The following is a 57,671-nucleotide window of genomic DNA, read 5'->3' on the forward strand; positions in this document are numbered from 1 at the left end:
GGGTCGTCCAGGCGGTTTGCTTCACGAGCTCGATGAGCTTTTCGTAAGTCATGTCCTTTGTGGTCAGTCCTCCGGCCTCGGGTGCCTTGGGTCGTTTCAACGCATTGGCACGCTGGCGATAAGGCAGACCCAGCCGCCATCCTTGGGCGCTATCCAGATGAATGAATTCGGCAAGGGTTTCGTTCAGGTGGTAGAACTGTTGTGCCGGATCATGAGCATCGCGCCACCACTGTTGCTGGTCGGCATCGCTGAACGGCGGTGTATCGCTGTCGGCTTTACGTCGGGCGTAATGGACGTTCACGCTGTGAGTCAGTGCGCCACATAGGTCGTGCTGCAGATTGAGGGTGTGCTGGCATTGCGGATCATCGGTGATGCCTTCGTACTGATAACGGATGGATTCCAGCGGCAGCGGCAACATCCGGGCATAGCGCCGATTACCCTCAGGTGTTTGTAGCAAGCGTACCCGATAGCGGTTTTCCTGAACCGAATAAAGCGTTCTGGTTTTCAGGCGTTTATCGATTCCGAGGATCTCGATGCGCAGTAAGTGACCACTCAGGGCGCGAGCCATTTCGAGGGTTGTTGCCGTGTCTGGGGATGGGATGCGTGTGTCGCTCTTGAGCTCTGGCTGGTATTGGCAAAGCAGTGCCTTGCCCAGCACCACGGCTTCTTTGTCAGCATAGTGATAACCGGTACGAGGCAGATCCACCGCTTGCCCGGTGTGGAACCAGCGCTTTGTCTGGCATGGGTTGGTGAAACCTTGCGAGTCGACATCGCCGGGACTGGTTTCACTGTCGGTTTGCAGCAACAGGCCGAAGCCGCGAAATTCCCGTTCGATGCCGTCGTAGTAGCCTTGGCGGTAAGAGAAGTTCTGGGTCAGTCGATTGCCGGCAATCTCGTCGAGCCGGGTCTGTTTCGATACCAGATGCAGGGCCATTGGCACATGACAGATGCGGGGCTTGTCGGTTTTGATTTTCTCCGCTTTTTCATCCAGCCATTCCTGCGCCGAGCTGCGGTAGCTGATGCTGCCTGCGGCGCCCATATTGTTATTGGTGTGGGTGAGTAAATACGGCTTTGCACTGACGAAGTCGTAGCGCCAATGTTGAAGGGCCATGTGCGGCACGCTCAGAATCAGGCTGGAACAGCCGAGTCCTTGCAGGTCGGCGATGCTCACCTGGCAGAAACGGTCGTAGCGCACACCTTCCGGCCAGGGCAGGGTAACTGAAGGGCCGAAACCATTGCCGCTGCGGTTCATGAGGATCCGCGCCTGATCCGCTTCCAGATAGATCAGGTCGGCGGCGCCAGAGCCGTCCAGATCCGCCAGACGGATTCGCGAGGCGTCGAATGTTTCGTATGCAAGGCCCGGGGAGCCCAGCACGATGCCTTTACCGAAACGTCCACGACCCAGGTTTGGCCAGCACTTCACCTCGTTGTGACGAATGCGCACCAGGTGCTGCTGACCACTGCCCAGGATATCGCTAAAGGCCACCAATTCGGTGGGCGAAGACGTGAGTAAAGGAAGGGCGTCTTCGTCCTCTTTACGAGCCACGTCACGGGCAGCTGAAAAACCTTGTTCTCGTTGATTGGCGTACAAGCGAACACTGCGTGGGCCTATCAGCGTCAGATCGCTGAGCCCTTCGCCCATCAGATCGGCCAACTGCCCTTGCGGATTGAAAAACTCCACCGGGAAGGCATTGAACGTGGCGAAATCCGACCACTCCCGGTCGGGGCCGAGGGAGAAAAAACCACTCAACCCCGGCCGAGCAATGATCCAGTCCAGCCGACCATCGCCCGTGAGGTCGCGCAGTGACTGGCGCACAGGTTTTGCAGGGTCGGCAACGGGAATGTTGGGTAACGCTCGCCACTGATCGTAAGCCACTTCATTGCTTTTGGCTTTAGCTCGCATGGGTTCGCGGTAATACCAGCCTGCATCACCTCGATAGAGCACGCCCGGCAGGCCCTCGCCGTACAAGTCCACCAGTTGATAACCTTGGCCGTCGTTGAGCCCCGGCATGTTCTGAAAGCGCTGCCAGGCGTGGGTCTCAGGCAGGAGCTTGAACTCGCTGTAGCTGAATTCAACGGGGGGACGGTTATCGGCGGTTGTCGAGTTGCCAAACGCCTGGTCATGGGCAGCGCTCAGGTGGTGGTAACCCAGAGGCGTCTGTCGGTAATCGAGTAGCAGGCGTCGGACCAGAGCGGGGGCGGTGCCCAACTCATCGGGAAAGCGGTGGAACATCAGAACCTGGCGGCACAGGCGTTCGGTACGTAATTCAAAACCGTAGGCGAAGCTGGAAAACGCGTCGCTACGGGCTTGCCACTGTTGGCCTTCATATAGCGGTTTCTGTTCGTACTCTGTACTCCGTTCGCCGTAGTCGAATACCAACTCGAAATGCCATTGCACAGAATTCAGCCGATCTGCTTGCCATAAGTAAAGGTGTGCATCGGCCTTGAAATTTCCGTAGCTCACACGGCTCAAGTAGCGCTGGGCCTTGGCGCCACCACGCTCATCTTCTGCCTTGTACTGGTAAAGGATGTGCTCGCCGTGTGCGTTCAGACTCTCCTCCAGCAGCCATTCGCCTACCCGGCTCATATCCTGGGGATCCGCTCGACGCGATGGCGGATTTTTTCCGTACACGTGAAGACTGCCATCGGCGCCGTGCACCAACCAAAAACCCGTTTTGTCGCTCTCCGAGGACCAATGTTCAATCCGGTCGAAGCTGCTTTCGATTCTCGGGAAGTGGCGCACAACAGTATAGGTTGTACCCAGTTCCAGCTCGTTGTAACGATCGATGCGGGTTGAGGTGATGACGCCCTTTTGATCGCGCTCGGGCAGCCACACAACACCGCTGGGGCCGACAATCTCGTCGTCCTCGGCATAGGCCGGTACGCCCTTGCTGGTGCGTCGCGCAACAGTGGGCAATGACATCCCCCAGCCGATGCCAAACACACTGTTGCCGACCGAACTGCCGTAACTGAGTGACAAGGAGGGTGCAAAGCCGCGACCCGGTGAAATCGGCAAGGCAATCTCATAAGACGCTGCGCCGTGGGCGCCGATGGCACCCCAGCCTTTGCCAATGCTCTGGATGGCACCGCCACCCTTGGGCAGTGACGGCGCGATAACAGGCAATGCTGTTTGTTCGCTCATTGCGAACCTCCGCCTGCTCTGGCCGTGTAGCTCACATGCACGATGATGTCGGTGAGTGATTCGAGCATGGACTTTTGAGCGGCATGATTGGGAAACGACAGCTCCCACTTCGAAATCGCGCCCGTGTATTCGAAAGGCAGGTAACGTTCGTCCTGGAAACTCAGGGTGAACAGGCCGTTATCGTCGACGCCCGTCGAGAGCGCTATTTGCTGATTGGCCCGCAGACTTTTAATGGGGGTCTTGTCGGTGCCCGGCATGACGACTTCGCTACCCGTCTGGGTCAGCGTGGCACGGATGTCTTCATAAGGGCTCAGGACGGCCGGCAGGGAAATGCTGATGCTCTTGATCCGGCGCAGACAGTGGCCGGGGTAATCGTTGTCGAACAGGGACTGCGTCAGTTCAAACTCGCATGAGCCGGTCTTTACAAGCTCCGACTTGATCCCGTCGGTCGCCGCCGTGCCGTCTGCTCCGGGCGTATCTTCCCAGGCTTTATTGATTGATGTCGGGGGCGTGTCCTTGATCTCCTCCTTCGCCTTGAGCTGACGCAACGACACGGTCTTGCGGATTTCCAGCTCGCGTTCGTTGCCCAGAAGATAAGCGTTCTTCATCTTGAGCAAACTCAACTTCATCCGCTCGCCAGGGCCGAGCCCACGATAGGTGCTGTTCCAGGTCTGATGCAGGAAGAACGGCTGTGTGGTGTTGTCGGCCATCTCGTAGCGCCAACTCAGTTCGGTGGCCTGGCACAGCGAGAAGGTTGAGTCATACACCTGGTAATAGAAGGTGGATAGCTGATAGGTGAACCACTGGTAAAGCTGCGAGTTGGTGAAGCGCTTGCTGAGAAAGTCGTAGGAGGCCCGGGCTTGCGTCAGGGAGGTTTGAGTCTGTCGTAACAGCAGTCGCGAGGCGGTCTCTCTTTCGACCTCCAGCGCCAGCTGTGCATCAATCTGTTCGATCTCGAGTTTTGCCTGGTCGCGGGCGAGCGTCCAGTCCTGATGGCGGCGACGGTACTGCGCGACACGTTCGAGGGCTTCGCCAGCGCCATGGGCGGCGGCGGCCACGCCTTGAGCCCCGGCCATCATGGCAAAGGGCACACCCTCCAGGCGATGACCACCGTCCGCCAGGCCAAAAATGTTGGGCGCGACTTTCAGGCCTTGACCGAATGCCTGTGCCGCGTAAGCGCCTGCTTCAGCGATACGCCCCGTCAGGTGGGAAGCGGCGGCCGCCACTTCTTCCGGATTGATAACCTCATTGACCAGTTGACTGTAGTAATCGCGCCGACCTTCGACAATAGCTTTACTGGCAAGCAATGCGTCTCGGGTTTTCTGGTCGATCTTCAGGGCCTGGGTTTGCAGATCGACCGCAATGTTGGCGATATCCCAAAGATGATGCTGTTGAAGCTCCTGATAACTGGCCTGCTCGCTGCGTTCGATGAACGATAGTAGTGTTGTGCCAAACTGAATCACTGCGTCTACCGCGCTCATGGCATAGGCGTGCAGAGTACTGAAACGATAAGGTGGGATCTCTGAGCCTTGGCGTTGAGCAATGCCGGGCTCAGCGGCACGTTGGGGGTTGGTGCCGAGCAGGCCGCCGGGTGCTGCGGGGGCAGCGAAGAGCGGAAGATGCAATGGGCGGCCGACAATGTCGAGATTGTGTCTGAGGTTATGCAGACGGCTCTCCAGTTTGTCCCAGCGTGCGATCAGTAACGGGTTGAACGGCAAGCGCAAACGGGGCGTGTCAATCGTAAGCACCGATGGGGGCGATGCATAAGGGCGCACACACACTGGAGGTACTACTTCGGATGAAGTGAGCAAGGGTTGTATTTTGGTGCCCAGTTTTTTTTCAAAAGTACGCAGTCTCTGGTTGGTTTCTTCGCTGAAGTTTTCCAGTTCGACGGCGGTCCAGAGGTCGGTTTGTTTGATGTCCGGACGAGGCCCCATCAGGTCAAGTGCGCGGATGTACCATAGCTTCGCTTCCGTCAGCCCATCGGCGGTCAAGGTGCGGTATGCAGTGTCACCGCGGTTGAGCAGAATATCGATATAGAGCATGTACAAGGCTTTGCGAAGGTGCACTGGATGGCTGAGTGCAATTTGATGCGGGTCTTGCGGGCTCTGGATGGCGTAGGTGGTTTGACCAGGTTTGGGAGTCATGGCGCTGATAAGCGGCACGGTGTTCCAGTAGTCGGGATTTTTTTTGGTAACCTTTTTACGGCTGGGGTTGAACAGGAAATGCAACCAGCGTTCGGCTTCGCTGTATTGGCGCTCAATATTTAAACGGTGCGCTACCAGCCACGGAAGATATAGAAACAACTCCACAAAGTAGCGACCATATGGGCCGTAGAAATTCATTTTCTCGGGCTTACCGCGTTGCACGAAAGCAGGCTCCTCTAGACATTGAGTACTCCAGCTCAGCAACGTGTCCATGTTCGTTTCGGCACGCTCGATCAGATGCCTCGCGAAGGTGATGTTCATTCGAATAGGGGCGCGTTTCTGTTCTTCTTGGCCATCACTGTATTGAATTGATGAGTCTGAAAAGTCAATAAACTCTACATTGCCAGCAGATGCATTTTCGTAAACGCTGATTTTTGGCGATTTCCCTTTGGCCGTAGAAGTTGACTTTTTAAAAAGGAGTCTTTTGGGGTTGACAGGCATTAATTTGGCTAATGGTAGTCTCGGCCTGCTTTTTTGCTCGTTTCTTCCCTCGTTTTGACTGTTATCCTCATCGCTAAAGTAAGGTGTTCCTGTATGGCCAGAATGTTGGGTGATGTCTGTAATGACATAGGGATAAGGTGTTGTTTTTATATTAGAGTCCTTGCCTATATCGATGGATGCCCAGTATGAGGAGTCTCGTTCATTATTCTTGTCAATGTCTCCTTTTTGGACGTAGAGTGAAATGTTCATGACTTCAGGGGACTGGTAACACACCGCGTTGGTTTGTATGTTCTGTTTGAACTCGGCCAACGTCTGGTCTTGAGAGTCATCCTGCGAAACGTACTCTTGTAAGCAGGTCTGCGGTGTGCTCCAGCTCTCGTCGTATTTTTTGTAACAGAGGTTTAAACGAAGTAGGGGATTGGCCTTATTCTCTGCCGGTTTAGGGCCTGTCGTCTTGTCTTGATGGATGCATTCGGCCCAGATTACATACAGGCGATTGTTGAACAATACGGGGCGAATGGTGTGCTCTACGGTGCTTTCGGAAATGGGCAGATTGGCGCATTTCCAGTCCGACCAAGCCTGTGGTTCTGGTGCATCGTATTTCTGAGTGCTGGAGACATTGGGCCGCATAGCCATGTCAAGTGAGCGCCAATAATAAGCATTGGCCGCGCGGGATTTGGCGATGAAATAATAGGTGCTGTTGGCGAAGTCGTCTCCGTCAATGTAACCATTAAGTATTTGCAGGTTGGCAACTTCTTCGAGTCTTGTCAGATAGGCCAGTACTGCCGTCTGAACGGATTCGGCAGTGAGCTGGTTCTGATTTAGGTCGTTTTCCAGTTGCTGAAAATTGTCGGTTTTGGTCTTGCGAAGGGTCGGGTCCAGATAGACTGCGGGAAAATAGTGCAAACGCTGGTTGGCTGCCCAGCTGGAATAGTGATGCATCACGGAGCGCCAGGTCTCGATCTGATTATTAGGTATATCTGTGTTGTGATACCCAGGTTCCATGTTGGCCAGAATGCTGTTGATGTATTGCTGCAGGCTGGCCGTGGCGCAGGCTACCTGGCTGGTCGGCACATCCTGACTGACCAGTATGTCGAGCAGCCAGTAGTGGTAAAGATCATTGGCCGACTTGAGGTGCTCTGCGATCTTCAGCGACTTCAGTGTCTCGTTTTCCGGAATGATCGCTGACAAATAGAACCCGAGTTGTGCATCACGCAGGCTTTCGTTAAGTTGCTTTTCAATAGCTGCAGACATGTTCACTCCTTGAGCATGTAATGGGATTAATGACTGGCCGCCATGACTGCTTCACCGACGGTTTTCCAGGCATGGGCCGGGCTTTCGTTCTTGAGGGCCGTGGCATTGAGTAGGGCGACCGCGTTAAGCCCGGTGGCTTTACAGGTTTTCCGGCAGCGCATAACCCAATCAACGGCTTTCATTGTTCTGGCCTGCTGAAACTCCAGATTTGCGGTCAGCACGGTGACTTCAGCTGTCGTCCAGTTCAGCAATTGGGCCAGGAGACTGTTGATGGCTGTTGTGGGCGCGGGGGAGTTGGCGAACTCCAAGTAGCTCAGAAGGCTTTCTTCCGCGTGCTGATGGGTGACCATGCAATGGTTGAAGCGATCGAGCAGATACAAGCTGCTGAGCGTCAGTTGTAACTGTGGATTCGGCTTTTCCAGCCAGTCGGGATGGCTGAGGAAAACGCGCAGGGCCCTGTTGCTCAAATGCAGCTGAACCGCTGCGTCGGCGTGGCGCAGAACTGGAGAGAGTGATCGTGGAAGATTGAATGAGTCCTCTGTGTGCAGCGCAGCGGTCAGGATCTGGTGAACCGAGGTTTGCGCCCATATCACCACCCCCTTTGCACAATTCATGGGAAGCAGCGAAGTTTCCTGTAAACACTTTTCGATCAGATGCAGTTGTCGATCATGGGCCAGCAGTAGGAGGCCTTTGAGTTTATTCTTGCAGTCGTCTTTGAGTCTCAGGTTTTTATTTGGATCTTTATCCAGTGTCAACGCTGTGAAAGCCTCGTTCAATGTCGCGCCTAATTTCTGGGGCACATCATCTTCGATTGCCGGTGCGAAATTTTTCACTAGACCTTTGTTGTCGAGCAGGGTGGGATTCAGAACTTTGAGCCAGTTAATATTTTTCGGCAGTGATAACTTTGCCAGTTCTTGTGGAGTTACCACGCACTGGGTCGCTTCTACGCTTAGTTTGTCGAAGCGTTGCTGCAAATCCCGGAATGAATGATCGTCACTGTCTGTCGGTTCAAGAAGGTATTGCAGTTTTGGGATGTCGTAGACGGATTCGTTGATCCAGCTGGTTATCCAATCCATTTGCATCAGTACATCGAGTATGTTGAATGCCTCAACTCCCTGGGGTTCATCTTGTGTCAGGGTGACATCATCCAAGTAGAGAACAGTATTCTCTTTGCCGTTTCGCGTCTCTGTCATCGTTATGAATGAAGGTTCTCGGTGCATGAATTCATCGAGGTCTTCGCCGGTCACTTGGATTGAAGCCCCTTCCAGAGATATGACGGAGTTCGCGGCAATGGTCCAAAACGCGTCGATCTTGATGGCAGGAGGAGCCCCAGCTGGGGGAGCGGGATGCCGGATGAGGATCTCATAGGAGGTTGTGGAGTCGGGGGACCAGGAAGTATTGGTACGTAGGGTTGACCCCGGTAGAAGCTGGGCTGGATTGTCCGGATCGCCCAGTTCCGTTACCCGCAAGCGTGCGACCACCTCGATTTCATCTCCATAGTCTTTCCGAAGGCCCTTTATTCGAAGGGTACGAATGCCTGAGTTGCCATTTACCAGACACCTGGAAATGTTTTCCCCGCCCAGCAGGTTTGCCAGCGTCGAACTTTCGGCGATCGAAATGCCAAACATTCGAGCAACGCGCGCCTGCCTGTAAATCGACGACAGTGTGCGCAAATCACACTTGAGCGAGCCAAGGTATTTTTGCGTGTTTTTGACGACCTGTAAGAGCGAGTCTTGCGTCAGGGGCAGGCCAAGGCTGGCGCTCAAGTGCTGAAGGATGGTGTGCGAAGCCGGGGCCGAGTCGTCTGAAGAGAATGCTAGTTCATCGAGTACAAGCGGTGTCTCGAAGATTCTGGCCCGATTGAATACCTGATCGAACAAAGGGGTGTTTTCACCGCATGCATAAGGAGCCAACTGGTAAAGCAACGCCCCGAACTCTTCGGCTTCTATCGAGTATCGGCGGTTCAAATGACGATAAACCCCTAGGCAGCGCACGGTATAGGCGTCGAATTGCATGAGCGTGTTGCGTGGAACCCGGGATTCAAAAGTGCTGACGATCAGGGTGTCCAGATCGGCGAACGGAATATTGAGCCAGCGTTGTAAGCGGATCATCCGCTGCAGACGTTCGAGTCTGTCTTCTGTTGCCTCGGCGATTTCTTTTTCTGTGCCGTTTTTGTCGAGCTTCATGCTGTTGACAATGCCACTGCCAGCAGAGGAAGGACCGTTTACATAACGGGCGCCATAGGGGGCAGTGCTTCGCGTGGTTGTTGGGTAATACGGTGATTTGCGGGGGGCATGTTTGCCTTGTGAAAGTAGTGCTTCTACTTGCTCTGCCTTGAGTTCGGTGCGCTCGAGAAAGGTGTTCAGGTTGTTCAGGGTGGTGGGCGTATTGGTGCCATAGATACTTTTCCAATAGGCACTTTTTGTGAGCTCGTCCTGAGTCGTGAAAGGGACTCGTGTCAGCAGCGCCTGTTGTTTCGGCCCCAGCCCGGACAACAGTAGCTGAGCCTCAAGAGTGGAGGATGTCAGTGTCTGGCCGTACTGTTTGTCGACTTTTTGTGAGGTCGGAAGGCGGGTACTGATGAGGTAGTTCAGCTCACCCAGCACTGACTTTTTTCCACCGAGGCCCAACAGGCATTGATGATGGAAAATCTCGTAGGGAAGAGCGAAGGGATAATGCCGTTGCGCCAATACATCATAGGTCGATTTGCCTCGGTCCGGGGTGTTCTGCAGCGCCTGCTGAATATTTTTGTTCAGGATGCCATTGACGATCTCGAGCATGGGCTGTGCTGTGAGGGTATTTTGCTGGTCGATCAATAATCCGGCGAGATCCGGTCGACGCTTTTCCAGCAGGATTCGGTTGGCTCTTTCATCTGTTGATCGCGAGGTGCTGGTTTCCAGTTGTTTGGCGAACAGATACAGCGCCCTGAGATAGGCGACAGGTGAATCGATGGCGGCGATCGAGTCGACCTTGCAGGCGTCGTCCCAGTTCTCCTTGAACAGATTGGTGTAGGTCGGTCCCTGTTTCTCAACAGCACGAATGCCGTGTGGGTGCCACTGGTGCTGAGCTTTTCCGTCTGAAGTCTGCTGCTCCCGATACAGGTGGCTGATCTGGGCTGCGAGGCATTTGACGTTGTCGTAGAGCGTTCTTGTGTCAATGCTGGACGCGTGATCTTTGAGCGCGCTGTTTTGGATTGCAGTATTGAAGCGATCCTTGAATTCGGCTTCGGTGAGCCGAGTGATATCGAACACTGAGGTGAGTTTCAGCGTGTCTTTAAAAAACTTTTCAAGTGCTGCTTTTGTTTGCTCGGTGCCGTAGGCCCCGATCAGTGACTTGAATAAGGGATTGTCGTCCATGCCGATGAGCCTCCGTTGATAGAGCTGACGACACTACGATGTGGCATGAGGACGCGCTGTCAGCCAATCCATAGAGCGGGGGCCAGAACTTTCGCCGCTTGGCTGAGAAAGGGGGAGGGGAAGCTGTAGGATTTTGAAACACTGCATGACGGGACGTCCCCGAGATCCCCGCCAGTACCGGCACTGACGGGGAAGGGGCGCAGGCGTTACACCCGGAAGTGACTCACCATCATCTGCAACTGATTGCCCAACCGCGCCAGTTCAACACTGGACGCAGCGGTTTCGTCGCTGGCGGCGGCGGTCTGTTCGGACACGTCGCGTACGTTGATGATGCTGCGGCTGATCTCTTCGGCCACGGCGCTTTGTTGCTCGGCGGCGGCAGCGATCTGCTGGTTCATCGACTGGATGTTGGACACCGTGCGGGTGATGTTTTCCAGTGACACGCCAGCCTTGCGGGTCAGCGCCACGCTGCTGTCGGTCAGGGTGCGGCTGTTGTTCATCACGGCTGACACTTGTTGGGTGCCGTTCTGCAGGCCGGCCACCAGGCCTTCGATTTCCTCGGTGGATTTCTGCGTACGCTGGGCCAGGCCACGGACTTCGTCGGCCACAACGGCAAAACCACGACCGGCTTCACCGGCACGGGCCGCTTCGATGGCGGCATTGAGCGCCAGCAGGTTGGTCTGCTCGGCCACGGCCTTGATCACGTCCATGACGCTGCCGATCTTGTCGCTTTCCTGCTGCAGTACGCTCATGGCTTCGGTGGAGCGCGCCACTTCGCTGGCCAGGCGCTCGATCTGGGCGATGGCTTCGTTGACGACTTTGTCGCCTTCGCGCGCTTCACCGTCAGCGGCGGCAGCGGCCTGGGAAGCTTCTTCAGCGTTGCGCGCGACTTCCTGCACGGTGGCAGTCATCTCGTGCATGGCGGTGGCCACCTGATCGGTCTCGATCTTCTGGCTGTTGACCCCGGCGCTGGTTTGCTCGGTCACGGCCGACAGTTCTTCGGCGGCGCTGGCGATCTGGGTGACGCCGTCGCGGATACCGCTGATCAAATCGCGCAGGGTCACGCCCATGCGCGCGATGCCTTGCTGCAACACGCCGAGTTCGTCGCGGCGAGTCACTTTGACGTCCTGGGACAGATCGCCGCTGGCGATGCGCTCGACCACGGCCAGGGTATCGCGCAACGGGCCGGTGATCTGACGGGTGATGATCACGGCGGCAATGATGCCCACCAGTAGTGCCAGCAGAGTGCTCATCAGTTGCAGCGTGCGGGCCTGGGCGCTTTCGGCGTCGCGGCGGTCGAGCTGGATCTGATACAGGTGATCGCTCAGGGTCACGATGGTGGCGCCCTGGTCAGTCATTTCCTTGCGCGCCTGCACCGCATCGGTGTTGGCGGCTTTATACGCTTGCAAAGCACTGCGGTAGTTGCTCAGCGCGGTTTCCAGCTGACGCAGGGCGTCTTGCTGGGTCTCGGCGAAATACACGCTGAGTTGTTTCAGGCTGGCGATGGCCGCGTCCAGTTGGGCGACGGCTTTTTGCTCGGTCTCGGCGTTGGTGCTGGCGGTGTAGCCGCGCACTTCGTAGCGGGCGAGCATGAACGCTTCCTTGGCGGCGGTGATGGCCAGGAATTGTTCGAAGCGCTGATCGCTCAAGGGCATTTGCTGTACGCGGATGTTGATCGCATCGATCAGCTTGCTGGCGGTTTCTGCGTTGGCGCCCATGGCGTCACGAGCGCTGTTACCGGCGCGGTACGCGCTGCGCATTTTGTTCAGAGATAGCTGGTAAGCGCTGATGGTCGCGCTCTGCTCTTTGAGCAGCTTGAGGTTTTCCGGGCTTTTGAATTTCGACAGCAACGCTTGTTGCTGAGTGGAGAAACTGTCGAGGGTGGTCTGCACATTCTGTGCGGCGGTTTCGTCGCCGTTGGTCAGCATGTATTGCAGGCGAACCACGCGCAGCTTGGTCAGGCCGGCGTTGAGCTGAGTGATGTCGCTCATCCAGTTGCTGCGGTCAATCAACCCGCCCAGACTCGTCCAGCCGGTCAGGGCGAGGACGCAAGTCAGTGCCAGGACCAGGCCGAATCCCAGGCCCAGTTTCAGGTTCACGCTGATATTACCGAACCAGCTATTCATCAATATTCCTCCAGGAACGTTGTGCTTCTTGATCGTCAGTTGGCTGGAAGATTGTTGTTTTAAGAGCCAGCAAGGGAGTAGCAGGTATGTATCGGCAGCAATCCCGAGAGCTGAAAGGATTTTGTCGGACAGAGTCTGTAACAAGGTTCTTGGGCCGCTCTTAAGCTTTTTTTCACATGGGTTTCACCGGCTGCCGACGCGCGGCTCTTTACCCTCGCGGCATCGAATGACAGTGATGTACGCCGGCGAGGCGGCTTGATGTGGAATTGAGACTGAGTCTGTTCGGGATAAAACGCTCGATCGATCTGAGCTGTTTGGCCCGTTATCGAAACGCCGCGGTCATAGTGGCCTCGACACTGCTGGTGATTCCGCTGACCGTGTGGCTGTTGCGGCCCGCCGCCGTGCCGGACCTGGCCCATGGCAACGTGGCGGGTGCCCGGGCGTTGGCGACCGGTTGGGCCAAGGGCGACATGATCGTGCTGGTGCGCCACGTCGAGCGCTGCGATCACTCCACGGCTGCCTGCCTGAGCGGCAATGACGGCATCACCGATCGCTCCCGCAGCGTGGCGGTGAGTGTCGGCGCGCAGTTCGAGCATTTGGGGCTGGATCAGGCCGACATCTATAACAGCCCGATGATGCGTGCGGCGCAAACCGCCGGTTACATGTTCAACAAGGTTGGCGTCGGTGACGACTGGTTGATCCGCTGCAGGGGTAGCATGTTGCGCGATGCCCTGGCGCACAAGGTGGCCGGGCGCAACCTGATCCTGGTGACCCATAGCGAATGCATGGCGCAACTGGAAAAAGACCTCAAGCTGCCGACCTCCACCCTCGGCTACGGTGCCTCTTTGTTTATCTTTGCCGAAAAGTCCCTGGCGCCGCGCATGCTCGGTTTCATCGAAGCCTCTGACTGGCGTTCGGTAACCACCGAATGAGCTTCACCATCATTCCTCTGGATCAGGACGTACGATGCTGACTTCTTCCCGTTACCGCTTTTATTGGGCGAACTTCGGTATCCCGCTGGCCTGCGCGGTCGTGGTGTTCCTGCTGTTTGACCTGACCAAAATCGACATCGCCTTCAGTGATCTTTTTTATGATCCGGCCACGCGGGTGTTTCCGTTGGAGCATGTCCATCTATTCGAGAAAATCACCCATAAATGGGCGCGGATCATCCCGAACTGGACCGGTGAGGTCGCGATGATTGGCGCTTTGCTGTCGTTTCTCTGGCCGCGGCTGAAGGCTGAAAAACATTCCAGGATCATCGCACTCCTGGAAAAAATAGAAGTCGCACCGGTGCTTCGGTTTGCCAGTAAACACCGTCGGGATTTCCTCTACATAGTGTTCGCCTTTTCCATCAGCACCGGCGTTATCCACTACCTCAAGGGCCACACCAGTGTGTATTGCCCGGTCGAAACGACTCAGTACGCCGGGAAAATCGAACACAAGGAGTGGTACCAGAATTTCGACTTGCTGAAAGTCGCTGGCGACGGCCGCTGCTGGCCGGGTGGACATGCGTCGGGCGGCTTCACGATGCTCGCGCTGTACTTCGTGGCTCGCCGCTACCGCTGGCGGTATTCCAAAACGGTGATGTACGGCTCGCTGCTGCTCGGTTTCGTCTACGGCACGACGCGGGTTCTACAGGGGTGGCACTACATGTCCCACACCTTCTGGGCCGGGATCTTCGTGTGGCTGGCGTGTTTGGTGACGGCGTTGGCGTTCTATGGACGGGCGCGGCTGGAGCAACCGGTGCGACCTGTCGTTGAGCCGTTCTCGGGGTTGCAAGGTAGCGGGGAGATTTCGCTCTGCAAATGCGCGAAGGGGCAGTTGAACTCCTGAGTAGCAGCGTCCTTCCTGGCGCTGTTATTGTCTGACGTCAGGGAGTTTGTATTTAAGGATGAAGCAATGGAGCTTGCGCTGACGGTTGGCACCCACACATTGAGATTGAGCGCCTCCGACCCCGAATGGTGTAAAGCGTTGCAGCATGCGCTGAATGCCAGTTTTACGATCCATTCCGAATTTCTGCCTTGGGCCAAACCCTACACCACTGAGGACGAAGCTCGATCGTTCCTCGCGCGTGCGGTCGAAGAATTCAAGAGCGAAACAGGTGAGCGGCGGTTGTTTATCGTCGACGATGCAGCGCACGCAATCATCGGCTGCATTGGCTTGAAACCCCGGCGCCGCAACCGATATGTCGTCGGCTACTGGGTCAACTCCGAGTATTCGGGCAAAGGCTGTATGCGCACGGCGCTCGAAGAACTGATCAAAAGCATGCCCGGTTTCACGTTTTACCTGACCACGGCCTCGGCCAACAGGGCGAGCCAGCGCCTGGCTGAAGCGGCAGGTTTTGGTTTGATCAGGATGTGTTATCAGGCGCGGTATTCGGAGCAGCATGGGGAGCAGGATACATATTTGTATCGGTTGAAATGCCTGTAGGAATGACCAGAGGCTGTTAGTGCGCCGGTCACTTGAGTTGGCTGCTAACAAAACAGCAGGCAAAAAAAAGCCCGCGGGAGGGCGGGCAAACCGTAGTTTCTTGAATGAGCGAGGGGAATGTACAGGTTGGAGAGAGGTGGTTGGGTGAAGAAAAATTCATGTGGATGGAAGCCTTCTCCGTATTGCTCACTGCCACGAAGAGGCACGAAAAAATCATTGCTTTGCGAGATGACTCAACAGTAAGTTACACAAAGTGAAACCTTCTGTAGAGTCATGGGTATGCAGTCACACTCAAAATCCACGCAGCCAATGGGGCGCCTTCTCCGCAAACTGACCCATTTGGCCAGTGACGAGCGCTATCTGTTCACCCCGGACGATCTCAGAGCGTTGGTGCCCGACATTTCCGAAGGCGCCTACAAAACCTTGTTGAGTCGTGCGGCCTCGGAAGGTCATCTGGCGCGAGTGTGCCGAGGGCTTTACCTGTTTGAAGCGGCCATGCCGTCCAGTGGATTGGTGCTGTTTCATGCGGCCGCCAGGCTGCGTGCCATGCAGTTCAACTACATCAGCCTTGAAACAGCATTGAGTGATTGTGGCGTCATCTCGCAGATTCCCATCAACTGGATCGCGCTGATGTCCTCCGGGCGCAGCAGCACCCTTTCATGCGGACGTTGGGGCACCATCGAATTCGTACATACCCGCCAGAAACCTCAGGACCTGGTTGGTCAACTCCACTACGACGCACGTTGCCGCCTATGGCGGGCAACACCGCAACAGGCATTGCGAGACATGAAGGCGGCGAAACGAAATATGGACTTGATCGATTGGAGCGTTGCCAATGAGTTTGTTTGATGAGTTGGTAGATGAGGCACTAAAAAACAAGCAGGATCTGGCGCCATTGCGGGTCGTGGTAGAAAAGGAATTGCTGCACCACGACATCATGTTGGCGCTGAGTTCTGCTGGCATGCTCGCCAAACTGACCTTTATTGGCGGTACCTGTTTGCGTGCTTGCTACGGTTCTAACCGTTTGAGTGAGGACCTGGATTTTACCGGTGGTGCAGATTTCAATCGCGAGAGCCTGACCGAGCTTGCCCATGTATTGGTCACCACACTAAAAACCAAATATGGCCTTGAAGTTGAAGTCGGTGAGCCTGTTCGTGAGGAAGGGAATGTCGACACCTGGAAACTGAAGGTTCAAACCAGGCCAGGGCACAAAGACCTGCCGGCACAGCGCATTAACATCGACGTGTGCTCCATCCCGAGCTATCAGCCACAGCCCATGCAGTTGCTTAATCCTTATGGTGTCGAAATGGGCACAAGCGGCCTGATCTTGCAGGCTGAAACGCGCGAAGAAATCTATGCGGACAAAATCGTAGCTTTTGCTCTGTGCCCTAACCGAATCAAGAACCGCGACCTCTGGGATATGGTTTGGCTGCGTCAGCAAGGCGTAACACCGCAACTGGATCTGATTGCGAAAAAGCTGGGCGATCATCACTGCAAGCAGGACGAGTTCTTGAGACTGTTCAAGGAGCGTTCAACGCTGCTCGACACCGATCCGAAAGTCGCCATCGAATTTCGCAAGGAAATGAGTCGGTTCCTGCCGGGGGAGTTGGTCAATCAAACCGTTAATGAACCGGCATTCTGGGCGTTTTTGGTTGGGCATGTACGTGATTTGTATGTGGCTACAGATAGAGCGCTGAGCGGCCATGAGAGTGTTCAGCGTTTTGGCTTCAAGATGTGAAACCGAAGGACAAGCGGTAGCAGTCGTAAAAATGGGCGACCTCAATGAGGTCGCCCATTTTGCTTTTCTATACCGAAACCTGCGTCTGTAACTGTCGTCCAACCTCAGTGACAGACGGGAGGTTTGGCTACAGCCACCGATCCGGTCGGATCGAGGTTATCCCTCGCTCGGTTGACCAACAACTCGGCCACCATCGCCAACTGCTGAAGCGCCAACGCCACATTGCGCTGTGAGCCTTCGAGTTGGTTGGCAAAGTCCATGGTTATGACGCTGAGGGACGCCAGGGTTTCGCTGGCATGAGCGAGCAGGGTGGGCGTGTCGACGTCGGGGCGGACGCTGAAAATGTTCCTGTTCGGGTTGCGCCGGCGGGCGCTGACGGTGCGTTCGATGGCATTGGGATGTTGGGTTGGGGTGAAGGTTTCAGGCTGTGAAATGGCCGGATTTTTAAGTGGGATTCGGGTGATCTTTTTCATAAGGGCGTTCCATTGGTTTAGGGATCCTTACGTGATTTCGGCTTGTTAAACCGTCCGCAGGGTTGCAGCGAAGAGTGAAGACTATCTTCCAGAAACGTTGCTCGCCAGTTCATGGGAGTCGCTACGGATTGCGGGAAATTTCCCAGGAAGACGTGGTTCTAATCTGTCAGCAGAATCCCTTTTTCACACTTGGGCGGGCGTCCAAAAAAGGCACCTGCGATATTCTCGACAGGTGCCTTCTTGTGTTGGGGAGCGGCAACGACTCCCTGTGCTGGGTTCATTGCAACGTCGAAACCTGCCTCTGTAACCTTCGCCCAACCACATCCAGCAAATCGCAGCCATCGCGCAGTGAAGTCACCAACACTCGCGCCAGTTCACTGTAAACGCCTTCGTTCTCGGCGAAGCTCTCCAGCAATTGAGTCGCGGTGCGGATGCGGTAGGCCGCCGTTTCATGCAGCACGTCCAGCGGCGCTTCGGTGTCGATCAGCAGCGACGCGATGGTGCAGTCGATACCGGTGACCGGCAAGTATCGATCTATGACAAAACCTCCATTCGATCAACGAGCACGATCACTCAGTGGCAGGCGGGTGTGACCGCCGGCAGGGGCGAGTCGAGGTTATCCAGCGCTCGATTGATCAACATCTCGGCTAGCACGGCCAGTTGCTGAATGGCCAATGCGATGTTGCGATGCGAGCATTCGAGCTGGTCGGCCAGGTCGGTGGTCATGACGTTCAGGGAGGCCAGGGTTTCGCTGGCGTGACCGAGCAACTGTTTTGGGTTGCGCAAGCGGGCGCTGACGGCACGTTGGGTGGCTTTGGAAGGAGCGGAACCTGTGGGAGCGGGCTTGCTCGCGAAAGCGGTGTGTCAGGCGACATCAATGTTGACTGTGCTACCGTCTTCGCGAGCAAGCCCGCTCCCACATGGATTGCGCTTAAGTGAACAGCATTACGCCATCGTCGGGGCTTTTTCGTTTCTAGAGGCTGAACTCTATGAGCTTGAACGTGAGGCTGTTATGGTGCCCGCCTCACGAACCAGCGTCTTAGAGGGATCTTATGCAGTCGTTTTTTTTGAAAACTTTTGGCGGCCTGACGGCCAGCTACTACATTCGTCAGTTTATTTTTGGATCGCTATTTGCGATTCTGATTTTGTCGGTCGCAGCCAATAGCACTGCCGGCCTGACGGGTAAGCCTGGACTGATTGTTTTGTCGATCGTGTGCACGCTGCTCTACCCGTACTCTCGCTTCGTCTATGAGAGCGTCGTGGGATACGTGATGGGCGACAATGTGTTTTTCGTCAACGCCCTGCTCATGCTGATGGTGAAGACTTTCACAATGATCATGTGCTGGTCGTTCGCGATTTTCGTTGCTCCTGTTGGCCTCGCGTACCTTTACTGGCGTAACAGCCGGCAAACTTCTTGAGTGCCGAAGCCCAGCCGCAAGCTGGGCTTTTTTGTGGTTGATTTACGGTGAAAAACGGGGACAGACCACGATTAATTCAGTACCGGCATGATCATCCAGTCGCGGCGACGCTAGCATCTTTGGCCGCGAGTGATTTGTGCTGGCCTGGTTGGCCTGTTCGCGGGCAAGCCCGTTCACACAGGGGGATGTGTGAGCCATCGATTGCCAAACCCCAGATGCAACAAAGCCCGCACTTGGCGGGCTTCGTTAGCTTCGATTGGTGGAGCCGGGGGGATTTGAACCCCCGTCCGCCAGTACTCCGCTGTCGGTACTACATGCGTAGCCGTGTCTATTAAGTTAACCCTCAGCGACCCGACGGGCAGGGTGCTTTGGGCGAGTTGTGTATGTTTTAGCCGCTTCGTCCACAACGTACTGCACGGCGATTCTGTTCTATATGACAATCACTTTGGGTTTACAGACATCCCCTGGTGATTGCTGGACCCGAAGGTACCAGAAGCTCAGGATCTAAGGCTGCTTACGCAGCGAGAGAGAATTCCTGGCCGTAGGTTTCGTCATTGGCAACTATAAGTAGTTGCAACAGTGGATTTACGAGTTCTGTTACCAACTCGGCATGCACCTAAAGTTTCGCAACCGGCGTCGAATCCTAAACGGCCCCGAACCTGCTGTGTGTAACCAGCAGGTAAGCGCAGTGTACGCCAATGCGCGCGGAGAGTCGACCTTCTGTCCTTACCTGCGCGTCAGGGTCAACGCCGGATTAGCTCTGGCCCGGCCCTAATGGCTATTCACGTGGCTTTGAATCTCCTGGAGCGCCTGCTGCGTCAGGGAAACACACTCTTTGTCATTGTTGGCGGCGTGGGCGGCCTTGGCTTGTTCGGCTTTGGTGATGACGACACCTTTGGTGGCGGCGTCCAGCGTGGTAGTGCTGGACAGTTTGCTATTGACCTCCTGGAGCTTCATTACGCATTGATCGCTGTCGTTTGATGCGTACGCGGAAGAGGTCAGCATTGTCGCAGTGATGAGCAGTCCAGCCAGGGCGGAACGCTTCATGGGTATCTCCTGGAGCGAGGGAGGGATTGGGCCACGTTTATTGGGGCTTAACAAATGGACTGTGACGGCGTGCAAGGGTTCTGTTTTTGCTTGCGACGGAGTGAAAGACTTTTCCGGGAGGCGGGTACAAAAAAAGGGCAAAAATGCCTGATGCCTGTCAGTTAAGACGCGGAACCTGTGGGAGCGGGCTTGCCCGCGAAAGCGGTGTGTCAGGCAATATCAATGTTGATTGTACTGCCGTCTTCGCGGGCAAGCCCGCTCCCACAGGGATTGCGTATTAGGCGTTATTGCCCCTTCTTTTTGTGCTTCGGTGTCAGACCGCTTTGGCCTGTGTCACCCGATCCACCAGATAGACCAGTCCGTGATAATCAATTCCACCGTGTTGCGTCAGACCAATCTCACAGGTGCGGCTGGTGGAAATCCCCTCACTGCATTGCTGTACCGCGTCCTTGAGCGTGCGTAACGAATGGGCATTCAATTCCGGGGTGGTGAAGCCCTTGTCGCCGGCAAAACCACAGCAGTGAATGCCTTCCGGAATGACCACGTTGTTACTGCATTTGCGCGCAAGATCGATCAACGCCTGGCTCTCGCCGAGATGCTGCGTGCTGCACGTGACGTGTACCGCGATCGGCGCATCCTGGGGGGTGAAGTCGAGACGGTCCATCAAGTGAGTGCGGATGAAACGCACCGGCTCGTACAGGTCCAGTCGCACGTCGCCCAAGTCCTGAACCAGCCGCAAGGTACAGGGGCTGGTGTCGCAATAGATCGGGTCGAGCCCGCCGCGGCTGGCGTGCAGCAGTGCGCCGATCAGTTCCTGGCGTTTGTGTTCGGCCTGTTCAGCGTAGCCTTTGGAGGCGAATGGCTGACCGCAGCAGAGGTTGTCCTGATTGTCTGGAAAGACTACCTGGTAACCGGCCTTTTCCAGCAGCCCACGGGTTTTGTCGTACAGCGACATTTGCTCTTTATCGCCCGCCGCCGGGCCCATGACCCGCGACACGCAGGCCGCCAGGTACACCACCCGAGGCCGCTCATCCGACACCGCCGGGCTGAGACGAATAGCCCTTTCCGGCTGTGGCATGGCGTTGGTCCATTGCGGAATTTGACCCTTGGACAACCGTGTCAGCGATGCTGAAAGCTTTGCCAGACGCGGCGCTCCCAGCAGCATCCGCGCACCGTTGGCCACGTGCAGGGTGAAGCGCGCGCCTTGCAACGCCGTGGCGAAATTGCCTTCAATCCAGTTGGCGGTTTTCGTATGGGTTGCCTTACGGCTGCGGAGCTTTTTCACCAGCTCGCCGGTGTTGATTCCCACAGGGCAACGTTGTGCACACAGGCCCGTGGCAGCGCAGGTATCGATGCCCTGGTATTCGTAGGCGTGTTCCAGTTCGGCGGTGTCTGTGCCTGCGCGCTTCTTCGCCTGGATGTCACGCCAGATCACGATGCGCTGGCGTGGGCTCAAGGTCAGGCCTTTCGACGGGCATACCGGTTCGCAGAAGCCGCATTCGATGCACTTATCCACAATCTCATCGGCGGCCGGCAGCGGTTTCAGATGCTTGAGGTGGATCTGCGGATCGTCGCTGAGCACCACGTCCGGGTTGAGAATGCCGTTGGGGTCGAGCAGGCGTTTGAGCTGCCACATCAACTGATAGGCATCGCTGCCCCATTCCAGTTCGACGAAGGGCGCCATGTTGCGGCCGGTGCCATGCTCGGCTTTCAGTGAACCGCCGAATTCAACGGCCACCAATTGCGCCACGTCGTCCATGAACGCCTGGTAGCGTGCGACTTCTTCCGGGCTGTTGAAGCCTTGGGTGAAGACGAAGTGCAGATTGCCTTCCAGGGCGTGTCCGAAAAGGATTGCTTCGTCGTAGTGATGTTTGTCGAACAGCTCGATCAAGCGATTCACGCCGATGGCCAGTTGTTCTACCGGGAAGGTCACGTCTTCGATGATCACCGTGGTCCCGGTTTTGCGCACCGCGCCGACGGCGGGGAAGGTGTCTTTGCGGATCGCCCAGAGCCGGGCGTTTTCCACCGGGTCTTCGGTGAAGTCGACTTGCTTCTCCACTGGGAAACCCGTCAGTGACACCATGATTTGCGCCAGTTGCTCTTGCAGCAAAGAGGACGAAGCAGCGCGGGATTCGATCAGCAGGGCGCAGGCATGGGTCGACAGTTGTTGTACGAAAGCCGGCATGCCGGGCTTGTCCTGCACCGAGCGCAGACTGCGACGGTCCAGCAGTTCCACGGCCGACACCGGTTGGCTTTTCAACACGGTGACTGCGTTGCAGCAGGTTTCCACATCCGGGAACACGATCAGCGCCGAGGCCTTGTGCGGATGGTCGATCACCGTGTCGTAAGTCACCGCGCTGATAAAGCCGAGCGTGCCTTCGGAGCCCACCAACAAGTGGCTCAAGATATCCACAGGCTCGTCAAAATCCACCAGGGCATTGAGTGACAGCCCGGTGGTATTTTTCAGACGGTATTTGTGGCGGATTTTCGCAGCCAGTTCGGCATTGGCGCGGGTCTCGCGGCCCAATGTCGCCAGACGTTCCAGCAGCTCGGCGTGGCTCTCACGGAAGGCCGCCACACTGGTGGTGTCTTCGGTATCGAGACGGCTGCCATCAGCCAGTACCAGACGAATCCCGGCCAGCGTGTGATAGGTGTTCTGCGCCGTGCCGCAGCACATGCCGCTGGCATTGTTGGCGACGATGCCGCCGATTTTGCAGGCGTTGATCGACGCCGGATCCGGACCGATCTTGCGTCCGAACGGCGCCAGCCAGGCGTTGGCTTGGGCGCCGATCACGCCTGGTTGCAGACGGATTTGCGTCCCCTGGCCACGGATCTCGCGGCCGTTCCAGTTATCTCCCAGCACGATCAGCACCGAATCGCTGATGGCCTGGCCAGAAAGGCTGGTGCCGGCGGCGCGGAAGGTCACCGGGACCTGATCCCGTTGCGCCAGTTTGAGCAGCGCCACCACTTCGTCTTCGGACTCGACGCGGATCACCAGTTTCGGAATCAGCCGGTAGAAACTGGCGTCGGTACCGAAGGCCAGAGTCGACAGCGGGTCGTCGAAACGTCGCGCCTCAGGAATCAGTTGCTGCGCATCTCGCAGGAAAGCCGCCGGTAGACTCATTGGTCCTCCAGGATCAGAACCACCAGGTCTTTCGGGCCGTGTGCGCCGTAAGCCAGGACTTGCTCGATGTCGGCGGTCTTCGACGGGCCGGACACCAGCAAGGCGTTGGTCGGCATGCCTTGGGCCCATTCGAATTCCTGTTGCACCTGATAGAAGTTGTCGCGGATCTCACTGGCCTTGAGCAGGGCAAAATGCACCGGCGGCACCAGACTCATCAGGCGCGGTTCTTCCCGCGTCGGCCAGAGAATCAGGCTACCTGTCGCGGCGATCGCGCCGAGGGTGGTGGTCAGGCTGGCCGGGGTGTCGTTGAACAACTCGGCTTTCCATTCCTCGACCGGACGGTCGTAGGCTTTGAGTGTCGGCAGACCAGGATTTTTCGCCCAGTGCTGAGTGACACGTTGACCGTGGGGTGTTGTCGGCGCTATCAACAGGCTCGGCAACTGACGATCCCGCAGCAGTTGTGCGAGCAATTTGGGCCAGCCTTCTCTGGACGTCAGATGAATTTCGGTGTGCACCGCTTCCATCAGTTTGCGCAGTTGTGGGATACGTTGCTCTGGCGTGTAGGTGTAGGGTTCGGTCACCAGTTCGACATCGAAGTTGTCAGGCGCCGGTGTGGCGCCCGTCAGACTGTTGCGCAACTTGGCGAGGATGTTTTGCTTGGCGTTCATCAACGGTCTCCCTGTTTGGCCAGATGTTCGCGGGCCATGTCATGCAGTGAGCGGGCCGCGGGTTTCGGTGCGCTGTGGTTCTGGGTCCACGGGCCGACGTTGCTCGGCGTCAGCGCGCGCAGGCGAGTGGCAAAGAAGCCGAACAAGCGATAGAGCGTTGGCGAGCTGTTGAGCTTCGCCCAGGCGTTCCAGATAAACCGTTCTTTGCGCGAGTACTTGCTGCCTTGGCCGCGCATCACTTGATTGGGGCTGTCCGGGGCTTTGACGTTCTCTTCCCGTAGGCGACGAAGCAATGCAGGGATCGGAATTTTTACCGGGCAGACTTCACCGCAGGCGCCGCACAATGACGACGCACTCGGGTGGTCGGGGACTTTCGCCAGGCCGACCATGTGCGGGGTGATGATTTTTCCGATAGGCCCAGGGTAAACCTCCCCATAGGCATGGCCGCCGATTCGGGTGTAGACCGGGCAATGATTCATACAGGCGCCGCAGCGGATGCAGTTCAGGGTCTGGCGCAGTTCGCTGTCGGCAAACGCCTGGCTGCGACCGTTGTCCAGCAGTACCAGATGCACTTCCTGCGGGCCGTCGAGTTCATGTTCCTTGCGTGGCCCGGAGATCATGTTGACGTAGGTGGTGATCGGAATGCCCAGGGCCGAGCGGGTCAGCAGCGACAAGAGCGGGACCACGTCACGCAGGTTTTCCACAACTTTTTCGATACCGGTGACGGCGATGTGCACCGGTGGGACCGTGGTGGTCATCCGTCCGTTACCTTCGTTTTCCACCAGCAGCAAGGTGCCGGTTTCGGCCACGGCAAAGTTGACGCCGGAGACGCCGATGTCCGCTTCGAAGAATTTCTGCCGCAAGACCCTGCGACCGATCTGAATGAGTTGGTCAACGTCCTTGGTGTACTCCACGCCAAGTTTGTCGTGGAACAAGGACGCGACCTGACCGGCATTCTTGTGGATCGCCGGCATAATGATGTGTGAAGGTTTCTCGTGGTCGAGCTGGACGATGTACTCGCCCATGTCCGATTCCAGGCATTCAATGCCCTGTTCAGCGAGGACATGGTTCATCTCCATCTCTTCGCTGACCATCGATTTGCCCTTGATCACTTGCCGCCCCTCGTGAGCGCGGATGATCGATAAGACGATGCCATTGGCCTCGTCCACCGTTTCCGCCCAGTGCACTGTCACACCGTTGCGGGTCAGGTTCTGTTCAAGCTGCTCGAGCAGGTCGGGCAACTTGGATAGCGCGCGGGCGCGGACAGCATTGCCCAGCGCTCGCAAATGTTCTCGCTCAAAGGCATCGCTGAAGGACGCTGCCCGTTTGCTCATCAGTGAATCCATCGCGCTGCGAAAGTTGTTTCGCAGTTGCGTGTCAGCCAAAGCCTTGTGAGCCCGGGCGCGAAAATCTTCTTCTACGGCAACCGTAGGAATCAGCGTGGAGGTGCTCATTGGGCGCCTCCGGTACGCTGCCACAGGAAACTGGCCAGATGCTGACCGCGTAATGCTTCCTGCTGTTTCTCCAACGAGCCATTGATGTTCATCAGGCAACCGCAGTCGGCACTGAGCACCTTGTGCGCGCCGGATTCCTTCAATGCTCGGGTCTTGTCAGCCACCATCGCGCCGGAAATGTCCGGCATACGGACGCTGAAAGTTCCACCAAAGCCACAGCATTCACTTTCGTGGCTGTGGTCGACTCGCTCCACATTGCTTAGCTGCGCCAACAACTCACGGCCATGCAGATGGGTATTCATTTCACGGCGTGCCGAGCACGACGTGTGCAGTGCCACTTTGACCGGCTCGCCGCTGTCCTTGAGCTGCACCTTGCAGACAAACAGCAGGAACTCGGTCAGTTCGTAGGTCCGTGCCGCGAGGGCCTGAACCTGTTTCAGCGTTTGCGGCTCGTCCTTGAACAAGTCGGCGTAGTGTTCACGCAACATGCCCGCGCAAGACCCTGACGGCACCACCACCGGATAATCGCCGGCAAACAGCGTCAATTGTGAGCGCGCCACGGTCCGGGCCTGTTCGGTGTAACCCGAGGTGTAGGCCGGTTGCCCGCAGCAGCTTTGCCCTTGCGGGTATTCGACACGAATGCCTTCGCGTTCCAGCAGGTGGATCGCGTCCATCCCGGCTTCGGGGTAGAACAGATCCACCACGCAGGTCCCGAACAGGTAGACCCGGGCCGGTTTTTCGCTGGGGTATTGCCGAGGCTCTGGCAGTGGCGGGGCGACGCGGGTCGCGTTCGGCACAGCGTTGTAAAAAAGCTCGCTCATCAGGCGTGTCTCCGGGTGGTCCCGGTTATCCGTCCACTGAGGCTGCTGAATATAGAGAGGGAAGCTTTCAGCTGCCTTGCAGACCCGGTTGTGAATAGCTGACGCCGGGGACGTAACCCGGCGTCGGTTTTTTCCGTGTTGCGTGTAGTTCTTAGTGCACCAGCATGCCGGTGAACCAGTAGGCCTGAGCCAAAGTGATCAGGCCGACGATCGTTGCAAAGAATAGGCTGTGCTTGAGGGTGAAGCGGAACAGGTCCGATTCTTTGCCCACCAGCCCGGTCGCGGCGCAGGCCACGGCGATCGATTGCGGCGAAATCATCTTGCCGGTCACGCCGCCGCTGGTGTTCGCCGCCACCAGCAAGGTGTCGCTGACGCCGATCTGGTGCGCGGTGGTTGCTTGCAGCGAACTGAACAGTGCGTTGGACGAGGTATCGGAACCGGTCAAGAACACACCCAGCCAGCCGAGGAATGGCGAGAAGAACGGGAACGCCGCGCCGGTGCCTGCCAGTACCAGAGCCATGGTCGAAGACATGCCCGAGTAGTTGGTGACGAAGGCGAAGGCCAGCACCATGCCGATGGACAGAATCGGCCAGCGAAGTTCGTAGAAGGTCTCTTTAAGAGTGGTAAGACCAATTTTTAAATTGATCTTCAGCACTAGCATCGAGATGAGTGCAGAGAAGAAAATCGCCGTGCCGGTCGCGGAAATCGGATCGAGCTTGAACACCGCCGGAATCGCCGTGGGGGCGGTTACGATCGGGGCGACTTTGATCACCATTTGATCCAGGTGCGGAATCGCGAAGTTGAACACCCAGCCATACATCGAGCCGCCCGCAGCGAACATGGCTTTGAACGGTTTCAGCGTCCAGAGGGTGACCAGTACGGTGAGGATCAGGAATGGCGACCAGGCTTTGAAAATTTCCCCCAGACTGTAAGGCGAAGCCACGGTGGTGCGCGGTTGGCCGAAACCACCGGTGCTGGCTACCACGGAAGCCGAGACGGCGCCGACGATGTGTGCGCCTGCGGCGCGTTTTGGTTGCCAGACTTTCAGGAACAGTGTCAGGGAAATCAGGCTGGCCAGCGCCGAGGTGATGTCTGGCAGTTCCGGGCCGATGAAGTTCGAGGTGAGGTACTGGGTGACGGCGAAACTCAAACCGGCCACCAGTGCCGCTGGCCAGGTTTCCCGAACGCCGCGCAGACCGTCCATCATGAATACCAGCCAGAACGGCACGAACAGCGACAGCAATGGCAACTGACGCCCGGTCATGGCGCCGATCTTGAACGCGTCGATACCGGTGACTTGCCCGGCGACGATGATCGGAATCCCCAATGCGCCAAAGGCCACCGGCGCGGTGTTGGCGATCAGGCACAGGCCAGCGGCGTACAGTGGGTTGAAACCCAGCCCTACCAGCAGCGCGGCGGTAATCGCTACCGGTGCGCCGAAACCGGCGGCACCTTCCAGGAAGGCGCCGAAGCAGAAGCCGATCAGCAGCACTTGCAGGCGTTGGTCGTCGGTGATCGACAGCACCGAGCTGCGGATCACTTCGAACTGGCCACTCTTGACCGTCAGTTTGTAGAGGAACACCGCTGCCACGATGATCCACGCAATTGGCCACAGCCCGTAGGCAAAGCCATATCCGGCTGCCGCGAAGGCCATGTCGACCGGCATCTGGAACGCGAAGATTGCCACGGCAATCGACAGCGCCAGGGTAATGCTGCCGGCCACGTGGCCTTTGAGGCGGAACACGGCCAAGGCCAGGAAGAAAAATACGATGGGAATGACGGCCGCGAATGCGGACACGCCGAGACTGCCGAGCGGGCTGTAGAGCTGTTGCCAGGTTTGCATATGGGGTGGCCCCTAATTGTTGTTGGTCAGGCACTGGTCAGCGTTCTTGGATAATTGGTAATACCAATTTACAATCGCTGTTGGCTAGGGTAAAAGCCTTGGATGCGGTGTGTCAATTTGCCGTCCTAAAACTTTTGTCGAATGAGCGGTGCACAAAGCATCTGATCTGTTCGATCAAGCGTCGTCTGGTAGGTGCTGGCGCAGCGCCGATAGGCCAGAATAGAGAGCCCGGCGAGCCGCCGGGATCGTGGAGAATTGAGTGATGGGGTTTGATCAGATTCGGCAGCGCCGTTTGTCTGACGATATTGTCGAGCGACTCGAGGGGATGATCCTTGAGGGCACGCTGAAGGCCGGCGAACGCCTGCCGGCTGAGCGTGCGTTGGCCGAGCAGTTCGGCGTGTCACGCCCTTCGTTGCGCGAAGCGATTCAGAAACTGGCCGCAAAAGGGCTGCTGGTCAGTCGTCAGGGCGGCGGTAACTATGTGGTGGAGTCCCTGGGCTCGACGTTCAGCGATCCACTGTTGCATCTGCTGGAAAGCAACCCCGAGGCCCAGCGCGATTTGCTGGAGTTTCGTCATACGCTGGAAGCGTCCTGTGCTTACTACGCGGCATTGCGTGCCACGGACGTGGATCGCGAGCGGCTGACGGCGGCGTTCGACGAGTTGCAGGACTGCTATTCGCGTCATGACGAAGTGGGTCGGGCGGAAGAGGGCGCGGCGGATGCGAAATTTCATTTGGCGATCGCCGAGGCCAGTCATAACGCGGTGCTACTGCACACCATTCGCGGGCTGTTTGATCTGCTCAAACGCAACGTGGTGACCAACATCGGCGGCATGTACAAACAGCGCGCCGAAACCCGCGACATGTTGATCTCGCAGCACCGGGAGTTGTATCTGGCAATTATCGAAGGAAGGGCAGAGCAGGCGCGAGAAGTTTCCAGTCGGCACATTTTGTATGTGCAGGAAGTGCTGGAGGAGGTGCGTCAGGAAGTGCAGCGCGTGGCTCGGGCGGAGCGGCGCAAGGGAATGTGAATTCCCAAAGCAAAAGATCGCAGCCTGCAGCAGCTCCTACACAGGGATTCGCGTTTCCCTGTAGGAGCTGCCGCAGGCTGCGATCTTTTCGCTGACGCCACAAAACTCAGGCCGAAAGATTAATCTTCCTTGCCCTTGTTGCGCACCGCACGCTGCAATTCACGACCGGCGTCGCGCTCGCGTTCGGTATCACGCTTGTCGTATTCCTTCTTACCCTTGCCCAGGGCAATCTCGCACTTGACCATGTGCTTGCTCCAGTACCAGGACAAGCACACGCAGGCGTACCCTTTTTGCTGCACGGCGGCGGCCAGTTTCTCCAGCTCACGCCGGTTGAGCAGCAATTTTCGGGTGCGGGTCGGGTCAGCGATAACGTGGGTACTGGCGGTCGTCAGGGGCGTGATGTGGCTGCCGAGCAGCCAGGCTTCGCCATCCTTGAGCAGGACGTAACTGTCAACCAGTTGTAGCTTGCTTGCCCGCAGACTTTTTACTTCCCAGCCGGCCAGGACCAGACCAGCCTCGAACCGATGTTCGATGAAGTAATCGTGTCGCGCCTTTTTATTCTGCGCGATGGTCCCTGTTGGGTGTTTCTTCTGTTTAGCCATAGGGGCGGCATTATAGGGAGTTGCAAGCGAGTCGGCTACGGTGACGCTACGTGCTTGAGCAGGTTGATTGAATCCCGGACAATGCGGCCTCTTTTTTGAACGCTTGGGCGTGATAACGATGTCGACAGACAAGGTTTCTGTCCACGGCAGTTGGGCTAGCCGCTGGGTCTTCATACTCGCCGCGACCGGTTCGGCCGTGGGGCTGGGTAGTATCTGGAAATTCCCTTATATGGTTGGCGTCTACGGTGGCGGAGCCTTCGTGCTGGTGTTCCTGGCCTGTATCGCGCTGATCGGTGTGCCCGTCATGCTGGCTGAAACCCTGATCGGCCGGCGCGCGCGGCAGAGTCCGGCCAATGCCTTGAAGGTTCTGGCGCTGGAGGCAGGGCATTCGACGAAGTGGTCCTGGGGCGCATTTGCCGGGATGATCACGGCGTTGCTGATTCTTTCTTTCTATAGCGTGGTCGGCGGTTGGTCGCTGGATTACATCATCGACATGGGTCGTGGCGACTTCCAGGGTGCGACGCCTGATCAGGTCGGCGCCTATTTCGGTAATGTGATCGCCGATCCATGGCGCCTGACACTTTGGCACACGATTTTCATGCTCCTCTCCGCCGTGGTGATCGCCAAAGGCGTGGTCGCCGGGCTGGAGCGCAGCCTGCGGATCATGATGCCGCTGCTGTTCGTGATGGTGATTGTCCTGTTGGGTTACAGCATGACCACCGGCCACTTCATGGAGGGCGTGCATTTCATGTTCGACTTCCACTCGGACAAAGTACTGGATGGCTTGTTGCCGGCGATGGGGCATGCGTTCTTCTCCCTGAGCGTGGGCGTCGGCTCAATCATGATCTACGGCGCCTATATGCCGAAGAACTCGTCGATATCCGGAACCGTCGTGGGTGTGGCGCTGCTCGATACCTTTGTTTCGCTGTTGGCCGGCCTGGCATTGTTTCCGATTGTGTTCGCTGCTGGCCTGAACCCGAGCGAAGGCCCTGGCCTGATGTTCGTCAGCCTGCCATTTGCCTTTGGCAATGTAGCGTTCGGCCAGTTGATGGGCGTAGTGTTCTTCGTGCTGGTAGCGATTGCAGCCTGGAGTTCGGCGATTTCCCTGCTCGAGCCGATGGTGGCTTACCTGGTTGAGCGCACGAAGATCAGTCGCGCCTGGGTCACCTTCTGGCTGGCATTCATCTGCTGGTTCGCCGGCCTGGGTACCGTGTTTTCCTTCAATATCTGGAAGGAGGCCAAGTTTTTCGTGAACGAAGGCGGGATGTTCCATCTCTATCAATGGGGAGCCGCCGGTGGTCTGGACTTCTTTGGTGTGATCGATTTCTTCACCTCGCGGATCATGTTGCCACTCGGTGGTTTGTGTTTCGTGGTGTTTGCGGGGTGGGTGATGGGGCGTGAAGCGGTGCGCGACGAATTGTCGATCCGCCGCCCGGTGTTGTTCGCCCTGTCCCTGTTCTTGATGCGCTATGTGGCGCCCATCGGCATTCTTGTAGTGTTTGCCGCCCAGCTGTGGAAGTAACGCTGACATGACGACACACATTCAACGTTCGGCCCTGCTGCCGTATCCGGCACAAGCGCTTTATGACCTGGTCAACGACGTGGCCCGCTATCCGGAATTTCTGCCGTGGTGCTCGACGGCCGAAGTTCTGGAAAGCTCTCCTGAGCGGATGCGCGCCAGCGTCGGTGTGGCCAAGGGTGGCCTTAGTCAGCATTTCGTGACGCGCAATACCCTGGTACCCGGACGTTCGATCGAGATGAACCTGGAGGAAGGTCCGTTCAGCCAGCTGCATGGCGTCTGGGTATTCAAGCCGTTGGGCGAGAAGGCTTGCAAGATCAGTCTGGACTTGTCGTTCGACTACTCGGGACCGTTGGTACGTGCAACGTTAGGGCCTTTGTTTAATCAGGCGGCAAATACGCTGATGGACGCGTTTTGTCAGCGCGCGAAGCAGATGCATGGTTGAGGCTGTGATCAAGGTCGAGGTGGTGTATGCCGCCGTTGATCGTCAGGTGCTGCTGACTGTAACGGTGCCGGTGGGTGCAACGGTACGGAATGCGTTGCTCATATCCGGCCTGAACAGCGAATTCCCTGAGTTGGACCTGGCCAGTTGTCCGGTCGGGATCTTTGGTAAAGTGATCGCTGAGCCGGCCATTCGTGCGGTTCAGGCAGGGGATCGCATCGAAGTTTACCGGCCGTTGCTCGCCGATCCGAAAGAAGTTCGCCGGTTGCGTGCAGCCAAAGCGGCCGAGGCCAAAGCCAAAAATCAGTGATTCGGTTAAACGCAGACAATAAAAAACCCGGACATGCCGGGTTTTTTATTGCGGCGCAAATTATTGCGGCGAGGTTTCCAGCGGTTCTGGTGTCGGGACTGGAACGGTTTCAACGTTGTCCACGTCCTTCTGGATCTGGTCCAGCAACGAACCTGGCTTGACCGGTTTTTCTGGCTTCGGCTTCTCGGCGTTTTCTGCAGGCGCAGTCACGCTAGTGCCGCTGTCCTTGCCAAGAATAGCCTCGTCGCGGCTCACGCCCGGCATGAAATCACCAGAGAGGCTGACAAGTTGGTCATTTGGGTTGAAGATAACGCTAATGCGTTCCTGTTGGCGTTCACCGCCACCCGGTTGCAGGCTATACAGGTAATCCCAGCGATCGGCATGGAACGTGTCGGTCAGCAGAGGGTTTCCCATGATAAACCGTACTTGCCGGCGGGTCATTCCCGGGCGTAACTGGTCTATCATGTCCTGCGTGACGACATTGCCCTGCTGGATGTCGATTTTGTAAACCCCGGGGAATGAACAACCGGCGAGTGCGAGCAGTCCCACAAAGGTGAAACTGGTTAGCAAGAGCTTGGTGTTTTGCATCGGTGGGCGACTTCCACTATCTTGGCTGGGACAACGTAAACGCCGATCATACCCGCATTAAGAGAAGCTGCGAAGCAGCATCGCGAGAAAGCTGACCATGGTTGAAAATAGCGAACTACGCAAAGCCGGCCTCAAAGTGACCCTTCCACGGGTCAAGATTCTGCAAATGCTCGATTCCGCCGAGCAACGCCACATGAGTGCCGAGGACGTCTACAAGGCGCTGATGGAGGCTGGTGAGGACGTCGGTCTGGCCACGGTTTACCGTGTTCTGACCCAGTTTGAGGCAGCTGGCCTTGTGGTGCGGCACAACTTCGACGGAGGCCATGCGGTCTTCGAGCTGGACGACGGCAAGCATCACGACCATATGGTCAACGTCGAGACCAGTGAAGTGATCGAATTCTTCGACGAAGAAATCGAGCGGCTGCAGAAAGCAATCGTCGACAAGTATGGCTTCGAGATGGTTGATCACAATCTTGTACTGTACGTGCGCAAGAAAAAGTAAGCATGTCGCGCGAACCTCAGGTTTGCGAAACGAGCGAAGGCGACCCCAGGGTCGCCTTCGTGCTTTCTGCCGTTCTTAAATTTTTGCGGTAACGACCATTTTTTTCGCGTGGGCCAAGGACTCCTTGGTGAGGTCGATGCCGCCCAGCATCCGTGCCACTTCTTCGACACGATCATTCTTGCTCAGCTTGGAGACGGCCGTATGCGTGGCGTCTTCACCGCGAACCTTGTGCACAAATAGATGTTGATGCCCCTGCGCCGCCACTTGCGGCAAGTGAGTCACGGTCAGAACCTGTCCGCGTTCCCCGAGGCGTCGCAGCAACTGGCCGACAATCTCGGCGGTCGGGCCCCCGATACCCACGTCCACTTCGTCGAACACCAGTGTCGGTACGCGCGAAGTCTGTGCAGTAATCACCTGGATCGCCAGGCTGATACGCGACAGCTCGCCACCCGATGCCACTTTTGCCAGGGCTTTCAAAGGTTGCCCCGGGTTGGCGCTCACCAGCAGTTCTACCTGTTCGAGCCCGTTGGGCAGCAGTTCGTCGCTGCTGTTGGGGCGCAGTTCGATGGTGAAGCGGCCGCCAGGCATGCCCAGGCGCTGAATCTCCTGCTCCACGGCACTGGCCAGGCTGCTCGAGGCTTGATGACGCAGATCGCTCAACTCCCGAGCCTTCTCCTGGTAATGGCGGGCGTAGGAGGCCAGCTCAACGCTCAGTCGTTCGATGGATTCGTCGTTGGCATTCAGTGTTTCGATTTCATCGAGTAGCTTCTGTTGCATATCCGCGACTTCGGTCGGCTGGATGCGGTGTTTGCGCGCCAGGGTATAGATCGCATCGAGACGCTCTTCCAGGTATTGAAGGCGGGCCGGGTCGGCGTCGAAATTATCGAGAAATCGGTTCAACTCGCCCACGGCTTCTTCAACTTGAATCTGCGCGCTGGTCAGCAGGCTGCTGGCTTCGCCCAGGGCGCCGATCGAATTGTTCACGCTCGATAGGCGGTTGAGGCTGGCGGTGAGTGCATTCAGTACGTTGCCGGAATCACTTTCGCTGCATTGTTCGACCACTTGCCGACAAATGCCCAGTAGGGTTTCGGCGTTGGTCAGGTTCTTGTGTTCCTGCTCGAGTTGCTCCAGCTCGTTTTCGCCGAGGCCAAGGTTTTCCAGCTCTTCGAGTTGATAGCTGAGCAACTGATGACGAGCGCGCTGTTCATCGCCGGAGTTGGAGAGACGTTCCAGTTCCTGGCGGGTCTGACGCCAGCGTTGGGCGGCCAGCTGCACTTGGCGGGCCAGGTCCGTGGCACCGGCGTACTCGTCAAGCAGACGGCGGTGGGTATCGGTTTTGAGCAGGGATTGGTGTTCGTGCTGGCTGTGGATATCGATCAACAACTCGCCCAGGGCCTTCAGGTCACCGAGGGGGCAGGGGGTGCCATTGATGTAGCCGCGTGAGCGCCCTTCGGCGGTGATCACTCGACGCAGAATGCACGGGCCGTCGTTTTCGAGGTCGCGCTCGGCCAGCCAGGCACTGGCTTCCGGGATGTCGATCAGGTCGAAGGTGGCCAGGATATCGGCCTTGTCGGCGCCCGGGCGGACCACGCCGCTGTCGGCGCGATCGCCCAGGGTCAGGCCGAGGGCGTCGAGCATGATCGACTTGCCGGCGCCGGTTTCCCCTGTGATCACGCTCATCCCGCGATCGAGTTCGAGATCGAGATGTTCAACGATGGCGTAGTTGTGTACAGACAGGTGCACCAGCATAAAGGCCGCTCCCAGGCTTTAGGTCTGGTTATTTATACAGTGTTTTGTTTCTGGCTGACAATGCCCCCTCTTAGGTCGATTTGCTTGATTGAAATAAATCCTTAGCGCGTCAAGGAATGACAATGCAGCTGTTTTTTGTAGGGTTAATCATCAGATAGCCCTTGAAGCTGAATTTTGCGGCCCCATATACCGGGGCAGAAGCGCGAGTTGAGCTCGCGGACGATATTGGAAGGAGAAATCTATGGCTGACGAACAGACAGTGGATACGCAAAATCTAGACGCCAACCAGGGCCCCGAGGCTTCGGGTGAAGACCTGGCGGCTCGTGTACAAGTGCTCGAAGAGCAATTGGCTGGTGCGCAGGATCAGGCTTTGCGTGTTGCCGCCGATCTGCAGAACGTCCGCCGTCGCGCCGAGCAGGACGTTGAAAAGGCTCACAAATTTGCCCTGGAAAAGTTCGCTGGCGACCTGCTGCCGATCATTGACAGTCTGGAGCGCGGCCTGGAGCTGTCCAACCCTGAGGACGAAAACATTCGTCCGATGCGCGAAGGGATCGAGCTGACCCTGAAAATGTTCCAGGACACCCTGAAACGCTATCACCTGGAAGCGATCGATCCTGAAGGCGAACCCTTCAATGCCTCGCATCATCAGGCAATGGCCATGCAGGAAAGCGCCGACGTCGAGCCAAACAGTGTGCTCAAGGTGTTTCAGAAGGGCTACCAGCTCCACGGTCGCCTGCTGCGCCCGGCCATGGTCGTGGTCAGCAAGGCACCTGCGCCGGTTTCGCCTTCGATTGACGAGCAGGCTTGAAATTAGCCGTAAGGCCCCCATTTAGAAGTCAAGCGTTTAAGTGCTACCGCAGTCAGCGACCACTGCTGCGGCATCCAAATCCAAAGTTTCGGGAGAGTGAACATGGGCAAAATTATCGGTATCGACCTGGGGACTACCAACTCCTGCGTCTCCGTGCTGGAAAACGGCAAAGCCAAAGTTATTGAAAACGCTGAAGGCGCGCGTACCACGCCGTCGATCATCGCTTATGCCAACGATGGCGAAATCCTCGTTGGCCAGTCGGCCAAGCGTCAGGCAGTGACCAATCCGCATAACACCCTGTACGCGGTGAAGCGTCTGATCGGTCGCCGTTTCGACGAAGAAGTCGTACAGAAAGACATCCAGATGGTCCCTTACAAGATCGTCAAGGCTGACAACAACGACGCCTGGGTTGAAGTGAACGGCCAGAAAATGGCACCGCCACAAATTTCGGCTGAAATTCTGAAGAAAATGAAGAAGACCGCCGAAGACTATCTCGGCGAGCCAGTGACCGAAGCGGTGATCACCGTTCCGGCCTACTTCAACGACAGCCAGCGTCAAGCCACCAAAGACGCCGGCCGCATCGCGGGCCTGGACGTTAAACGTATCATCAACGAACCGACCGCAGCCGCTCTGGCCTACGGTATGGACAAGGCGAAAGGCGATCACACCGTGATCGTTTACGACCTGGGTGGCGGTACTTTCGACGTTTCCGTGATCGAAATCGCTGAAGTCGATGGCGAGCACCAGTTCGAAGTGTTGGCCACCAATGGTGACACTTTCCTGGGCGGTGAAGACTTTGACATTCGTCTGATCGACTACCTCGTTGACGAATTCAAGAAAGAAAGCGGCATGAACCTCAAGGGTGATCCGCTGGCCATGCAGCGCCTGAAAGAAGCCGCTGAGAAAGCCAAGATCGAACTGTCCTCGAGCCAGTCGACTGACGTGAACCTGCCGTATATCACTGCAGACGCTACCGGTCCTAAGCACCTGAACGTGAAAATCTCCCGCGCCAAGCTCGAAGCGCTGGTTGAAGACCTGGTTCAGCGCACTATCGAACCTTGCCGCATCGCCATGAAAGACGCCGGTATTGACGTTGGTTCGATCAACGATGTGATCCTGGTTGGCGGTCAGACCCGCATGCCACTGGTTCAGAAGCTGGTCACTGATTTCTTCGGTAAAGAAGCACGTAAAGACGTCAACCCTGACGAAGCTGTTGCCATGGGTGCTGCTATCCAGGGCGCGGTATTGGCCGGTGACGTGAAAGACGTTCTGCTGCTGGACGTCAGCCCGCTGACTCTGGGTATCGAAACCATGGGTGGCGTGATGACTGCGCTGATCGAGAAAAACACCACGATTCCTACCAAGAAATCGCAAGTGTTCTCGACTGCCGACGACAATCAGGGCGCAGTGACCATTCACGTACTGCAAGGTGAGCGTAAGCAAGCCGCACAGAACAAGTCCCTGGGCAAGTTCGACCTGGCCGAAATTCCACCAGCGCCACGTGGCGTGCCACAAATCGAAGTGACCTTCGACATCGACGCCAACGGCATTCTGCACGTCGGCGCCAAAGACAAGGCCACCGGCAAGACTCAGTCGATCGTGATCAAGGCCAACTCCGGTCTGTCCGAGGAAGAAATTCAGCAGATGGTTCGCGATGCTGAAGTGAACGCTGAAGAAGACCGCAAATTCGAAGAGCTGGCCAGCGCCCGTAACCAAGGCGATGCTCTGGTTCACTCGACGCGCAAAATGGTCGCTGATGCTGGCGACAAAGTGAGTGCTGAAGAGAAGACTGCAATCGAAGCGGCAGTAGTTGCCCTGGAAACCGCCATCAAAGGCGACGACAAGGCGGCTATCGAAGCCAAGGTTGAAGAGCTGTCCAAGGTCTCCGCTCCAGTGGCTCAGAAGATGTACGCCGATCAGGCTCAGCCTGCTGAAGGCGCGGCACCGCACGACGAAAAAGCTGAAAAAGCTGACGACGTCGTCGATGCCGAGTTCGAAGAAGTCAAAGACCACAAGTAAGTTGTTGGTCGCCCGGTTGACTGCCTTCGGGCGGTGACTGGTAGGATGTCGCCGCGCGGGAGCTTGCTCCCGCGTTGGCGTGTCTGGAGTTAGCGAATTTTTACAGCATGCGACAACGCTCGGATGTTGGCGGTATGGCCGGAAATGCTCCTGCTTTTCGAGTCGAAAGTACCGCATCGAATCAAAGACCAGGATCGTTGAATTGACGTGAGTTGGGTCCGGGCCTGTATTGGGGCTCAACGAGTTTGGCGAGGCTCAGGAGAGGTTTGCCGAACGTCCTTAAGAGTGCAAAGACTTATGGCAAAGCGTGACTATTACGAAGTATTGGGTGTTGAGCGTGGTTCAAGCGAGGTGGACCTGAAAAAGGCCTACCGTCGCCTGGCGATGAAGCACCACCCGGACCGTAATCCCGATGACAAAGCGTCGGAAGAGATGTTCAAGGAGGCCAACGAGGCCTACGAAGTGCTGTCCGATTCCAGCAAACGCGCGGCCTATGACCAATACGGTCATGCCGGTGTCGACCCGAGCATGGGCGGGGGCGGTGCCGGGTTTGGCGGTCAGAACTTCTCCGACATCTTTGGCGATGTCTTCAGTGACTTCTTCGGCGGCGGTCGCGGCGGCGCCCGTGGCGGCGCTCAGCGCGGCAGTGACCTGCGTTACACCCTGGAGTTGAGCCTGGAAGAGGCGGTGCGCGGTACGACCGTGAATATCCGTGTTCCAACACTGGTCAACTGCAAGCCGTGCGACGGCTCAGGTGCCAAGAAAGGCTCCTCGCCGATCACTTGCCCTACTTGTGGTGGTATCGGTCAGGTGCGCATGCAGCAGGGCTTCTTCTCGGTGCAGCAGACCTGCCCGCGCTGCCATGGCCAGGGCAAGATCATTTCCGATCCGTGCGACTCCTGCCGCGGCGAAGGTCGGGTCGAAGAGTACAAGACCCTTTCAGTGAAAGTGCCGGCCGGTGTCGATACCGGTGACCGCATTCGTCTGTCCGGCGAAGGCGAGGCGGGTGCGCAGGGTGGCCCGACCGGCGACCTGTACGTGGTGATCAATGTGCGCGAGCACGCGATCTTCCAGCGTGACGGCAAGCACCTGTTCTGCGAGGTGCCAATCAGCTTCGTCGACGCAGCGCTGGGTGGCGAGCTGGAGATTCCGACCCTCGATGGTCGGGTCAAGCTGAAGATCCCGGAAGGGACTCAGACCGGTAAGCAGTTCCGTGTTCGCGGTAAAGGTGTCGCGCCGGTTCGTGGTGGCGGTGCTGGTGACCTGATGTGCCGCGTGGCGGTCGAAACCCCGGTCAACCTGGGTCGTCGTCAGCGCGAATTGCTGGAGGAGTTGCGCAGCTCCCTGGCGGGTGACAACAGTCATTCGCCGAAAACCACCGGTTGGTTCGAAGGCGTGAAGCGCTTCTTCGGCGATTTGTAAGGAGTCGGCATGCGACGTATAGCTGTGATGGGCGCTGCCGGGCGCATGGGCAAGATTCTGGTCGAGGCGGTGCAGCAGCGCGCGCCGCTCACCGGCCTGACGGCCGCCATCGTGCGCCCCGGCAGCACGCTGATTGGCGTGGATGCCGGTGAGCTGGCATCGCTGGGGCGAATCGGTGTGCCGCTGTCCGGTAAGCTGGATGCGGTGGCCGATGAGTTCGATGTGTTGATCGACTTCACGCTCCCTGAGGTCATGCTGAAAAACCTGGCGTTCTGCCGCAAGGCAGGCAAGGCCATGGTGATCGGCACGACGGGGTTGGACGCCGCGCAGAAGCAGTTACTGGTCGAGGCGAGCGAAGATATTGCGATTGTGTTCGCGGCCAATTTCAGTGTCGGTGTAAATCTGTCGCTGAAGCTGCTCGATATGGCGGCTCGTGTGCTAGGTGATGACGCTGATATCGAAATCATCGAGGCTCACCATCGGCACAAGATCGATGCGCCTTCAGGTACGGCTCTGCGTATGGGGGAGGTGATCGCCAATGCGCTGGATCGTGATCTGCAGAAGGTTGCGGTCTATGGTCGTGAAGGTCACACCGGTGTGCGCGAGCGTGAAACGATCGGCTTCGCCACTGTTCGCGGTGGTGATGTGGTCGGTGATCATACGGTGCTGTTCGCCTGTGAGGGTGAGCGACTGGAAATCACCCACAAGGCGTCCAGCCGCATGACCTTCGCCAAGGGCGCGGTGCGTGCAGCTTTGTGGCTGGATGGTCGTGAACCAGGCCTTTACGACATGCAAGACGTGCTCGATCTGCGTTAAGATGCAGCCGAAACCGGGTTCAAACATAGCGTTTGAGCCCGGTTTTAAACCGCTAAGCGACGTCCTGTCGCATTCTCCGGCCTTTAAGGCTCATTGGCGGTAGACCAAAAGTGCCTTTTTCTGTAAGCTACAGCTTTAGTGTGTCCACTAAAAGCGCGCAGAATAATTCGATGAAGAAGCGGGGTGACGTGTCCATACGTCACTCCGCTTTTTTACAACCTGCGATCGCCCTTTCAGGCTTTATTTACGGGAGGTCTTCTTGACTAAGCCAGCCATACTCGCCCTTGCTGATGGCAGCATTTTTCGCGGCGAAGCCATTGGAGCCGACGGTCAAACCGTTGGTGAGGTGGTGTTCAACACCGCAATGACCGGCTATCAGGAAATCCTTACCGATCCTTCCTACGCCCAACAGATCGTTACCCTGACGTACCCGCACATCGGCAATACCGGCACCACGCCGGAAGACGCCGAGTCCGACCGCGTCTGGTCCGCTGGCCTGGTCATCCGTGACCTGCCGCTGGTTGCGAGCAACTGGCGCAACACGATGTCACTGTCCGATTACCTGAAAGCCAACAATGTGGTGGCAATCGCCGGTATCGACACCCGTCGCCTGACACGCATCCTGCGTGAGAAAGGCGCACAGAACGGCTGCATCATGGCCGGTGACAACATTTCCGAAGAAGCCGCCATTGCCGCCGCTCAGGGTTTCCCTGGCCTCAAAGGCATGGACCTGGCAAAAGTCGTCAGCACCAAAGAGAAATACGAGTGGCGCTCGACTGTCTGGGATCTGAAAACCGACAGCCATGCGACCCTCGAAGCCTCCGAGCTGCCATACCACGTGGTGGCCTACGACTACGGCGTCAAGCTGAACATCCTGCGCATGCTGGTCGAGCGCGGTTGCCGCGTGACCGTGGTGCCTGCACAGACTCCGGCCGCAGAAGCGCTGGCACTGAAGCCGGACGGCGTGTTCCTGTCCAACGGCCCTGGCGACCCAGAGCCATGCGACTACGCGATCCAGGCAATCAAGGACGTGCTGGAAACCGAGATTCCGGTGTTCGGCATCTGCCTCGGCCACCAACTGCTGGCTCTGGCCTCTGGCGCCAAGACCCTGAAAATGGGTCACGGCCACCACGGTGCCAACCACCCGGTCCAGGATCTGGACAGCGGTGTGGTGATGATCACCAGCCAGAACCACGGTTTTGCGGTGGACGAAGCGACCCTGCCGGGTAACGTTCGGGCGATCCACAAATCGCTGTTCGACGGCACCCTGCAAGGCATCGAGCGTACCGACAAGAGCGCCTTCAGCTTCCAGGGTCACCCTGAAGCCAGCCCTGGCCCGAACGACGTAGCGCCACTGTTTGATCGCTTCATCAACGAAATGGCCAAGCGACGCTAATCGCTCGCCTTGATGTAGCGAAGCCTGAGGGCGGTCCCGAAACCGGTGGCCCCCTCAAGGCTTCAGAGATTGAACAAGACGGCTTGCCGACTGACCTGCGGATTTGAGTGACAACCCATGCCAAAACGTACAGACATTAAAAGCATCCTGATTCTCGGCGCTGGCCCGATCGTGATCGGCCAGGCCTGCGAATTCGACTACTCCGGCGCCCAGGCCTGTAAAGCCCTGCGCGAAGAGGGTTACCGCGTCATCCTGGTGAACTCCAACCCGGCGACCATCATGACCGACCCGGCCATGGCCGACGCCACCTACATCGAACCGATCAAGTGGCAGACCGTTGCCAAGATCATCGAAAAAGAGCGTCCAGACGCGCTGCTGCCGACCATGGGCGGCCAGACCGCTCTGAACTGCGCCCTGGACCTGGAGCGCGAAGGCGTTCTGGAGAAGTTCGGCGTAGAAATGATCGGCGCCAACGCAGACACCATCGACAAGGCCGAAGACCGTTCGCGCTTTGACAAGGCGATGAAGTCCATCGGTCTGGACTGCCCGCGTTCGGGTATCGCCCACAGCATGGAAGAGGCCAACGCGGTCCTCGAGAAGCTCGGCTTCCCATGCATCATCCGTCCGTCCTTCACCATGGGTGGCACGGGTGGCGGTATTGCTTACAACCGTGAAGAGTTCGAAGAAATCTGCGCCCGCGGTCTGGACCTGTCGCCGACCAAAGAGCTGCTGATCGACGAATCTCTGATCGGCTGGAAAGAATACGAGATGGAGGTTGTCCGCGATAAAAAGGACAACTGCATCATCGTCTGCTCCATCGAAAACTTTGACCCGATGGGCGTGCACACCGGTGACTCGATCACTGTTGCGCCAGCGCAGACCCTGACTGACAAGGAATACCAGATCCTGCGTAACGCTTCCCTGGCGGTGTTGCGTGAGATCGGCGTGGAAACCGGCGGCTCCAACGTCCAGTTCGGTATTTGCCCGAATACTGGCCGCATGGTGGTCATCGAGATGAACCCGCGGGTATCCCGTTCCTCGGCCCTGGCATCGAAAGCCACCGGTTTCCCGATCGCCAAGGTTGCGGCGAAACTGGCCGTCGGTTACACCCTTGACGAGCTGTCGAACGATATCACTGGCGGTAAGACCCCAGCGTCCTTCGAGCCGTCCATCGACTACGTCGTCACCAAGCTGCCACGCTTCGCCTTCGAGAAATTCCCGAAAGCCGACGCGCGCCTGACCACTCAAATGAAGTCGGTCGGTGAAGTCATGGCCATCGGCCGGACCTTCCAGGAATCCCTGCAGAAAGCCCTGCGCGGTCTGGAAGTGGGCGTTTGCGGCCTGGACGAGAAGCTCGACCTGAGCAACCCGGAAAGCATGAGCATTCTCAAGCGCGAACTGACCGTGCCGGGTGCCGAGCGTATCTGGTACGTGGCTGATGCGTTCCGCGCCGGTCTGTCGGTCGAAGACATCTTCGGTATGAACATGATCGACCCGTGGTTCCTGGTACAGATCGAAGATCTGATCAAGGACGAAGAGAAGGTCAAGACCCTGGGTCTGGCCAGCATCGACCGCGACATGATGTTCCGTCTCAAGCGCAAGGGCTTCTCCGACATGCGTCTGGCCAAGCTGCTGGGCGTGACCGAGAAGAGCCTGCGTCGCCACCGTCACAAACTCGAAGTATTCCCGGTCTACAAGCGCGTCGACACCTGCGCGGCCGAGTTCGCCACCGACACCGCCTACCTCTACTCGACGTACGAGGAAGAGTGCGAAGCAGCGCCCTCGGGCCGCGACAAGATCATGATCCTCGGTGGCGGTCCTAACCGTATCGGCCAGGGTATCGAGTTCGACTACTGCTGCGTACACGCGGCACTGGCTCTGCGCGATGACGGTTACGAGACCATCATGGTCAACTGCAACCCGGAAACCGTTTCCACCGACTACGACACTTCCGATCGCCTGTACTTCGAACCAGTGACCCTGGAAGACGTACTGGAAATCGTCCGCGTCGAGAAGCCTAAAGGCGTAATCGTCCAGTACGGCGGCCAAACTCCGTTGAAGCTGGCGCGTGCTCTGGAAGAGGCTGGCGTACCGATCATCGGCACCAGTCCTGACGCCATCGACCGTGCCGAAGACCGTGAGCGCTTCCAGCAGATGGTTGAGCGTCTGAACCTGCGTCAGCCGCCTAACGCCACCGTGCGCAGCGAAGACGAAGCGATTCGTGCTGCCGCCAAGATCGGTTACCCGCTGGTAGTTCGCCCGTCCTACGTACTGGGCGGCCGTGCGATGGAAATCGTTTACGAAGAAGAAGAACTCAAGCGCTACCTGCGTGAAGCGGTTCAAGTGTCCAACGACAGCCCGGTGCTGCTGGACCACTTCCTCAACTGCGCCATCGAAATGGACGTGGATGCGGTCTGCGACGGCACCGACGTGGTGATCGGCGCGATCATGCAACACATCGAGCAGGCCGGCGTTCACTCCGGTGACTCCGCATGCTCCCTGCCGCCGTACTCGCTGCCTGCGCATATCCAGGACGAGATGCGCGAACAGGTCAAGAAAATGGCCCTGGAACTGGGCGTGATCGGCCTGATGAACGTTCAGTTGGCGCTGCAAGGCGAAGACATCTACGTCATCGAAGTCAACCCGCGCGCTTCCCGTACCGTACCGTTCGTTTCCAAGTGCATCGGTGTGTCCCTGGCAATGATCGCGGCTCGCGTGATGGCCGGCAAAACCCTGAAGGAAATAGGCTTCACCAAAGAGATCATTCCGAACTTCTACAGCGTGAAAGAGGCAGTGTTCCCATTTGCCAAATTCCCTGGCGTGGACCCGATCCTGGGCCCTGAGATGAAGTCCACCGGTGAAGTGATGGGCGTGGGCGACACCTTCGGCGAAGCCTTTGCCAAAGCCCAGATGGGTGCCAGCGAAGTGCTGCCGACTGGCGGTACGGCGTTCATCAGCGTGCGTGACGATGACAAGCCACTGGTTGCAGGCGTGGCCCGTGATCTGATCAACTTGGGCTTCGAAGTGGTCGCCACTGCCGGTACTGCCAAGCTGATCGAAGCCGCAGGCCTGAAAGTGCGTCGTGTGAACAAGGTGACCGAGGGTCGTCCGCACGTGGTCGACATGATCAAGAATGACGAAGTCACCCTGATCATCAACACCACCGAAGGTCGCCAGTCGATCGCCGATTCCTACTCCATTCGTCGTAATGCCTTGCAGCACAAGATCTACTGCACCACGACCATTGCTGCTGGCGAAGCTATCTGCGAAGCGCTGAAGTTCGGTCCCGAGAAGACCGTGCGCCGCTTGCAGGATCTACACGCAGGATTGAAGGCATGATCAAATACCCAATGACCGTCCAGGGCGCGAAAGCCCTGGAAGAAGAGCACGCTCACCTGACCAAGGTCGTCCGTCCGAAGCTCAGCCAGGACATCGGTACGGCCCGCGAGTTGGGTGACTTGAAAGAAAACGCCGAATACCACGCTGCTCGCGAGCAGCAGGGGATGGTCGAGGCGCGAATTCGTGACATTGAAGGCCGGATTCAGAATCAGGTCATCATCGATGTCATGACCATTCCTCACACCGGCAAAGTGATTTTCGGCACCACCGTTGAAATCGCCAACGTTGAGACTGATGAAAGCGTCACTTACCACATCGTTGGTGAGGATGAGGCTGACTTCAAACTCGGCAAGATCTCCGTCGGTTCGCCATTGGCCCGTGCCTTGATTGCCAAGGAAGAGGGTGATGTGGTGGCGGTCAAAACGCCGGGTGGCGTTATCGAGTACGAGATTGTCGAAGTTCGCCACATCTGAGCGCAGGCGCCCGCTACGCGCGGGCGCCATGCTTTGGCAGTTGACCCAGATGTTATGGGTTGGCGGCCTTTGGTTGCTGCATATAGGTCTGCTGCCGGTGCTGGGGCGAATAGGTCTGGCGCCGCTGCTGATCGACGAAATTGCAGGCACGCTTAATGCGCTGCTGGTAGGTTTCGCCGCCGCGTGTGTAATTTTTCAGGTTTTGGTGCTGGTACAGGCCGAGGGCCTTGCCAGTCTATGGCGTGATATTCGTGGGCAACTGCTGCTGATGGCGCTGTATGCGTGTGCGATGTTTTTCGCGGTGCGCTTCGGTTGGCCGGATGCAGTGCGTTGGCAGGTCTTCAGCTATCTTGTTCTGGGTTTTTCCGGGCTGGTGCTGGTGTTGCAGCCGGTGCCTGGGTGGAGTGGCAGGGTGCGCGAAGCACACCCTTGACCCTTGCCATCACTTGAAGCGATGGACGTTCGACAGCTGCTTGTTGACGCTGAAGTTCTTGCGGTAAATCAGTGCCATCTTGCCGATGACCTGAACCAGATCGGCTTTGCCGGCCTTGCAGAGTTCTGCAATGGCTGCCAGGCGCGATTCGCGATCGAGGATGTTGAGCTTGATTTTGATCAGCTCGTGATCCGCCAGTGCGCGTTCAAGTTCGGCTAACACACCTTCAGTCAAACCGTTGTCAGCCACAGTCAAAACTGGTTTCAGATGGTGGCCAATGGATTTGTACTGTTTCTTCTGCTCTTGAGTGAGCGGCATAATCTGACCCCTGCGTCTGATCTTGTAAAAAGCGGCGGCCAGTTTACCCGAGCGAGTCCGGGACCGCCCAGTTAATCACGACCCGTTTTATTTTCGAGGTGGCCCGTGGCCCGTTCCAAGACAAGTCTTAAATGGCTGCAAGAGCATTTCAACGACCCATTCGTGAAAATGGCGCAAAAAGACGGGTATCGCTCCCGTGCCAGCTACAAGCTGCTGGAGATCCAGGAAAGAGACCGTTTGATCCGTCCGGGCATGAGCGTGATCGACCTGGGCGCCGCCCCGGGTGGCTGGTCCCAGGTGACCAGTCGTCTGATTGGTGGGCAAGGCACACTGATCGCTTCCGACATCCTGGAAATGGACAGCATCCCGGATGTGACCTTCATTCAGGGCGATTTCACCGAGGACGCCGTACTGGCGCAGATCCTTGAAGCGGTCGGAAAAAACGAGGTGGACCTTGTGATTTCTGATATGGCCCCCAATATGAGTGGATTGGCGTCTGTTGATATGCCGCGATCGATGTTCCTGTGCGAGTTGGCACTGGATCTTGCGACTCGGGTGTTGAAGCCAGGTGGTGATTTTTTGATCAAGGTCTTCCAGGGTGAAGGCTTCGACGAATACCACAAGAGCGTGCGCAAGCAGTTCGAGAAGGTCACGACGCGCAAGCCGAAATCGTCGCGCGATCGCTCCCGTGAGCAGTACCTGCTGGGCCGTGGTTTCCGTGGTCGCAGTGAGGAATAAAAGGTTTTTCGACCGGGGCGATAGGTTTTTCGTATTTCGTCCCGTGAGCATTAGCGAATATTGTGTAGAAAGTGTTTCACAAAGGGTTACAGACGGCGCCTGCCAGAGCCGTAGGTAATGTAGTAAGTTAGGCCGGTGAATATCATGCGAAGCACGCGCCATTAGCGGAGCTTGCTTCAGAGGGTAGTTAATTGAACGATATGGCAAAGAATCTGATCCTGTGGTTGATCATCGCGGCTGTCCTGGTGACGGTGATGAACAACTTCTCCAGCCCTAACGAGCCGCAGACCCTCAACTATTCCGACTTCATCCAGCAGGTCAAGGATGGCAAGGTCGAGCGCGTAGCGGTTGACGGCTACGTGATTACCGGCAAACGCAACGATGGCGACAGCTTCAAGACCATTCGTCCGGCAATCCAGGACAACGGTCTGATCGGCGACCTCGTCGACAACCATGTCGTGGTCGAAGGCAAGCAGCCTGAACAGCAAAGCATCTGGACTCAGCTCCTGGTCGCAAGCTTCCCGATCCTGGTGATCATCGCCGTGTTCATGTTCTTCATGCGGCAGATGCAGGGCGGTGCAGGTGGCAAGGGCGGGCCGATGAGCTTCGGCAAGAGCAAGGCGCGCCTGCTCTCCGAAGATCAGGTGAAAACCACCTTGGGTGACGTTGCCGGTTGCGACGAAGCCAAGGAGGAAGTCGGTGAGCTGGTCGAATTCCTGCGTGATCCGGGCAAGTTCCAGCGTTTGGGCGGTCGCATTCCTCGTGGCGTGCTGATGGTCGGTCCTCCTGGTACTGGTAAAACCTTGATCGCCAAGGCGATTGCCGGCGAAGCCAAAGTGCCGTTCTTCACCATTTCCGGTTCCGATTTCGTCGAAATGTTCGTCGGTGTCGGTGCCAGTCGTGTTCGTGACATGTTTGAGCAGGCGAAGAAACACGCGCCATGCATCATCTTCATCGATGAAATCGACGCCGTCGGTCGCCACCGTGGTGCCGGCATGGGCGGCGGTCACGACGAGCGCGAACAGACACTCAACCAGTTGCTGGTAGAGATGGACGGCTTCGAAATGAATGACGGCATCATCGTCATCGCAGCGACCAACCGTCCCGACGTGCTGGACCCTGCATTGCTGCGTCCGGGCCGTTTCGACCGTCAGGTCGTGGTCGGTCTGCCGGATATCCGTGGTCGTGAGCAGATTCTCAAAGTCCACATGCGCAAAGTGCCAATGGGTGACGACGTCGCTCCGGCCGTGATCGCGCGTGGTACTCCTGGTTTCTCCGGTGCCGACCTGGCCAACCTGGTGAACGAGGCGTCGTTGTTCGCAGCCCGTGCCGGCAAGCGCATCGTCGAGATGAAAGAGTTCGAACTGGCTAAAGACAAGATCATGATGGGTGCCGAGCGCAAATCCATGGTCATGTCCGAGAAAGAGAAGCGGAACACTGCTTATCACGAAGCCGGCCACGCTATCGTCGGTCGCGTCGTGCCTGAGCATGATCCGGTCTACAAAGTGTCGATCATCCCGCGCGGTCGTGCGCTCGGTGTGACCATGTTCCTGCCGGAAGAAGATCGCTACAGTCTGTCCAAGCGGGCGTTGATCAGCCAGATCTGCTCGCTGTACGGCGGTCGTATCGCTGAAGAGATGACCTTGGGTTTCGACGGTGTCACCACCGGTGCATCCAACGACATCATGCGTGCCAGCCAGATTGCACGGAACATGGTGACCAAGTGGGGATTGTCGGAAAAACTCGGTCCGTTGATGTATGCCGAAGAAGAGGGCGAAATGTTCCTTGGTCGTGGCGGCGGCGGTCAGCATGCCAGTTTCTCCGGTGAGACAGCCAAGCTGATTGACTCCGAAGTGCGCAGCATCATTGATCAGTGCTACGGCACGGCCAAGCAAATCCTTACTGATAACCGGGACAAGCTTGACGCCATGGCGGATGCCTTGATGAAGTACGAGACGATCGATGCTGATCAGATCGATGACATCATGGCGGGTCGTACACCTCGCGAGCCTCGCGACTGGTCTGGCGGTAATGATGCTTCCGGCACGCCTCCGGCGGTGCAGGATGGGCGTCCGGAAACACCAATCGGTGGCCCGGCTGCTGACGTATAAGGTTTGAAATGACTCCTGTTCAGTCCTCGACCCGGTTGCCTTGCGGCAACCGGGTTCTTGATTTGGCCCAGACGCATGTCATGGGTATTCTCAATGTCACTCCCGATTCCTTTTCCGATGGCGGCCGATACAGTCAGCTGGATGCGGCCCTGCGCCACGCCGAGGCGATGGTGGCGGCTGGCGCGACCCTGATCGACGTCGGTGGTGAATCGACCCGGCCTGGTGCCAGGGTGGTTTCACCACTTGAAGAGATGGAGCGTGTGGCGCCTATCGTTGAGCGCATCAATCGTGAACTCGATGTGATCATCTCGGTCGATACCTCCACGCCAGCGGTCATGCGTGAAACCGCAAGGCTGGGGGCGGGTTTGATCAATGATGTGCGTTCGTTGCGCCGGGACGGGGCTCTGGATGCGGCGGCGGCTACCGGTTTGCCGGTGTGTCTGATGCATATGCTCGGCGAGCCGGGCGACATGCAGGACAATCCGCAGTACCAGGACGTTACGAAAGAGGTCGGCGAGTTTCTTGCCGAGCGCATGGCTCAGTGTGCGTCGGTAGGTATCCCTGCTGAGCGGATTATCCTTGATCCGGGCTTCGGCTTCGCGAAAACCTTGCAGCACAATCTAAGCTTGTTTAAGCATATGGAGGCCCTGCATGCCTTGGGGCGGCCCCTGTTGGTGGGGGTTTCGCGAAAGAGCATGATCGGGCAGGCCTTGAATCGACCGGTGGGAGAGCGTCTGCATGGCGGTCTGGCACTTGCGGCGCTGGCTTCGCTCAAGGGGGCGCGTATATTGCGCGTCCATGATGTGGCCGAAACTGTCGATGTGGTGCGGATGATCGCCGCCGTAGAATCAGCCGAATAAGAATGATGGAGTACTTATGAGTAAGAAATACTTTGGCACCGACGGCATTCGTGGTCGGGTCGGTGAATACCCGATTACTCCTGATTTCATGCTCAAGCTTGGCTGGGCGGCCGGCATGGCATTCCGCAGCATGGGTGCCTGCAAGGTGCTCGTGGGCAAGGACACCCGGATCTCCGGTTACATGTTTGAGTCGGCGCTTGAGGCCGGGCTGACCTCGGCAGGTGCTGATGTGATGCTCCTGGGGCCGATGCCGACACCGGCCATCGCCTACCTGACGCGGACCTTTCATGCCGAAGCGGGCATCGTGATCAGTGCTTCGCATAACCCTCATGACGACAACGGCATCAAGTTTTTCTCTGGGAAGGGCACCAAGCTCCCGGATGAAGTCGAGCTGATGATCGAAGAGTTGCTCGACACCCCGATGACCGTGGTTGAGTCGAGCAAGATCGGCAAGGTATCGCGAATCAATGACGCCTCGGGCCGTTATATCGAGTTCTGCAAGAGCAGTGTCCCGGCCGGTACCAGTTTTGCAGGCCTGAAGATCGTGATCGACTGCGCCCACGGTGCGACCTATAAAGTGGCGCCTAGTGTGTTTCGTGAGTTAGGGGCGGATGTCGTTGTGCTTTCTGCTCATCCTAATGGCCTGAACATCAATGAGAATTGCGGTTCGACCCATATGGAGCCGTTGCAGGCTGCCGTATTGGCCGAGCACGCCGATTTGGGTATTGCCTTTGACGGTGATGGTGACCGGGTCCAGATGGTTGATCACACTGGCACTGTCGTCGACGGCGACGAGTTGTTGTTCATCATTGCTCGCGATCTGCAAGAGCGCGGCAAGTTGCAGGGCGGTGTGGTCGGTACGCTGATGAGTAACCTGGGGCTGGAATTGGCCTTGGCAGATCTGGCGATTCCTTTTGTGCGGGCTAACGTTGGCGACCGTTATGTAATCTCCGAGTTGCTGGAGCGCGATTGGCAGGTGGGTGGGGAAAACTCGGGGCACATTGTCTGCTTCAGTCACACCACCACCGGTGATGCAATTATTGCCGCGTTGCAGGTGTTGATGGCGTTGAAGAGGCGCACAGAAGGCCTGGCTCAGTCTCGTCAGGCGCTGCGCAAGTGTCCTCAAGTGCTGATCAATGTCCGCTTTGGCGGTGGTGCGAATCCGCTCGAACATCCGACAGTCAAGGAGGCCAGTGATCGTGTCACCCTGGCGATGGCCGGTCGTGGGCGCGTACTGTTGCGCAAGTCCGGGACAGAGCCGCTGGTGCGGGTGATGGTCGAGGGCGAGGACGAAATGCAGGTTCGCGGTTACGCCGAAGAGCTGGCAAAACTGGTAACTGAAGTTTCTGCCTGATTTCGGCTTGCCAGCCATGATTGTGTTGGGTAACATCTGCGCCCACTTTGACCGACGAGGTACAGCATGCGTCGCCCTATGGTTGCTGGTAACTGGAAGATGCACGGTACCCGCGCCAGCGTCGCTGAGCTGATCAACGGCCTTCGTCATCTGGCCTTGCCAAGCGGTGTTGATGTCGCGGTGTTCCCGCCTTGCTTGTATATCAATCAAGTGATTGATGGCTTGAAAGGCAAGTCGATTTCGGTCGGCGCGCAGAACTCTGCGATTGAGTCCATGCAGGGTGCGTTGACGGGTGAGATTGCGCCGAGTCAATTAGTGGATGCAGGTTGTTCCCTGGTGCTTGTCGGGCACTCCGAGCGCCGCCAGATAATGGGTGAGCGTGACGGGACACTGAATCGCAAATTCGCAGCGGCACAGGCATGTGGCTTGATTCCGGTGTTGTGTATCGGGGAAACCCTTGAGCAGCGCGAAGCCGGGAAAACTCTTGAGGTTGTCGGGCGTCAGCTGGGCAGCATCATCGAGGAGCTGGGTGTCGGTGCTTTTGCAAAAGCAGTAATCGCTTACGAGCCGGTCTGGGCCATTGGCACCGGGCTGACTGCTTCGCCGCAACAGGCGCAGGATGTGCACGCAGCCATTCGCGCTCAGTTGGCGGCAGAGAATTCTGAAGTCGCACGAGGTGTGCGGCTTCTATACGGCGGCAGCGTGAAGGCGGCCAATGCGGTCGAACTGTTCGGCATGCCGGATATCGATGGGGGGCTCATTGGTGGAGCTTCCCTGAATGCAGATGAGTTCGGTGCGATTTGTCGCGCCGCGGGAAACTGAAAAAATGCTGGAAACAGTCGTAGTCGTTTTTCATCTGCTGGGTGCATTGGGCGTAGTTGCTCTGGTTTTGCTGCAGCAGGGTAAAGGTGCGGATGCTGGTGCGTCTTTCGGAGCAGGTGCTTCAAATACTGTGTTCGGAAGCCAAGGTTCCTCTACCTTTCTTAGTAAGTTTACTGCTATACTTGCCGCCGGTTTCTTCATAACCAGCTTGGGGTTAGGTTACTTTGCTAAAGAGAAGGCTCACCAGCTGACTCAAGTAGGTTTGCCAAATCCAGCAGTGTTGGAAGTTCCAAAGCAACAACCGGCTTCTGATGATGTCCCGGTGCTTCAAGAGCAAAAGTCGGCTACTCCAGCGACTGACGTGCCTCCAGCTCAAGAGCAGAAGTAAGAAGAGTTTCAAACGTAGTACTGCCGAGGTGGTGGAATTGGTAGACACGCAACCTTGAGGTGGTTGTGCCCATAGGGTGTAGGGGTTCGAGTCCCCTTCTCGGTACCAATTATCAGGAGAGCCCGCTGTTGCGGGCTTTCTTGTAGGTGGAAGGTTACATTGACCCTGTCAGGGATCGGTCGTATACTTCCGCCCCAGCTTTGTCGCGGGGTGGAGCAGTCTGGTAGCTCGTCGGGCTCATAACCCGAAGGTCGTCGGTTCAAATCCGGCCCCCGCAACCAGTTTAAGGAGCCCCTTTTAAGGGGCTTTTTGTTAGCTGGACACTTTCAACGCCGCTGTTCAACGGCGTTTCAAGGATGGGCGTTTCGCCCATTTTTTTATTTTGCACAGCATGCACATACATGCACGAGGGGGTTCAGGTGTCGAGCAAGCTAGAAGAGTTGCAGGCCTTGCTGGCCCCGGTGGTCGTGGCCCTAGGCTATGAATGCTGGGGTATTGAGTTTTCGGCTCAAGGTCGCCACTCAATGTTGCGCGTTTATATTGATAAAGAGGGCGGCGTGCTGGTGGACGATTGTGCCATCGTCAGCCGTCAGATCAGCGGTGTACTGGATGTTGAAGATCCTATCGCCGTTGAATACACCCTTGAAGTTTCCTCGCCTGGCATGGAACGCCCACTGTTCACTATTGAGCAGTTTGCAAAATTTGCCGGTGAACAAGTGAAGATCAAGCTGCGCTCGCCTTTTGAAGGTCGGCGCAACTTTCAGGGCCTTCTGCGCGGTGTAGAAGAGCAGGACGTCGTGGTGCAGGTTGAAGACCATGAGTTCCTGTTGCCGATCGATATGATCGACAAGGCCAACATTATTCCCAGTTTTGACTGAGACGCGGATCCCGCGGATCCAATGGCTTGCGAAAGGCGAGGCGTACGATGAGCAAAGAAGTACTGCTGGTTGTTGAGTCGGTATCCAATGAAAAGGGCGTACCGGCAAACGTAATTTTTGAAGCGCTGGAGCTGGCTCTGGCCACTGCTACCAAAAAGCGTTTTGAGGACGAAGTCGATCTGCGTGTGGAAATCAATCGCCACACCGGTGCTTACGAGACATTCCGTCGCTGGACGGTCGTCGAAGAAGCAGACCTGGACGATCCGGCCATCGAAACCTGGCCGAGCAAGGTTGCAGAAACGCATCCTGGCGCCAAGGTCGGTGACGTTGTCGAAGAAAAGATCGAGTCCATCGAGTTCGGCCGCATTGCTGCACAGACTGCCAAGCAAGTCATCGTGCAGAAAGTTCGCGAGGCCGAGCGTGCTCAAGTCGTTGACGCCTATCGCGAGCGCCTGGGAGAAATCATCTCCGGCACCGTGAAGAAAGTCACCCGCGACAACGTGATTGTCGATCTGGGCAATAACGCTGAAGCGTTGCTGGCCCGTGAAGACATTATTTCTCGCGAAACCTTCCGGGTTGGCGTGCGTCTGCGTGCGCTGCTCAAGGAAATCCGCACCGAGAACCGCGGCCCTCAGCTGATCCTGTCGCGTACCGCGCCGGAAATGCTGATCGAGTTGTTCCGCATCGAAGTGCCGGAAATCGCTGAAGGCCTGATCGAAGTAATGGCTGCGTCCCGCGACCCGGGTTCGCGCGCCAAGATCGCCGTCCGCTCCAAGGACAAACGCATTGACCCGCAAGGCGCTTGCATCGGTATGCGTGGTTCGCGCGTCCAGGCAGTGTCCGGCGAATTGGGCGGTGAGCGTGTGGATATTGTCCTGTGGGACGATAACCCGGCGCAGTTTGTGATCAATGCAATGTCGCCAGCTGAAGTGGCGGCGATTATCGTTGACGAAGATGCCCATGCAATGGACATCGCCGTTGGCGCAGACAATCTGGCTCAGGCCATCGGTCGCGGTGGTCAGAACGTGCGTCTGGCTAGCCAGTTGACTGGCTGGACCCTGAACGTGATGACCGAATCGGACATCCAGGCTAAGCAGCAAGCAGAAACCGGCGATATCCTGCGCAACTTCATCGACGAGCTGGAAGTCGACGAAGACCTGGCACAGGTGTTGGTAGATGAAGGCTTCACCAGCCTGGAAGAGATTGCCTACGTACCGTTGGAAGAAATGCTCAACATCGACGGCTTTGACGAAGAAACCGTCAACGAGCTTCGCGCTCGCGCCAAGGATCGTTTGTTGACTAAAGCCATCGCTACTGAGGAAAAGCTGGCAGACGCCCATCCGGCCGAAGACCTGCTCTCGCTTGAGGGTATGGACAAGGATTTGGCGATGGAACTGGCGGTGCGCGGCGTAATTACCCGCGAAGACCTGGCCGAGCAGTCTATTGACGACCTGCTCGACATCGACGGCATTGACGATGATCGTGCCGGCAAGTTGATCATGGCCGCCCGAGCCCATTGGTTCGAGTAATTAGGCGCGGCCTGAGGAGAGAAGTGCATGACGCAAGTCACGGTGAAACAACTGGCCGATGAGGTCAAAACACCGGTAGAGCGCCTGTTGCAGCAGATGCGTGAGGCAGGTCTGCCGCACACCGCCGCCGATGAAGGTGTGAGCGATAGTGAGAAGCAGTCTTTGCTGACTCACTTGAAAAGCAGCCACAAGGCGAAAGTGGAAGAACCACGCAAGATCACGCTGCAGCGTAAAACCACCAGCACCCTGCGTGTTGCTGGCAGCAAAAGCATCAGCGTTGAAGTCCGCAAGAAGAAAGTCTTCGTGCAACGCAGCCCGGAAGAAATCGAAGCCGAGCGCAAACGCGAACTGGAAGAACGTCGCGCAGTAGAAAATGCTGCACGTCAGAAGGCTGAAGAAGAAGCCAAGCGTCGCGCCGAAGAAGAAGCGCGTCGCCAGCCTGCTGCTGCGCAAACCGCTACTAACGACGCCGTTGCAGCACCCGCTGCAGTTGCCGAGCCAGTGCGTGAAAGCGCGCCGGTCATTGCAGCTGCACCTGCACCTGCGGCCGACACTCGCAAGCGCGACGAACAGCGTCGTCCGGACAAACCACGTGCCGACGATAACAATCGTCGCAGCGGTGGTGGCGACGGCGAGCGTAAAAACGCTCCGCATCGTGCCTCGGTCAAAGAGAAAGCGCCTGCTCCACGCGTTGCCCCACGTACTACCGACGAAGAAAGCGATGGCTTCCGTCGTGGTGGTCGCGGCAAGGCCAAGCTGAAGAAACGCAACGCCCACGGTTTCCAGAGCCCAACCGGCCCTGTCGTGCGTGATGTGCAGATCGGCGAGACCATCACTGTTGGCGATCTCGCCAATCAGATGTCGGTCAAGGCTGCTGAAATCATCAAGTTCATGTTCAAACTGGGTACTCCAGCGACCATCAACCAGGTGCTTGATCAGGAAACTGCTCAACTGGTAGCCGAAGAACTGGGCCACAAAGTGACCCTGGTCAGCGACACCGCCCTGGAAGATTCGCTGGCCGAGTCCCTGAAGTTTGAAGGTGAGACGTTCTCCCGTGCGCCAGTCGTGACCGTAATGGGCCACGTTGACCACGGTAAGACGTCGCTGCTCGACTATATCCGTCGTGCCAAGGTCGCTGCTGGCGAAGCCGGCGGTATCACCCAGCACATCGGTGCGTACCACGTTGAAACTGATCGCGGCATGGTCACGTTCCTCGATACCCCGGGTCACGCCGCGTTTACCGCAATGCGTGCCCGTGGTGCCAAGGCGACTGACATCGTGATCCTGGTCGTTGCAGCGGACGACGGCGTAATGCCGCAGACCATTGAAGCGGTCCAGCACGCCAAGGCTGCCGGTGTTCCACTGGTTGTTGCAGTGAACAAAATCGACAAGCCGGGCGCTGATCTCGATCGCATCCGTAGCGAACTGTCGGTTCACGGCGTGACTTCGGAAGAGTGGGGCGGCGACACCCCGTTCGTATCGGTTTCGGCGAAAGTCGGTACTGGCGTGGACGAGTTGCTTGAAGCTGTTCTGCTGCAAGCTGAAGTTCTGGAACTGAAAGCGACTCCTTCGGCTCCTGGTCGTGGCGTCGTGGTTGAATCGCGTCTCGACAAAGGTCGTGGCCCGGTTGCAACCGTTCTGGTTCAAGACGGTACCCTGCGCCAAGGCGACATGGTGCTGGTCGGTTCGAACTATGGCCGTGTACGTGCCATGCTCGACGAGAACGGCAAGCCAATCAAGGAAGCCGGTCCTTCCATCCCTGTCGAGATCCTCGGCCTGGACGGTACCCCGGACGCTGGCGACGAGATGAGCGTGCTGTCGGACGAGAAGAAAGCCCGTGAAGTGGCTCTGTTCCGTCAAGGCAAGTTCCGCGAAGTCAAACTGGCTCGCGCTCACGCCGGCAAGCTGGAAAACATCTTCGAAAACATGGGGCAGGCAGAGAAGAAGACGCTCAACATCGTCCTCAAATCCGACGTCCGTGGTTCGCTGGAAGCGTTGAACGGTGCCTTGAACGGCCTGGGTAACGACGAAGTGCAAGTGCGTGTGGTCGGGGGCGGTGTCGGTGGTATCACCGAGTCCGACGCTAACCTGGCACTGGCCTCCAATGCTGTACTGTTCGGCTTCAACGTGCGTGCCGATGCTGGCGCTCGCAAGATCGTCGAGCAGGAAGGTCTGGATATGCGTTACTACAACGTGATCTACGACATCATCGAAGACGTCAAGAAAGCCCTCACCGGTATGCTGGGCAGCGATGTTCGCGAGAACATCCTGGGTACCGCTGAAGTGCGTGACGTGTTCCGTTCGCCGAAGTTTGGCGCGATCGCCGGTTGCATGGTTATCGAAGGTGTTGTTCACCGTAACCGTCCAATCCGTGTACTGCGTGAAGACATCGTTATCTTCGAAGGCGAGCTGGAATCCCTGCGCCGCTTCAAGGATGACGCTTCCGAAGTACGTGCCGGCATGGAATGCGGTATTGGCGTCAAGAGCTACAACGACGTCAAGGCTGGCGACAAGATCGAAGTCTACGAGAAGGTTCAGGTTGCTCGCAGCCTCTAACTCGCGCACTTCAAGGGCCACGATGAGCCGCCGCATGCACATGCGCGGCACAGCGTCAGGACTCTAAACGCAACGCCCGGTCTGGCTTCTGTCAGGCCGGGCGTTTGCCGCTTTCAGACCACACGGGTTTCACCGTGAGGCAGTAACAGGTAACAAGACATGGCAAAAGAATACAGCCGTACCCAACGTATCGGCGATCAGATGCAGCGTGAGCTGGCACAGCTGATCCGTCGTGAAGTCAAAGACCCGCGCGTGGGCCTGGTCACCATTACCGCTGTTGAAGTCAGCCGTGACGTCGGTCACGCCAAGATCTTCATCACCGTGATGGGCCAGGACAGCCGCGACGACATCGCGCAAAGCATCAAGGTGCTCAACTCCGCCGCCGGTTTCCTGCGTATGCAGTTGGCTCGTGAAATGAAGTTGCGCAGCGTTCCGCAGTTGCACTTCCATTACGACGAAAGCGTCGTGCGTGGCGCGCACCTGTCGGCCCTGATCGAGCGTGCGGTGGCTGAAGACAATCAGCACCCGGTAGCGGCTGAACCCGAAGACGCCAAGGAGTAATCGGTGGCTCAGGTCAAACGTATCCGTCGTAACGTCAGCGGCATCATCCTGCTCGACAAGCCGCTGGGGTTCACCTCCAACGCGGCGTTGCAGAAGGTCCGCTGGTTGCTCAATGCCGAGAAGGCCGGGCACACCGGCAGTCTTGATCCGCTGGCCACCGGCGTGCTGCCGTTGTGCTTCGGCGAGGCCACCAAGTTCTCGCAATACCTGCTTGATTCCGACAAGGGTTATGAAACCCTGGCGCAACTGGGCAAGACCACCACCACGGCCGATGCCGAAGGTGAAGTTTTGCTGGAGCGCCCGGTGACCGTTGGTCGCGCCGATATTGACGCTGTGCTGCCGAAATTTCGTGGGCAAATCAGTCAGATACCGCCGATGTACTCGGCGCTCAAGCGTGATGGGCAGCCGCTGTACAAGCTGGCCCGTGCAGGCGAAGTAGTGGAGCGCGAACCGCGTTCTGTTACTATTGCGCGCTTGGAATTACTGGCCTTTGAGGGTGATACTGCGCGGCTCGCGGTGGATTGCAGCAAAGGCACCTATATCCGCACCCTGGTGGAGGATATCGG

The 57,671-nt window shown here is 57.4% G+C and carries 46 protein-coding genes, 2 tRNA genes, 1 other RNA gene and 2 pseudogenes (2 of these 51 only partly in view); 32 read left to right on the forward strand and 19 right to left on the reverse strand.

Going from position 1 to position 57,671, the window contains the following annotated elements; all coding sequences use genetic code 11:
* From ACA044_RS03805 to ACA044_RS03825, 5 genes and pseudogenes are all read right to left on the reverse strand, one after another.
* Window positions 1–3,142, reverse strand: the 5' portion of a protein-coding gene (locus tag ACA044_RS03805; RefSeq protein WP_497445224.1) for a SpvB/TcaC N-terminal domain-containing protein. The gene continues 1,361 nt to the left of window position 1, outside the view; 3,142 of the gene's 4,503 nt are visible here — the first part of the coding sequence; the start codon lies at window positions 3,140–3,142; its stop codon lies beyond the left edge, outside the window.
* Entirely contained in the window at window positions 3,139–7,044 is a 3,906-nt protein-coding gene (locus ACA044_RS03810; protein WP_497445225.1) for a Tc toxin subunit A-related protein, read from the reverse strand. Before ACA044_RS03810 ends, ACA044_RS03805 begins: the two co-directional genes overlap by 4 nt.
* Window positions 7,045–7,070: 26 nt before the next feature.
* Complete coding sequence (locus ACA044_RS03815; protein ID WP_497445226.1) at window positions 7,071–10,400, reverse strand: Tc toxin subunit A; 3,330 nt, start codon at window positions 10,398–10,400, stop codon at window positions 7,071–7,073.
* Between the two features lie 206 nt (window positions 10,401–10,606).
* Complete coding sequence (locus tag ACA044_RS03820; RefSeq protein ID WP_497447158.1) at window positions 10,607–11,470, reverse strand: methyl-accepting chemotaxis protein; 864 nt, start codon at window positions 11,468–11,470, stop codon at window positions 10,607–10,609.
* Window positions 11,471–11,512: 42 nt separating this feature from the next.
* Window positions 11,513–12,526 (reverse strand): annotated as a pseudogene (locus ACA044_RS03825) (methyl-accepting chemotaxis protein); the annotation flags it as partial.
* Between the two features lie 260 nt (window positions 12,527–12,786).
* Between ACA044_RS03825 and pmrG the strand changes: the two are divergent.
* From pmrG to ACA044_RS03850, 5 genes are all read left to right on the forward strand, one after another.
* Complete coding sequence (gene pmrG / locus ACA044_RS03830) at window positions 12,787–13,458, forward strand: lipopolysaccharide core heptose(II)-phosphate phosphatase PmrG (protein WP_497445227.1); 672 nt, start codon at window positions 12,787–12,789, stop codon at window positions 13,456–13,458.
* A gap of 34 nt (window positions 13,459–13,492) precedes the next feature.
* Window positions 13,493–14,359: a phosphatase PAP2 family protein gene (locus tag ACA044_RS03835; protein ID WP_497445228.1), complete on the forward strand. Its 867-nt coding sequence runs from the start codon at window positions 13,493–13,495 to the stop codon at window positions 14,357–14,359.
* Window positions 14,360–14,425: 66 nt separating this feature from the next.
* On the forward strand, window positions 14,426–14,956 hold the full coding sequence (locus ACA044_RS03840) for a GNAT family N-acetyltransferase (RefSeq protein WP_497445229.1): 531 nt from the start codon (window positions 14,426–14,428) through the stop codon (window positions 14,954–14,956).
* Window positions 14,957–15,265: 309 nt separating this feature from the next.
* Complete coding sequence (gene abiEi / locus ACA044_RS03845) at window positions 15,266–15,805, forward strand: type IV toxin-antitoxin system AbiEi family antitoxin (RefSeq protein ID WP_497445230.1); 540 nt, start codon at window positions 15,266–15,268, stop codon at window positions 15,803–15,805.
* Window positions 15,792–16,694, forward strand: a complete 903-nt coding sequence (locus ACA044_RS03850; protein WP_497445231.1) for a nucleotidyl transferase AbiEii/AbiGii toxin family protein — start codon at window positions 15,792–15,794, stop codon at window positions 16,692–16,694. The genes abiEi and ACA044_RS03850 overlap by 14 nt, the downstream gene beginning before the upstream one ends.
* A gap of 104 nt (window positions 16,695–16,798) precedes the next feature.
* Here the strand turns inward: ACA044_RS03850 and ACA044_RS03855 are convergent, their stop codons facing one another.
* From ACA044_RS03855 to ACA044_RS03865, 3 genes and pseudogenes are all read right to left on the reverse strand, one after another.
* Window positions 16,799–17,167, reverse strand: coding sequence for a DUF6124 family protein (locus ACA044_RS03855; RefSeq protein WP_497445232.1), 369 nt, complete (start codon window positions 17,165–17,167; stop codon window positions 16,799–16,801).
* A 277-nt stretch (window positions 17,168–17,444) separates the two neighbouring features.
* Entirely contained in the window at window positions 17,445–17,705 is a 261-nt protein-coding gene (locus tag ACA044_RS03860; protein ID WP_497447159.1) for a hypothetical protein, read from the reverse strand.
* 35 nt (window positions 17,706–17,740) lie between these two features.
* A pseudogene (locus tag ACA044_RS03865) lies at window positions 17,741–17,986 on the reverse strand (DUF6124 family protein); the annotation flags it as partial.
* Between the two features lie 233 nt (window positions 17,987–18,219).
* Here ACA044_RS03865 and ACA044_RS03870 point away from each other — a divergent pair.
* Entirely contained in the window at window positions 18,220–18,585 is a 366-nt protein-coding gene (locus ACA044_RS03870) for a hypothetical protein (RefSeq protein ID WP_497445233.1), read from the forward strand.
* A gap of 257 nt (window positions 18,586–18,842) precedes the next feature.
* Here the strand turns inward: ACA044_RS03870 and ssrA are convergent.
* The 7 genes from ssrA to ACA044_RS03905 all read right to left on the reverse strand — a co-directional run bounded on the left by ssrA (window position 18,843) and on the right by ACA044_RS03905 (window position 27,542).
* Window positions 18,843–19,240, reverse strand: a transfer-messenger RNA (tmRNA) gene (gene ssrA / locus ACA044_RS03875).
* 116 nt (window positions 19,241–19,356) lie between these two features.
* Window positions 19,357–19,632 carry a PA2433 domain-containing protein gene (locus ACA044_RS03880; protein ID WP_497445234.1) on the reverse strand — a complete coding sequence of 92 codons (276 nt, stop codon included), beginning with the start codon at window positions 19,630–19,632 and terminating at the stop codon, window positions 19,357–19,359.
* Between the two features lie 313 nt (window positions 19,633–19,945).
* Complete coding sequence (locus ACA044_RS03885; RefSeq protein WP_497445235.1) at window positions 19,946–22,756, reverse strand: FAD-binding and (Fe-S)-binding domain-containing protein; 2,811 nt, start codon at window positions 22,754–22,756, stop codon at window positions 19,946–19,948.
* On the reverse strand, window positions 22,753–23,424 hold the full coding sequence (locus ACA044_RS03890) for a LutC/YkgG family protein (protein ID WP_497445236.1): 672 nt from the start codon (window positions 23,422–23,424) through the stop codon (window positions 22,753–22,755). Before ACA044_RS03890 ends, ACA044_RS03885 begins: the two co-directional genes overlap by 4 nt.
* Entirely contained in the window at window positions 23,424–24,878 is a 1,455-nt protein-coding gene (locus ACA044_RS03895; protein ID WP_497445237.1) for a LutB/LldF family L-lactate oxidation iron-sulfur protein, read from the reverse strand. Before ACA044_RS03895 ends, ACA044_RS03890 begins: the two co-directional genes overlap by 1 nt.
* On the reverse strand, window positions 24,875–25,699 hold the full coding sequence (locus ACA044_RS03900; protein ID WP_497445238.1) for a (Fe-S)-binding protein: 825 nt from the start codon (window positions 25,697–25,699) through the stop codon (window positions 24,875–24,877). The genes ACA044_RS03895 and ACA044_RS03900 overlap by 4 nt, the downstream gene beginning before the upstream one ends.
* Before the next feature lie 151 nt (window positions 25,700–25,850).
* A complete protein-coding gene (locus ACA044_RS03905; protein WP_497445239.1) occupies window positions 25,851–27,542 on the reverse strand; it encodes a lactate permease LctP family transporter in 1,692 nt (563 codons plus the stop codon).
* Window positions 27,543–27,804: 262 nt separating this feature from the next.
* On the opposite strand from ACA044_RS03905, the gene ACA044_RS03910 reads away from it, so the two are divergent.
* Complete coding sequence (locus ACA044_RS03910) at window positions 27,805–28,572, forward strand: GntR family transcriptional regulator (protein ID WP_497445240.1); 768 nt, start codon at window positions 27,805–27,807, stop codon at window positions 28,570–28,572.
* Between the two features lie 119 nt (window positions 28,573–28,691).
* Here the strand turns inward: ACA044_RS03910 and smpB are convergent, their stop codons facing one another.
* Complete coding sequence (gene smpB, locus ACA044_RS03915) at window positions 28,692–29,174, reverse strand: SsrA-binding protein SmpB (RefSeq protein ID WP_018929470.1); 483 nt, start codon at window positions 29,172–29,174, stop codon at window positions 28,692–28,694.
* A gap of 118 nt (window positions 29,175–29,292) precedes the next feature.
* Between smpB and ACA044_RS03920 the strand changes: the two genes are divergently transcribed.
* The 3 genes from ACA044_RS03920 to ACA044_RS03930 are packed head-to-tail and all read left to right on the forward strand — an operon-like array spanning window position 29,293 to window position 31,445.
* Window positions 29,293–30,696 carry a sodium-dependent transporter gene (locus ACA044_RS03920; RefSeq protein WP_497445241.1) on the forward strand — a complete coding sequence of 468 codons (1,404 nt, stop codon included), beginning with the start codon at window positions 29,293–29,295 and terminating at the stop codon, window positions 30,694–30,696.
* Window positions 30,697–30,703: 7 nt separating this feature from the next.
* A complete protein-coding gene (locus tag ACA044_RS03925) occupies window positions 30,704–31,138 on the forward strand; it encodes a type II toxin-antitoxin system RatA family toxin (RefSeq protein ID WP_497445242.1) in 435 nt (144 codons plus the stop codon).
* Window positions 31,131–31,445 carry an RnfH family protein gene (locus tag ACA044_RS03930; protein WP_497445243.1) on the forward strand — a complete coding sequence of 105 codons (315 nt, stop codon included), beginning with the start codon at window positions 31,131–31,133 and terminating at the stop codon, window positions 31,443–31,445. Before ACA044_RS03925 ends, ACA044_RS03930 begins: the two co-directional genes overlap by 8 nt.
* A 60-nt stretch (window positions 31,446–31,505) precedes the next feature.
* On the opposite strand, the gene ACA044_RS03935 is transcribed toward ACA044_RS03930, so the two are convergent.
* A complete protein-coding gene (locus ACA044_RS03935; protein ID WP_497445244.1) occupies window positions 31,506–32,033 on the reverse strand; it encodes an outer membrane protein assembly factor BamE in 528 nt (175 codons plus the stop codon).
* 97 nt (window positions 32,034–32,130) lie between these two features.
* Between ACA044_RS03935 and fur the strand changes: the two genes are divergently transcribed.
* Entirely contained in the window at window positions 32,131–32,535 is a 405-nt protein-coding gene (gene fur / locus ACA044_RS03940; protein WP_003197684.1) for a ferric iron uptake transcriptional regulator, read from the forward strand.
* 75 nt (window positions 32,536–32,610) lie between these two features.
* Here the strand turns inward: fur and recN are convergent, their stop codons facing one another.
* Window positions 32,611–34,284 (reverse strand): DNA repair protein RecN, encoded by a 1,674-nt coding sequence (recN, locus tag ACA044_RS03945; RefSeq protein WP_497445245.1) that lies wholly within the window; start codon window positions 34,282–34,284, stop codon window positions 32,611–32,613.
* A gap of 241 nt (window positions 34,285–34,525) precedes the next feature.
* Here recN and grpE point away from each other — a divergent pair, with 241 nt between their 5' ends.
* From grpE to ACA044_RS03985, 8 genes are all read left to right on the forward strand, one after another.
* The gene (grpE, locus tag ACA044_RS03950) at window positions 34,526–35,092 is read left to right on the forward strand and encodes a nucleotide exchange factor GrpE (RefSeq protein ID WP_258697619.1); all 567 of its coding nucleotides are present in this window, start codon (window positions 34,526–34,528) and stop codon (window positions 35,090–35,092) included.
* A 102-nt stretch (window positions 35,093–35,194) separates the two neighbouring features.
* Complete coding sequence (dnaK, locus tag ACA044_RS03955; RefSeq protein WP_007900530.1) at window positions 35,195–37,111, forward strand: molecular chaperone DnaK; 1,917 nt, start codon at window positions 35,195–35,197, stop codon at window positions 37,109–37,111.
* 297 nt (window positions 37,112–37,408) lie between these two features.
* On the forward strand, window positions 37,409–38,533 hold the full coding sequence (dnaJ, locus tag ACA044_RS03960) for a molecular chaperone DnaJ (RefSeq protein WP_497445246.1): 1,125 nt from the start codon (window positions 37,409–37,411) through the stop codon (window positions 38,531–38,533).
* A 9-nt stretch (window positions 38,534–38,542) separates the two neighbouring features.
* A complete protein-coding gene (gene dapB, locus ACA044_RS03965; protein ID WP_048396633.1) occupies window positions 38,543–39,349 on the forward strand; it encodes a 4-hydroxy-tetrahydrodipicolinate reductase in 807 nt (268 codons plus the stop codon).
* A gap of 259 nt (window positions 39,350–39,608) precedes the next feature.
* Window positions 39,609–40,745: a glutamine-hydrolyzing carbamoyl-phosphate synthase small subunit gene (carA, locus tag ACA044_RS03970; RefSeq protein WP_008005476.1), complete on the forward strand. Its 1,137-nt coding sequence runs from the start codon at window positions 39,609–39,611 to the stop codon at window positions 40,743–40,745.
* A 117-nt stretch (window positions 40,746–40,862) separates the two neighbouring features.
* Window positions 40,863–44,084 (forward strand): carbamoyl-phosphate synthase large subunit, encoded by a 3,222-nt coding sequence (gene carB / locus ACA044_RS03975; RefSeq protein ID WP_497445247.1) that lies wholly within the window; start codon window positions 40,863–40,865, stop codon window positions 44,082–44,084.
* The gene (greA, locus tag ACA044_RS03980) at window positions 44,081–44,557 is read left to right on the forward strand and encodes a transcription elongation factor GreA (protein ID WP_497445248.1); all 477 of its coding nucleotides are present in this window, start codon (window positions 44,081–44,083) and stop codon (window positions 44,555–44,557) included. The genes carB and greA overlap by 4 nt, the downstream gene beginning before the upstream one ends.
* 28 nt (window positions 44,558–44,585) lie before the next feature.
* The gene (locus tag ACA044_RS03985; protein ID WP_497447160.1) at window positions 44,586–44,990 is read left to right on the forward strand and encodes an MFS transporter; all 405 of its coding nucleotides are present in this window, start codon (window positions 44,586–44,588) and stop codon (window positions 44,988–44,990) included.
* A 9-nt stretch (window positions 44,991–44,999) separates the two neighbouring features.
* Here ACA044_RS03985 and ACA044_RS03990 read toward each other — a convergent pair whose 3' ends face one another.
* Entirely contained in the window at window positions 45,000–45,308 is a 309-nt protein-coding gene (locus ACA044_RS03990) for a YhbY family RNA-binding protein (protein ID WP_497445249.1), read from the reverse strand.
* A 105-nt stretch (window positions 45,309–45,413) separates the two neighbouring features.
* Between ACA044_RS03990 and rlmE the strand changes: the two genes are divergently transcribed.
* The 13 genes from rlmE to truB form a co-directional block, all read left to right on the forward strand.
* A complete protein-coding gene (rlmE, locus tag ACA044_RS03995; protein WP_003177853.1) occupies window positions 45,414–46,046 on the forward strand; it encodes a 23S rRNA (uridine(2552)-2'-O)-methyltransferase RlmE in 633 nt (210 codons plus the stop codon).
* Between the two features lie 200 nt (window positions 46,047–46,246).
* Window positions 46,247–48,157: an ATP-dependent zinc metalloprotease FtsH gene (gene ftsH / locus ACA044_RS04000; RefSeq protein ID WP_497445250.1), complete on the forward strand. Its 1,911-nt coding sequence runs from the start codon at window positions 46,247–46,249 to the stop codon at window positions 48,155–48,157.
* 8 nt (window positions 48,158–48,165) lie between these two features.
* Entirely contained in the window at window positions 48,166–49,017 is an 852-nt protein-coding gene (gene folP / locus ACA044_RS04005) for a dihydropteroate synthase (protein ID WP_497445251.1), read from the forward strand.
* Between the two features lie 16 nt (window positions 49,018–49,033).
* On the forward strand, window positions 49,034–50,371 hold the full coding sequence (gene glmM / locus ACA044_RS04010) for a phosphoglucosamine mutase (protein ID WP_497445252.1): 1,338 nt from the start codon (window positions 49,034–49,036) through the stop codon (window positions 50,369–50,371).
* Window positions 50,372–50,437: 66 nt separating this feature from the next.
* Entirely contained in the window at window positions 50,438–51,193 is a 756-nt protein-coding gene (gene tpiA / locus ACA044_RS04015; protein WP_497445253.1) for a triose-phosphate isomerase, read from the forward strand.
* Between the two features lie 4 nt (window positions 51,194–51,197).
* Window positions 51,198–51,581: a preprotein translocase subunit SecG gene (gene secG / locus ACA044_RS04020; protein WP_017336473.1), complete on the forward strand. Its 384-nt coding sequence runs from the start codon at window positions 51,198–51,200 to the stop codon at window positions 51,579–51,581.
* Between the two features lie 22 nt (window positions 51,582–51,603).
* Window positions 51,604–51,689: transfer RNA gene (locus tag ACA044_RS04025), tRNA-Leu, on the forward strand.
* A 96-nt stretch (window positions 51,690–51,785) separates the two neighbouring features.
* Window positions 51,786–51,862: transfer RNA gene (locus tag ACA044_RS04030), tRNA-Met, on the forward strand.
* Between the two features lie 138 nt (window positions 51,863–52,000).
* Window positions 52,001–52,459 carry a ribosome maturation factor RimP gene (rimP, locus tag ACA044_RS04035; protein WP_010463487.1) on the forward strand — a complete coding sequence of 153 codons (459 nt, stop codon included), beginning with the start codon at window positions 52,001–52,003 and terminating at the stop codon, window positions 52,457–52,459.
* A gap of 47 nt (window positions 52,460–52,506) precedes the next feature.
* A complete protein-coding gene (nusA, locus tag ACA044_RS04040; protein ID WP_007900474.1) occupies window positions 52,507–53,988 on the forward strand; it encodes a transcription termination factor NusA in 1,482 nt (493 codons plus the stop codon).
* A 27-nt stretch (window positions 53,989–54,015) separates the two neighbouring features.
* The gene (infB, locus tag ACA044_RS04045; protein WP_497445254.1) at window positions 54,016–56,544 is read left to right on the forward strand and encodes a translation initiation factor IF-2; all 2,529 of its coding nucleotides are present in this window, start codon (window positions 54,016–54,018) and stop codon (window positions 56,542–56,544) included.
* Window positions 56,545–56,703: 159 nt separating this feature from the next.
* Complete coding sequence (gene rbfA / locus ACA044_RS04050) at window positions 56,704–57,105, forward strand: 30S ribosome-binding factor RbfA (RefSeq protein ID WP_007900467.1); 402 nt, start codon at window positions 56,704–56,706, stop codon at window positions 57,103–57,105.
* A gap of 3 nt (window positions 57,106–57,108) precedes the next feature.
* A protein-coding gene (gene truB, locus ACA044_RS04055; protein ID WP_497445255.1) for a tRNA pseudouridine(55) synthase TruB crosses the window boundary here: on the forward strand, window positions 57,109–57,671 show its 5' portion. The gene runs 355 nt beyond the window's last position; only the first 563 of its 918 coding nucleotides appear in the window; it begins with the start codon at window positions 57,109–57,111; its stop codon lies off the right edge, out of view.

Source organism: Pseudomonas sp. LBUM1673 (assembly GCF_059695645.1).

Bases quoted from the DNA above. Each gene is read 5' to 3' on its own strand.
- dnaK (WP_007900530.1), top strand. From the start codon at position 35,195: ATGGGCAAAATTATCGGTATCGACCTGGGGACTACCAACTCCTGCGTC.
- ACA044_RS03905 (WP_497445239.1), bottom strand. From the start codon at position 27,542: ATGCAAACCTGGCAACAGCTCTACAGCCCGCTCGGCAGTCTCGGCGTG.
- glmM (WP_497445252.1), top strand. From the start codon at position 49,034: ATGAGTAAGAAATACTTTGGCACCGACGGCATTCGTGGTCGGGTCGGT.
- rbfA (WP_007900467.1), top strand. From the start codon at position 56,704: ATGGCAAAAGAATACAGCCGTACCCAACGTATCGGCGATCAGATGCAG.
- ACA044_RS03870 (WP_497445233.1), top strand. From the start codon at position 18,220: ATGCAGTCGTTTTTTTTGAAAACTTTTGGCGGCCTGACGGCCAGCTAC.
- nusA (WP_007900474.1), top strand. From the start codon at position 52,507: ATGAGCAAAGAAGTACTGCTGGTTGTTGAGTCGGTATCCAATGAAAAG.
- ftsH (WP_497445250.1), top strand. From the start codon at position 46,247: ATGGCAAAGAATCTGATCCTGTGGTTGATCATCGCGGCTGTCCTGGTG.
- ACA044_RS03910 (WP_497445240.1), top strand. From the start codon at position 27,805: ATGGGGTTTGATCAGATTCGGCAGCGCCGTTTGTCTGACGATATTGTC.
- ACA044_RS03840 (WP_497445229.1), top strand. From the start codon at position 14,426: ATGGAGCTTGCGCTGACGGTTGGCACCCACACATTGAGATTGAGCGCC.
- ACA044_RS03935 (WP_497445244.1), bottom strand. From the start codon at position 32,033: ATGCAAAACACCAAGCTCTTGCTAACCAGTTTCACCTTTGTGGGACTG.
- ACA044_RS03985 (WP_497447160.1), top strand. From the start codon at position 44,586: ATGCTTTGGCAGTTGACCCAGATGTTATGGGTTGGCGGCCTTTGGTTG.
- ACA044_RS03990 (WP_497445249.1), bottom strand. From the start codon at position 45,308: ATGCCGCTCACTCAAGAGCAGAAGAAACAGTACAAATCCATTGGCCAC.
- ACA044_RS03895 (WP_497445237.1), bottom strand. From the start codon at position 24,878: ATGAGCACCTCCACGCTGATTCCTACGGTTGCCGTAGAAGAAGATTTT.
- ACA044_RS03930 (WP_497445243.1), top strand. From the start codon at position 31,131: ATGGTTGAGGCTGTGATCAAGGTCGAGGTGGTGTATGCCGCCGTTGAT.
- dapB (WP_048396633.1), top strand. From the start codon at position 38,543: ATGCGACGTATAGCTGTGATGGGCGCTGCCGGGCGCATGGGCAAGATT.
- fur (WP_003197684.1), top strand. From the start codon at position 32,131: ATGGTTGAAAATAGCGAACTACGCAAAGCCGGCCTCAAAGTGACCCTT.
- ACA044_RS03880 (WP_497445234.1), bottom strand. From the start codon at position 19,632: ATGAAGCGTTCCGCCCTGGCTGGACTGCTCATCACTGCGACAATGCTG.
- ACA044_RS03925 (WP_497445242.1), top strand. From the start codon at position 30,704: ATGACGACACACATTCAACGTTCGGCCCTGCTGCCGTATCCGGCACAA.
- ACA044_RS03820 (WP_497447158.1), bottom strand. From the start codon at position 11,470: ATGGGCGTGACCCTGCGCGATTTGATCAGCGGTATCCGCGACGGCGTC.
- secG (WP_017336473.1), top strand. From the start codon at position 51,198: ATGCTGGAAACAGTCGTAGTCGTTTTTCATCTGCTGGGTGCATTGGGC.
- ACA044_RS03855 (WP_497445232.1), bottom strand. From the start codon at position 17,167: ATGAAAAAGATCACCCGAATCCCACTTAAAAATCCGGCCATTTCACAG.
- ACA044_RS03850 (WP_497445231.1), top strand. From the start codon at position 15,792: ATGAGTTTGTTTGATGAGTTGGTAGATGAGGCACTAAAAAACAAGCAG.
- ACA044_RS03815 (WP_497445226.1), bottom strand. From the start codon at position 10,400: ATGGACGACAATCCCTTATTCAAGTCACTGATCGGGGCCTACGGCACC.
- folP (WP_497445251.1), top strand. From the start codon at position 48,166: ATGACTCCTGTTCAGTCCTCGACCCGGTTGCCTTGCGGCAACCGGGTT.
- recN (WP_497445245.1), bottom strand. From the start codon at position 34,284: ATGCTGGTGCACCTGTCTGTACACAACTACGCCATCGTTGAACATCTC.
- ACA044_RS03920 (WP_497445241.1), top strand. From the start codon at position 29,293: ATGTCGACAGACAAGGTTTCTGTCCACGGCAGTTGGGCTAGCCGCTGG.
- dnaJ (WP_497445246.1), top strand. From the start codon at position 37,409: ATGGCAAAGCGTGACTATTACGAAGTATTGGGTGTTGAGCGTGGTTCA.
- infB (WP_497445254.1), top strand. From the start codon at position 54,016: ATGACGCAAGTCACGGTGAAACAACTGGCCGATGAGGTCAAAACACCG.
- smpB (WP_018929470.1), bottom strand. From the start codon at position 29,174: ATGGCTAAACAGAAGAAACACCCAACAGGGACCATCGCGCAGAATAAA.
- tpiA (WP_497445253.1), top strand. From the start codon at position 50,438: ATGCGTCGCCCTATGGTTGCTGGTAACTGGAAGATGCACGGTACCCGC.
- ACA044_RS03885 (WP_497445235.1), bottom strand. From the start codon at position 22,756: ATGAGTCTACCGGCGGCTTTCCTGCGAGATGCGCAGCAACTGATTCCT.
- ACA044_RS03900 (WP_497445238.1), bottom strand. From the start codon at position 25,699: ATGAGCGAGCTTTTTTACAACGCTGTGCCGAACGCGACCCGCGTCGCC.
- ACA044_RS03810 (WP_497445225.1), bottom strand. From the start codon at position 7,044: ATGTCTGCAGCTATTGAAAAGCAACTTAACGAAAGCCTGCGTGATGCA.
- ACA044_RS03835 (WP_497445228.1), top strand. From the start codon at position 13,493: ATGCTGACTTCTTCCCGTTACCGCTTTTATTGGGCGAACTTCGGTATC.
- carB (WP_497445247.1), top strand. From the start codon at position 40,863: ATGCCAAAACGTACAGACATTAAAAGCATCCTGATTCTCGGCGCTGGC.
- abiEi (WP_497445230.1), top strand. From the start codon at position 15,266: ATGGGGCGCCTTCTCCGCAAACTGACCCATTTGGCCAGTGACGAGCGC.
- ACA044_RS03890 (WP_497445236.1), bottom strand. From the start codon at position 23,424: ATGAACGCCAAGCAAAACATCCTCGCCAAGTTGCGCAACAGTCTGACG.
- greA (WP_497445248.1), top strand. From the start codon at position 44,081: ATGATCAAATACCCAATGACCGTCCAGGGCGCGAAAGCCCTGGAAGAA.
- grpE (WP_258697619.1), top strand. From the start codon at position 34,526: ATGGCTGACGAACAGACAGTGGATACGCAAAATCTAGACGCCAACCAG.